Raw genomic sequence first — 49,311 nt, forward strand, 5'->3', positions numbered from 1 at the left:
GACCGCAGCGGCCCCAGCGCTGCACTGACTACGGCCGAGGGGAACGGACTTCGAGCGTGAGCGCCGACGGCCGACCCGCCTGCAGCTCGAAGCCGCAGGCAAGCAGGAACTGGACCCCAGCGGCCTCGGCGATCGCGTGGGTCGTCCGGATGCCAACCACTGCCATCTCTCTGGCCAGCAGCCCGATCAGCTGACGCCCGATGCCCAGGGTTCGCAGGCCGGGAGCCACCACCACGCCCTCCAGCACCAGCTCACGCCTGTCGCCCCAGTCTTCGCCGAGGAGAAGGTCGACGCTGCGCTCATGGGCTCTCAACTCACCGACCGCCCCGGCTCCGGGCACCTCGGCGAGAAAGCGCCAGGACGTCGCCGGAAGCCCTTCGGTCGCACGCCGAAACCGCACCCGGGCGCGCGTCTGGTTCCGCCACCGCCGCTCGTCCCGCCGCCGACGGTCCAGGTCGTAGGTCAACTCCGGGACACGCACCGGCCACAACCGCTCCGGAAGGGTGTACGAGTGCACCCACCAGGCGCCAGGCCAGTCCTTGAGGGTCATGACTCGACGCACGTCAAGGTGCGCCGGATAACGGCGACCTGCCTCGTCCCGTAGCTCGTCCCGTGGCTCTTCCCCTGGCTCGTCCCGTAGCTCTTCCTCTGGCTCGTCGAGCCTGGGCTCGTCGCCGGGCAGCCTGACGGCGAGTTCACCACCGGCGGCACGGACGAGCCGCTCCACCGTCCGGAACGCCGGCCCCGCGCTCCGCCCCGCCTCGATGCGGGCCAACGTGCTCTTCGGGACGCCCGACCGGTCGGCCAACTCCCGCTGGCTCAGATCGACACGTCGACGCAGATCCCGCAGGATCGCCCCCACATCGATCGCATCCTCGCCGATAGCCACCCATCCATGGTTTTCCGCCCAGCCTCGACCGTCAACAGCGACCCTTTGGCTGTGGATAACCCTGTGGATAGCATCGCCGCCGCTGTGCATACCTCGGTGAGTGCCTGTAGAGCTGCCCCATAAGTGGGGCAGGCAGGCGGACGGACTGCCTGGGACAGCCCACGGTTCGACGACCACCATCGCGCGGGCCGCCAGGACTACCTCGAGCCTCGCGTGGAAGCGTCTGGCCGCATGGCACCCCCGGCATCGCGGCGCAGCCAGCCGGATCAGCGCGGCGCAGCGTGCCCCACTTGTGGGGCAGCTCTACAGGGAGCGGCAGTCACACCCATACCCTGCGGCGGCTGATGCCCCGATCGTGACTGGCGGCTGGACGCCGGCAGGGCCGCACCGCATCAGGCGCGGCCGCGCGGTGGCGCCGTCGTTCGGGTCAGTCCGCCACCACCGCCGCGGTGATCCGGTGCAGCGCGAACGTGTGCAGCATCTCGGTCCGCTCGTCCTCGGCGCGTAGGTAGCCGGCACCGATCGACACCGGCTTGACCAGCCGCGACGCTGTCGCCCCGTGGGCGTCCACGTAGCCGACCCAGACCAGCACCTTGTCACGCACCGCCTGCTGAAGCACCGCGAGGGCCTCGCTGTGCGTGTGCGCCGACACCGGACCACCGCCGAGCCCTGCCGCACCACCGCGTACGACCGCTGGTGCCCGCCGGGCCGCCCGCGCCGCCGCATCGCCCCGCCGGACGTGCTCCACCACGCCGAGCAGCCGCGGCATCGGCAGCTTCGGGGCGGCCAGCGGGTCGAACGCCCGGGTGGCCACCGGCACCCGCGCCGGGGCACGCCGGATCCGGGGCCGGGACAGCATGGTGCTGCCGGTGCCGTCTTCCTGCACCGGGGCGTACCCGGCGTCGCGCAGCGCACCCAGCAGCCGACCCACCTGGTACGGGGTGATCAGCACCGTCGGCGCGAGCCGCCGCAGGGTCAACGGCTCCAACCGCCGGTCGGCCAGCACCTCGTTGAGCAGCGTCTCGTCGTCGCTGCGCAGGTACGCACCGGCCGCCCCGACCCGCAGCCCGCCGTGTTTGCGGGCCACGTCGTCCACCAGATAGCTGAGCCCCTGCGGCACCGGCGTACGCGAGCGCCGCCGGAACAGCTCGTGCAGGTCCTCAGCCGTGTAGCCGACGTCCAGGGCACGCCGGATGCTCGCCGTGGTGACCCGATGCACGCTTGCCCCACCGGCCGACTCGGGCTCGGTCGCCGCCTCCAACTCGGCGGCGAGCTCAGGCTCCGGCGGGCCGGGCACCACCACTGTCAGGTCGGCCTGCACCAGGAAATGGTCGACGGGGGCGGGCAACAGCGCGTCGAGCGCCCGCGCGGTGCTGGACGGATCACCGCTCTCCGCGTCCACGTACAGCCCCAGCGGGTCGCCGCCACCCGGCTCGTCGGCCGACGTCAGCTCGCCCAACAGCAGCCGGCCATACGAGGTGAGCGCCCCCAGGCCGGTCACACCGAGCTGCGCGGCCTCGGCAAGCACCTCCCGGTGGGCGGCCTCCCGACCCCGACTGCGCCGTGGCGCCCTCCAGTCCAGCAGAGCCTGGACCTCCTCGGCGGTGGGCGAGGTCGCGGGTTCCAGGTCGGCGAGCACGGCGAGGACCGCCCGCCGGGTCGCAGGCGCGCTGGCCCGCTCGGCCTCGGCGGAGAGCGGGGTGATGGGCCGGTCCCGATCGTCACGCTGGCCGACCAGGCCGACCTGCCGGGTCATCGTCAGCCAGGCACGGGCCAACTGCTCCCAGCGCTGGGCCAGCGAGGCGGCCCGCCACACCTCGTACCCGCCGGTCGGCAACACCTGCTGATCCGCCCCGTACCGGCCGGTGCTCGTACCGGACAGCTCCAGCTCACCGGCGAGCCCTGCCGCGTACGCCACCTCCAGCAGCAACGCGGTCGTCGCCTCGTCCAGCCCCGCGGTACGCGCCAGCCGCCGCAGGTCCCGTACGCCAATACCGCCTGAACGCAACACCGGCGCGGGTTCGGCGGCGAGTTGCTCCAACAGTCCTTCGGTGTGCCGGACGACCTCCATGGTCTGCCCGGCACCGGCCGAGTCGACAGCCTTCGGCTCGCGCGGCGCGGCCGTCACCCGTGGCGCACTGGTGTGCAACGGTCCGAGCGGGCCGCTGTCGCGACGCAGCAGGAGACCGACCTCGCGGGGCAACTCCACCGTGCCGCCAACCGTCGGCGAGCCGGCCGAGACGACGACCAGCAGCCGGTTGTCGACCAGCCAGCGCACCGGCGAGCCGGTCGGCGCTCCACCGTTTGTCGGGTCGGCGAGCACTGCGTCCTCCGCGCCGATCGGCGGTGCCTGCAACGCGCCTGGTGGCACGGTGCCGACCGGCGGGCCGGCCGCCAGCCGGTCGAGGATCGCCCGGGCCGACGGGGGCGCGGCGAGCAGCGTGCGGCGCAGCTTCGCCGGGTCCGCGCAGAGCGCGGCCGCGCGCGGCTCCAGGTCCGCGGCCGGTCGACCGAGCCCGGCGGGGTACGGGGAGACCTCGTCGACGGCGGCCGCCACGTGCAGGGCGTGCTCCGGGCCGTACAGGAGGAAGAGCGCCCGTAGCCGGTCGACGGCGGCCCGGACGGACGTCGGCGCCGGTGGGTGGGGGCCGGCGGTCGCCATGGCGAGCACGGAGTCGGTGTCGGTGGTGCCCTCGTCCGGGTGCCGGGTGAGGCGGGCGGCGTCGAGGATCTGCATTGTGAACTGGTCGAGCCCGTCCAGCGCGCGGGCCACCGACACCCGGGACTGGGCGCGGATGGCCAGGGCGGAGACGTCGGCAGGCACGGGCACGACGAGGTCCGGCCGGAGCTGGAGCAGCGCGGCCAGCGACTCGTCGGGCAGTGACCGCAGGTGGTCGGCGAGTGAGGTGGTCATCGTCTTTCCACGCTAGCCCGGCACGGGGCAGTCGCGCCCCTCGGACGTCCGGCCGACCCCGGGTCACCGGGTACGTTTCTCGACATGCCCGCACTGACCGTCGGATTCGATCTCGACATGACCCTGGTGGATTCCCGCCCCGGCATCGCCGCGACCTTCCGGGCGCTGACCGCCAGGACGGGCGTGCCGGTGGACGCCGATCTGGCTGTGTCCCGGCTCGGGCCGCCGCTGCGTACCGAGCTCGCGTACTGGTTTCCGCCGGAGCAGGTCGAGTCGGCCGTGTTGGCGTACCGGGAGCTGTACCCGGCCTACGCGATCACTCCGACGGTCCCGTTGCCCGGCGCGCGGGAGGCGGTCGACGCGATCCGCGCACGGGGCGGTCGTGTGCTGGTCGTCACTGCCAAGATGGGCCGGCTGGCCCGGCTGCACCTGGACCACTTGGGCCTCAAGGTCGACGAGTTGGCCGGTGACCTGTTCGCCGAGCAGAAGGCGAGCGCGTTGAGGGAGCACGACGCGACCCACTACGTCGGTGACCATGTGGCGGACATGATGGCGGCGGACGTCGCCGGGGTGCCCGGAATCGGCGTAGCGACGGGCCCGTGTTCTCCGCAGGAGTTGCACGCGGCCGGGGCGAAGCTGGTGCTTGACGATCTCGTCGGATTCCCAGCGGCGCTCGACGGCATGATCCAGCTAGCCTTGGAGCAGTAGCGGCTCAAGTGAAGCAGGGGTTTACAGGTGCCTACGGGTCGAGTGAAGTGGTACGACACGGCCAAGGGATACGGCTTCGTCACGAGTGACGAGGGCGGCGACGTGTTTCTGCCCAAGGGTGCCCTGCCTGCGGGCGTCACCGACCTCAAGGGTGGTCAACGGGTCGACTTCAGCGTGGTGGACAGCCGCCGGGGCTCGCAGGCCATGGGCGTCAAACTGTTGGACGCGCCGCCGTCGATGGCGGAGCTGCGCCGACGCCCGGCGGAGGAGCTGCACGGTCTCGTCGAAGACATGATCAAGGTGCTGGAGGCGAAGGTCCAGCCGGACCTGCGTCGGGGTCGGTACCCGGACAAGAAGACCGCGCAGAAGATCGCTCAGCTGGTCCACGCTGTGGCGCGCGAGCTGGAGGTCTGAGGCACGAGCCCGGCGTCGGCGGCCCGGTCCAGCAGTGCCGTCACCGCGGCGAAACCGGCTTCGCCAAGGTCAGCGGTGAACTCGTTGACGTAGAGGTCGATGTGCCGGTCCACGACGTCGGGCTCCATTTCCTGGGCGTGCGCGAGCACGTACTCCCGGCTGGCCGTCGGGTCCGCCCAGGCCTGCCGGACCGACTCGCGGACCCAACCGGCGGCGGCTTCCGGGTCGACGACGCCGCGCCGGGCCAGGATCGCACCGAGGGGGATGGGTAGGCCGGTGTCGGCCTCCCACCACTCGCCGAGGTCGACGAGCGCGGTCAGGCCGTGCCGGTGGTAGGTGAACCGTGCCTCGTGGATGACGAGCCCGGCGTCGTACCGGCCAGCCGCGACGCCCGGCATGATCTCGTGGAACGGGACCACCTCGATCCGCGCCGGCGGCCGGCCCGCCGACCAGAGCCGGAACAGTAGGTACGCGGTGGTCCGGTCGCCCGGCACCGCCACCGTGGCACCGGTCAGGTCGGTGCGGTCGGGGCCGCCCGCGCGGTCGCCCCGGGTGAGCACCAGCGGCCCACATCCCCGGCCGAGAGCACCGCCGCAGGGCAGCAGGTGGTACTTGTCGAGCAGCCAGGGCAGCGCCGCGAAGCTCACCTTCACCAGGTCGAACGCGCCCCGCTCGGCTGCCGTGTTGGTGACGTCCACGTCGGCGTACGTCACCTCGACAGGCGGTGCACCGGACACCCGACCGTGCACCAGGGCGTCGAAGACGAACGTGTCATTGGGGCAGGGCGAGATCGCCAGGGAGAGCGCCACGCCCTTCACGTTAGCCCCGCCTTCGTGCGCTCGGTCAGCGCGGTCCCGTGCGGTTGCCTGCCGAGCGCGCTCGCCGCCTCCCACCCACCCACCCACCCACCAGTCACGGTCGAGCGCCGGCCGCTGGTCCGCGCGCCCCTCGCCCCTCGCCGCAGAGGTATGGGTGTGACTGCCGCTCCCTGTAGAGCTGCCCCATGAGTGGGGCACACTGCAGCGGCGCCGCCACGCGACCATCGGACAAGACGCAGCCGCCCCATACGTGGGGCAGCTACAGCAGCGCCGCCACGCGACTACCGGACGAGACGCAGCCGCCCCATACGCGGGGCAGCTCTACAGCAGCGCCGCCACACGGCCACCGGACGAGACGCAGCCGCCTCACACGTGGGGCAGCTCTACAGCAACGCCGCCACGCGACCACCGGACGAGACGCAGCCGCCCCATACGCGGGGCAGCTTTACAGCAGCGGCGCCGCCACGCGGCCACCGGACGAGACGCAGCCGCCCCACACGTGGGGCAGCTCTACAGCAGCGCCGCCACGCGACCGTTCGACGACACAGAGTGCCCAGGACGGGGGCGCGCTGCGGGGTCAGCGGTGACTGCGGCTGCGGCGTACGGTGCCGATGACCGAGACAATCAGCAGCAGCGCGAAGCCGGCGCCTGCGGACTCCCCGACCGAGTCGACGAAGCCCTGCTGGAGCACCAGCCAGCCGAAGAGGAACCATCCGAGCAGAAGCGTCGCCGCGACGCAGTACGCGACCACTGTCGCTCGGGACACCTCGTCGGGCGGTGCCTGCTCGTGTTCTGCGATCACGTCACGGTCGACCGTCATGCCCAGCCCTCCCCGCCCGGTTCGGCCCCTGAACTCCCAAGAGTGTCACTCCTGGGACCGCTGTGACAGGGGTTAAAACCCGGAGTCGGGCAGGTCACTCAGGTCCCGGGGCGGCGGCCGACCAGAACGACGCGTGTGCCGACCTTGCCCAACTCCCACATCCGGACGGCGTCGGCGTGCAGCAGATTGACGCAGCCGTGCGAGCCGATCGACTTGTCGTGCAGGTACGTGGTGGTCTCGTGGAAGCCCATTCCCTGCGTGAAGTGCTGCCAGTACGGCAGCCACACCTCGTACGGGTTGGACCACTCCTTGGGGTTGCGGTAGTTGACGGCGTACGTGCCGGACGGGGTGCGGTAGCCGGACATGCCGGTCCGGGTCACCGTCGGTTCCATGATCACTTTGCCGTTGCGCAGGGCCCACACGGTCTGGCGGGTCAGGTCCACGCAGAACGTGGTGCCGGTGCCCGCCTTGCAGCGGGTCGGATCGGTGGTGGCGAGTCGCTTCGCCACGTCGAAGGTGGTCGGCCCGGCGCGGCCCTCGACGGGGCGAATGCCGTACCTCTTCTGGAACTTCTTGATGGCCGCGCAGTCGGCGGCGGACTGTTGGCCGTCGACGGTCACCGACCCGAACCCGCCCAGCTGGGCGAGGTAGGTCTCCACAGCGCGCTGGTGCTCGCCCTGCGGGCAGCCGGCAGCCCGGGCGGTGGGCGCGGCCGTGGTCGGTGCGGGCGTACTGCGGGTCGGCTTGGGTTTCGGCTTAGGCTTCGTCGTGGCGCTGCTGGTCGGCTCTGCCGTCGGCGCGGCCGGCGTTGGCCGGCCGCGCTGGTCCGGCCCGGACGTGCCGCTCGCCCCCGTTACCTGTTCCGCCGCACCTGCCGGGGCGGCTCCCCCGCCGCCACTCCCGCCGGACTGCGGATCGAACGTGCACGCGCCGGTGCCGACCAGCACGACCACCAGCGGGGCGACCAGCCGGGAAGTGATCCGGAAACGCTTCATGGGACCTCCCCTGGACAGTCGTCCCATTGCTAGACGTTTGTCAGTACGGTCGCGGTTGCGCCCAGTCGGCATCTTTCTTTGCTGATCCCGGATCGTGCGACACTGGATGGTCGGCCTGCGTCGGGTAAGCGACTGCCGCGAGCCGACAGCCAACCGAGGAGAGGACGCTGGCGTGAGCGGTGGACCACTGATCGTTCAGTCGGACAAGACCCTTTTGCTGGAGATCGACCATCCCGACGCGCAGGCATGCCGGATGGCGATCGCGCCGTTCGCCGAGTTGGAGCGCTCTCCCGAACATGTGCACACCTACCGGCTGACCCCGCTCGGGCTGTGGAACGCCCGCGCGGCGGGGCACGACGCCGAGGGTGTGGTCGATTCGCTGCTCAAATACTCGCGGTACCCGGTGCCGCACGCGCTGCTCGTGGATGTCGCCGAGACGATGGACCGGTACGGCCGGCTCCAGCTCGCCAACGACCCGGCGTACGGGCTGGTGCTGCGTGCGCTGGACCGGCTCGTGCTGATCGAGGTGGCAAAGAGCAAGAAGCTCGCCGGCATGCTCGGCAACAAGATCGACGACGACACGATCCAGGTGCACCCGTCCGAGCGTGGCCGGCTCAAGCAGGCGCTGCTCAAGCTGGGTTGGCCGGCGGAGGACCTGGCCGGGTACGTCGACGGCGAGGCGCACCCGATCGAGCTGGCCGAGGCCGGCAAGGACGGGCGCAAACCGTGGACGCTGCGGTCGTACCAGCGGGAAGCCGTCGAGGCGTTCTGGGCCGGCGGGTCGGGTGTGGTGGTGCTGCCCTGCGGGGCCGGCAAGACCCTGGTCGGGGCGGCGGCGATGGCCGAGGCGAAGGCGACAACGCTGATCCTGGTCACCAACACCGTCGCCGGCCGGCAGTGGAAGCGGGAGCTGATCGCCCGCACCTCGCTCACCGAGGAGGAGATCGGCGAGTACTCCGGCGAACGCAAGGAGATCCGCCCGGTCACCATCGCGACGTACCAGGTGCTCACCTCGCGGCGCGGCGGCGCGTTCACCCACCTGGACCTGTTCGGTGCCCGCGACTGGGGTCTTGTCGTCTACGACGAGGTACACCTGCTGCCCGCGCCGATCTTCCGGTTCACCGCGGACCTCCAGGCCCGCCGCCGGCTGGGCCTGACGGCAACTTTGGTACGCGAGGACGGCCGGGAGGGCGACGTGTTCAGCCTGATCGGCCCCAAGCGGTACGACGCGCCGTGGAAGGACATCGAGTCGCAGGGCTGGATCGCCCCTGCGGAGTGTGTCGAGGTCCGGGTGACGCTCACCGACGCGGAGCGGATGTCGTACGCGACGGCGGAGGCCGAGGAGCGGTACCGGATGGCGGCGACCGCCCGCACGAAACTGCCGGTGGTGAAGGCGCTTGTCGACCGGCACCCGGAGGACCAGGTGCTTGTGATCGGCGCGTACATCGACCAGTTGCACCAGCTTGGCGAATACCTCGACGCGCCGATCATCCAGGGCTCGACCACGAACAAGGAGCGGGAACGGCTGTTCGACGCGTTCCGGTCCGGCGAGCTGCGGACGTTGGTGATCTCCAAGGTCGGCAACTTCTCCATCGATCTGCCCGAAGCGGCGGTGGCGATCCAGGTGTCGGGGACGTTCGGGTCACGGCAGGAGGAGGCGCAGCGGTTGGGGCGGGTGCTGCGGCCGAAGGCCGACGGGCGGCAGGCGCACTTCTACACTGTGGTCTCCCGGGACACGATCGACACCGAGTACGCGGCGCACCGGCAGCGCTTCTTGGCAGAGCAGGGCTACGCGTACACGATCGTCGACGCCGACGACGTCCTCGGCCCGAAGCTACCGACCGTCGACTGACCCGCACGGCGTTGATCGACTCGGTATTCCGGAAGTCGCGGTGTCCGGGGCTCTGCCGCGCCCCGGTTTCACGGAAACCGAGCCGATCAACGGCCACCGGCGTCACGGCGTAGGCGGTGGGCAGCGGTCGGGGAGGGTAACAGTGCCGGGGCGGTGGTCGAAGGTGTCCATCGTGAACCACTCGTCCAGTTCCGGGTCGAAGAGGTTCTGCAGGCCGAACTGCAACACCTGCCACCACCGGCTCGGGTCCCGCTGGTCGACGTAGATGTCGCCGAGCGCGAGCGGGAACCGGAAGAACTCGCCCGGCACCGTGGAGCCGCCGACGACACCCACCCGCCAGTGGTCGACGTGCCGGTCCTTCTCCCCCTGCAGGATCTCCGGCCCGACGAAGCGGGACGTCTTCAGCTTGTCGTTGAAGATCTGCCGGTTGAAAAACCCCGGGACCTTGCTGCACTCGCGTGGCGGGAACAGCGGGATGTTCGGCCACTTGTAGGTGAGCGTGTAGAGCGTGTTCTCGTAGATCAGGTTCGTGAACCAGATTGGATGCTCCGGACCACCGGCGATCATCTGGCTGTTGCCGTCGCGGCCCTGCCAGCTGAACGGCACGTCGATGCCGAGGTCGCGCACGACGTACCGGCCGGTGCCCTGAAAGTCGGCGGGGAGCTGCGGGGGTCGGGGTTCCCTCGGAGCGGGGACCGAAGTGCCGTCGGCCCGGGCCGCGCGGGGCAGCGGTACCGCAGCCGGGCCGGGCGCCAGCACGCCGAGGGCGAAGAGGCAGCCGGCCACCGCCGAAACCACAGTCCGATGTGTACGCCTCGACACCATGTCCCCTCCGCCGTCGGGAAGGCGGTTGGCGCTGCACAGCGCACCGGCCTTCGGCGAAGCGTAGGAGCAGGTAAAACGTGAGACTGGGCGGAATGCGACGACTCCACCGGAAGCGTGAAAGGAGCGACCTACAGAACCCGGGTGACCCGCTCGGCGGTGATCACCATGTCCCGGTTCGTCGGGTCGAGGTTGGCGCTGATCACCACGGACGCTCCCGCCGACAGCGGTGCCAGCAACCACTTCAGCGGCTGCTCGTGCTCGGCGGCGTCGACAAGCAGCCGGTCGCCGGCCCGCAGGTCCAGCTGCCCGGCGACCTCCAGCGCGAGCGCACCCCACTGCCCGTACGTTGTCCCGTCAGCGCTTGCCGGATCCGACGGGTGGATCGCCGCGTGGTCGGGCGTGGCGTCCGAGTGCCGGAGCACCTCGGCGGACCAGTCCAGCCAACCCAGCGGCACGTCGGCCAGGCGACCCGGGCCGGTGCCGACGAGGTAGCGGTGCGTGGCGTCCGGCACGTCCTCCAGCCAGTCGTCCTGCCGCTGCGGCGTCACGAACACCGCGTCGAACGGCCGGTCCCCGCCCGGTTCGAGCACGGGCAGGCCCGCCGTGGCGCGCGGCCGGAACGACACCGCCAGGCCGCAGGCCCACGCCCCCAACAACACCGCCGCGGTACGCCAGTGCGGCGGCAGCAGGACCGCTACGCGGCTGCCGGGGCCGAGCCCGCAGCCGTCCCGCAGGAGGCTGGCACTGCGCGCCGCCCAGGCACCGACCTGGTGCGCGGTCAGGTCGACGCGCTCACCGGTGGCCTCGTCGCGATAGCTGAGCAGGGGACGTTCGAGGTCGACGGGTAGGTCGACAGTGACGGTTGCCTGCATGTCCGCTCCCCGGTGACGACATCGGATCCACCCTACTCAACGACTTTGGTAGCGACTGTCCTCGGCCGATGGCCAACCTGCCTCAAAGGTGGGCGTCGGGTCGATCGCGCACCGTGACCAGGCGCCAGGTCTACCACCCCACCCCACACATCCTTTGCTCTGCTTCAACAGACGCAACAGTCACGCACCGTGATCACGGTATCGACCGCCCGCCCTCGCATACAAGCAAAAGCAGCAGGTCAATCAAGTGTTGCGTCTATTGAAGCAGAGCAAAGGGGTTGAGCAGTGCGGCCGGTGCCGCCGAAGGGCGTCACGTTGAGTGACAATCTTGCCCCGCCACCCTGACACGAAGCGTCACTACGAACACCAGATGCTGGCGTCAGCGCGCGGGCAACTCCGGGCCGCCGTCGAGCAGTGGGGCGAGCAGGTCGCCGTACTCCTCGACCCGGTCGAGGACCTCGGCGGAGGTGAACTGACGAACGGCCGGTTTCCGGCCGCGGGCGCCGGCCTCGACCTCGTCCCAGGTCAGCGGCGTCGACACCGAGGGTTCCCGCTGGGCGCGCAGCGAGTACGGCGCGACTGTCGTCTTCGCCGCGTTGTTCTGACTCCAGTCGATGAAGACCTTGCCGGGGCGCAGGTTCTTGGCCATCTTCGACACGATGAGCTTCGGGTGCTCCTTCTCCAGCTCCTGCGCGATGCGACGCGCGTAGGCGGAGACGTCGTCGGCGGACTGGTTGCCGGCGATCGGGCAGCAGAGCTGCATGCCCTTCTTGCCTGACGTCTTCGGGTACGAGTCGATGCCGTCGTCGGCGAGCCGGTCGCGCATCAGTACCGCCACCGGGCAGCACTCGGCGAGCCCGGCCGGCGGCCCCGGGTCCAGGTCGACAACCATCATGTCCGGGTGTTCGCCGACCTTCCACTGCGGTGTGTGCAGCTCCAACGCGGCCAGGTTGGCCAGCCAGACCAGGGTGGGCAGGTCGTCGGCGACCACGTAGTCGATGGTCTCCCGGCCCTTCGTCGACCCGGGCGCTGGCAGGTTTTCCACACGCACCCAGTCCGGGGTGGCTGCCGGCTTGTTCTTCTCGAAGAACGACTTGTCGTCCACCCCGTTGGGGAACCGGATCCGGGTCACCGGCCGGTCGGCCAGGTGCGGCAGCAGCACCAGGGAGATCCGGGTGTAGTAGTCGATCACCTCACCCTTCGTGAAGCCGACCGCCGGATAGAGCACCTTGTCCAGGTTGGACAACTCCAGTGGGCGGCCCTCGACGTCCACTCGCAGCCGGTCAGCCGGCATCGTCGACCTCCTCCGGCGGCTTGTCCGGGCGCATCCGCAGCACGCGGGGGAAGCGCAGCCGGCCGTCGGGGGTGCGCTGGCCGTACTTCACCTCCACCACCACCCGGGGTTCTACCCAGATCGCGCCCCGGGCATCCTCGCGCGGCACACCCGCCGCGAACGGTGACACGCCGGAGCGCAGCGGCTCCAGCTCGGCGAGGAGCTGCCGTTCGATGGCTGCGCCGATCCCGCCGCCGACCCGCCCCCGGTAGATCAGCCGGCCGTCCGGGCCAGGTACGCCGACCAGCAGCCCGCCGATCGGACGCGCTCCCGGTCGCCAGCCGCCCACCACGAAGTCGCCGGTCACCTCCAGCTTGACCTTCACCCAGTCCGGCGAGCGCACCCCCGGCCGGTAGACGGCGTCGACCCGCTTGGCCATCACGCCCTCCAGGCCGTGCTCGCCGGCCGCCTCGTAGGTGGCCGGGCCGTCGGAGAAGACCGGCGGCACCGCCCACCGGGCACCGCCGAGCGCGAGCGCGTCCAGGGCCTCCCGGCGGCGCGCGTACGGCCAGCCGGTCAGGTAGTCGCCGTTGATTCGCAGCAGGTCGAAGATCATGTACGTGACCGGCATGACTGCCGCCAACCGGGCCGCCTTGTTCCGGTCCCGGACGTGCATGCGCTCGGCCAACGCGGTGAACGACGGCTGCCCGCCCTCCCCCAACAGCACCACCTCGCCGTCGAGCAGCACGTCGTCGACCTGCTCGGGCAGGGTGGCCAGCTCCGGGTACGCGGCGGTGATCTCCACGCCGGAGCGGGCATACAGATGTTGAGCACGACCGGAGATGTCGGCGAGCGCCCGGATGCCGTCCCATTTGAACTCGTAGGCCCAGCCGTCACCCGCAGGGAGGGGCCCGGTCATCGCGAGCATCGGCTTGAGCGGCGCTCCGGGCACGACCCGACTGTAGTACCAGGCCGAACACCTCGCGTCCGGTTCTTTCGGATGCGAGCATGGTCGATACCGGGGAAGGGAGCGCAGGATGCGTGCCATCTGGAAGGGAGCCGTGTCGTTCGGGCTCGTCTCGATCGGGGTGAAGCTCTACTCCGCGACCGAGGAGAAGGACATCCGGTTCCACCAGGTCCACCGCGAGGACGGCGGTCGGATCCGCTACAAGCGCACCTGCTCGGTCTGCGGCGAGGAGGTCACCTACGACGACATCGCCAAGGGCTACGACATCGGCGGCGGCGAGATGGTGATCCTCACCGACGAGGACTTCGCCGAGCTGCCCCTGACCAGCTCACGCGCCATCGACGTGCTGGAGTTCGTGCCCGCCGAGCAGGTCGACCCGATCCTCTACAACAAGGCGTACTTCCTCGAACCGGAGGGCACGGCCACCAAGCCGTACGTGCTGCTGCGCGACGCGCTCATCGACTCGGAGCGGGTGGCGATCGTCAAGGTGGCGCTGCGCCAGCGGGAGCAGCTCGCCACGCTGCGGGTGCGCGAGGGTGTGCTGCTGCTCAACACGATGCTCTGGCCGGACGAGATCCGTACCCCGGACTTCGGTTTCCTCGATGAGGACCTCAAGGTCCGTCCGCCGGAGCTGGCGATGGCCAGTTCACTCATCGACTCGATGGCCGGCGAGTTCGAGCCGGACGTGTTCACCGACGACTACCGGGCGGCGTTGCAGGAGGTCATCGACGCCAAGGTGGAGGGTCGGGAGGTCGTCCAGCCGGAGGAGGCCGAGGAGGCTCCGGCCGCAGCTGTGGATCTGATGGCCGCACTGAAGGCGTCGGTGGACCGGGCTCGCGCGGCGCGCGGCGAGCAACCCGCCCGCGGCGGTGGCGGTGGCGGCGAGCCGACGCCCATCTCGTCGGCCCGCTCGGCGCAGAAGGCGGCAGCCAAGAAGGCCCCCGCGAAGAAGACCGCCACCAAGAAGGCCGCCGAGAAGAAGACGGCAGCCAAGGCGGAGCCGGCGAAGAAGACCGCCGCCAAGAAGACACCGGCGAAGAAGACCGAGCCGGCGAAGAAGACGACAGCCCGCAAGACCGCACCGCGCAAGACCGCCTGACCGGTACGGCAGCTACGAGGGCTGTCGGCCGGACCGGGTACGCTCCGCCGGCCGCTGGCAACCGGAGGAGCCCTCATGCCGTACACCCCTGACCTGGACCGGTTGTTGACGCCCGGGGCGCGCTTCACCGACGCGCACGGCGCGTACCTGATCGAGGTCCACCCGGTGGGCGACATCGTGCTGCCGACCGGCCAGGTGGTCGGGTGTGACCCGCTGGTCTGCCCGGAGGCCGAACCGTTCACTGTCACGGTCCCTCCCGGGCGTCATCCCGCCCGCGCCTGGGTGGCTGCGGTGCTGCGGGAGGACGCCGAGGTCGACCGACGGGTGGCGGCACTGGAGCTGGTGATCTCCGAGGCGCCGACGGTGCGTTGGGAGCCGGCCGTCGCGGGCGACCAGGACATCGCCGCCCTCGGCCCGGACGACTATTTCGGGTACGGGGTGGACGCCGGCGCCGGCACTCTCGCCGACCCGACAGCGCTCGCCGCCCTGGAGGCCTGGGACGAGGACCGTGTCGAGGAGGTCTTCATCCCCGCGGAGCCGCCCGCGTCGCAGGTCCCGGGGCTGATCACGGCCGTGCTGGACGAGACCACCGGCGCGAACGTCGTCACCGTCACCACGGGTTGGGGCGACGGTTGCTACGGAACCTGGATCGGGCGCGCGGCCGACGGTAGCGTCACGTCGTTCGTGACCGACTTCATGGTCGTACCGGAATAACGTCCCGCGACGGCCTCCCTGGGCGATCCGAGACGTCCGGGGCGGGCACAGCGGGCCGCAGGGCGGGTACCGTGTGCGTCGGCTTTCCCCCCGGCACCGGGTGCCGGCCACACCTTCGCAGCAGGGAGTCGACGACGTGAGCGAGCGGACGCAGCAGAACCGGTCGGAGGGCCAGAGCCCGGCGACGAAGGCGGGGCGGCGGCTGGCCGCCCAGCTGGCGGCGCAGAAGGCCGCCGAGGCGAAGCGACGCCGCAACGCGTGGGCGGGTGGCCTCGCCGGCGTCGCCGTGATGGCGCTGCTGATCGGCGGTTTCGTCTGGATCGACAAGAACCGGGGCGACGACACGCCCACCAACCAGGCCGGTTCGACCCCGTCGGCGTCCGCGCCCGCTCCGGACGCGCCCACCGCGCCGCCGGCTCCGCAGATGCCCGAGAACGCCGACCCGGCGCTGAGCAAGAAGCCGACGGTGAAGGCTGGCACCGGCGAGCTGAAGAAGCTCACTGTCACCCCGGTGATCAAGGGCACCGGCCCGGCGGTCAAGCAGGGCCAGACCATCACCACCAACTACGTGGGCGTGTTCTACAAGGACGGCAAGGAGTTCGACTCGTCCTGGAACGCGGGCCAGCCGGCCACCTTCGCCATCGGTGTGGGTCAGGTCATCCCCGGCTGGGACCAGGGCCTCGTGGGCGTGACCGTGGGCAGCCGGGTGCAGCTCGACATCCCGGGCGAGCTGGCGTACGGCAACGACGCGGCAGCCGCTGGCGGTCGTCCCACCGGCCCGCTGCGCTTCGTGGTGGACGTGCTCGCCGCCCAGTGACCCGACCGGTTCGCCCCGGTTGTCGTCCGGGCGCGATGGAGTTGTTCACATGGGGCTTCCGGCCGGTTACCCACCGGCAGTAGGTTCGGCGTCACCCCCTGGGCGGTCCGCCGCCCGGGGTGGGCATCCGGACGGGGACGCGGAGGTGCGGTGTGACGACGCTTGCTGAGCCTGGGCGGACCGCCCGGCTGATGTGGACGCACTTCGAGGCGGTGCACGCGGTCACCTACTTCCACCCCCGGGCCCGTGCCGCGTACGAGGCGGTCGGCCTGCGCGGGTACTGGCGGGGCTACTTCGCGGGCCGGTCCGCGCCGCTGGGCGCCACCGAGGCGGCTCCGGTGATTGCCGCCTTCTTCACCTTCGCGCCGCCGATGGTGAGCCGGGCGCTGCCGTCGGTGTGGCGGTTGGCCACGCCGACGGAGGCGTTGCGGGCCCGGCTGACAGGTGCCGTGCAGGCGCTCGCCGAGCTGACCTACGAGTTGCCCGAGGCGCACCTCATGGAGACCGCCGACCTGCTGGAGGAGGCCGCCACCGCGGCGCAGACGGCGGGCCGGGTGCTCGGCGCTGCCAATGCGGCGCTGCCGATCGGGGAGTACCCCCTGGCCCGGATCTGGCAGGCCGCGACGACGCTGCGCGAGCATCGGGGCGACGGGCACGTGGCGGCGCTGGTAGCCGCTGGCCTGGACCCGGTGGAGACGCTGGCCTGGAAGGTCGCCGTCGGCATGTCACCTGTGAACCTGCTGGGCCGGGGCTGGACCGAAGAGCAGTGGCACGCCGCCTGCGAGCGACTGACACAGCGTGGTTGGTTGACACCGGGCGGCACGGCCACCGAGCAGAGCCGGGCCGACTTCCAGGCCGTCGAGGATGCCACCGACCGGGCCGCCGAACACCCGTGGTCGGCCCTCGGCGTGGATCGCACCGACCGGCTGCGTGAGCTGCTGGAACCGATCGCCCGGTCCTGTCACACGCTGATCCCGTCGGGCAGCCCGATCGGGCTGCCCCCGCTGCCCGCCTGACCGGACGCCTCCGGGTCGGGCAGGATGGGCCCGTGGTGGATGCGGTGGTTTTCGACCTGGACGGCGTGATCGTGGATTCCGAGCCGGTGTGGGAGGAGGTCCGGCGGGCGTACGTGGCCGAGCACGGCGGGACGTGGCAGCCGGACACCCAGCGTCGGCTGATGGGTATGAGCACCGGCGAGTGGGCCGCCTATCTCAGTGGCGAGCTGGGCGTGCAGCGCACCGCCGAGCAGGTCGCCGACGAGGTGGTGCGGGAGATGGCCCGGCGCTACCGGGAGCACGTACCCCTCATCGACGGCGCCGACGAGGTGGTGCGCCGGATGGCCGCGCGGTGGCCGCTCGGGTTGGCCAGTTCGTCGCCGACCCGGCTGATCGCTGCGGCGCTGGACGCCACAGGTCTGACCGACGCGTTCGTCACCACCCTGTCCACCGAGGAGACCGAGCGGGGCAAGCCGGCTCCGGACGTGTACCTGACCGTCGCGCAGCGCCTCGGCGTCGACGCGACCCGCTGTGCGGCGGTGGAGGACTCGTCGAACGGGGTCCGATCGGCCGCCGCGGCGGGGATGCGGGTGGTGGCGGTGCCACACGGCTCGTACCCCCTGGACCCGGATGCGGCCGCGTTGGCGGCGGTGACGTTGGGTTCGATCGGTGAGCTGACAGCGGAGCTGGTGGGCGGCTGAAGGGCTGACCTGCGCGCCGTCACGGTCGTCCCCGATTGTGCGGTTTCCGGGCCGGTGTCGGTCGGCATGACGGGGGCCGGGCGGGGTACCGCAGGCGACGGTGCTCGACCCGGGTGCCGCGCGCCGGACAGCTGAGGAGTCGACGGATGAAGGCCATCGTGTACGAGCGCACCGGCGATCCTTCGGTGCTGGAGCTGGTCGACAGGCCGGTGCCGGAGCCGGGGGCGGGCGAGGTCCTGGTCCGGATGGCGGTGTCCGGGGTGAACCCCACGGACTGGAAGTCCCGGCGGTCCTCCGCGCCCAAGGGGTGGCAGATCCCCGGGCAGGACGGCGCGGGAGTGATCGAGGCGGTCGGCACGGGGGTCGACGCCGAGCTGATCGGTGAGCGGGTCTGGATCTGGGAGGCGGCCTGGCAGCGGCAGTGGGGCACCGCCGCGGAGTACACGCTGGTGCCGGTGCGGCAGACGGTGCCGCTGGGTGACGCCTCGTTCGAGCTGGGGGCGAGCCTGGGCATCCCGTTCCTGACCGCGCACCGCTGCCTGACGGCCGGCGAACTCATGCCGGACGCGCTGCGCGCCGGCGCGTTGGCCGACCACACAGTGCTGGTGCAGGGCGGGGCGGGCGCTGTCGGCAACGCGGCGATCCAGTTGGCCCGATGGGCGGACGCCACGGTGATCGCCACGGTGAGCAGCCCGGAGAAGGCTCAGCTCGCTGCGGCCGCCGGCGCCTCCCTGGTGATCAATTACCGGGAGCAGGACGTGGTCGAGGAGGTCCGCAAGATCGCCCCGGACGGGGTCCACACGATCGTCGAGGTCTCCCCCGCCCGCAACGCGTCGACGGACGCGCAGGTCCTCCGGCAGGGCGGGGCTGTCTGCGTGTACGCCGACGACGGTGGCGCCGAGATGACGGTGCCGGTCCGTCCACTGTTCGCGCTCAACAGCAGGTGGCAGTTCGTGCTTGTCTACACCGAGCCGAAGGCGGCAAAGGCACAGGGCGTGATCGACGTGGCGGCGGCTGCGAACCAGGGTGGCATCGGGGTGGGCGCCGACGCCGGCCTGCCGCTGCACACCTACCCGCTGGCGGACGCGGCGGCGGCCCACCAGGCGGTCGAGGACTCGGTGGTGGGCAAGGTCCAGATCACCACCAGCGACGCCTGATCGGGTCTCCGGTTGCCGATTTCCCCGTCATCGGGACAGAGCCGAACAATTTTCGCAACAATGACGGTGCGGGTTACCCGCATGGAAAGGGCGGCCCCGGCGCGGTGCGAACGCCGGGGCCGCCCCCTGGGGAGGAAATGATCAGGAGAATTCCCTCTTCCCCAACAGGCGACAGTGCCCGCCAAAACGTTACGGGGCTGTCAGCTCCCGGACACTCAGCTCGCCACCGGCGTACCGCGAACGGACGACCTTCTTGTCGAACTTCCCGACGCTGGTCTTGGGCACCGCGTCGATGAACGCCCACCGCTCGGGCAACTGCCAGCGGACCACCGTGGCGGCCAGGAACTCGCGCAGCTCCTCGGCGGTCACCGTGCCGCCCTCCCGCACCACGACGGTGGCCAACGGACGCTCACCCCACCGCTCGTCGGGCACCCCCACCACGCAGGCCTCCAGCACCGCTGGGTGGGCCATCAGCGCATTTTCCAGCTCCACCGAAGAGATCCACTCGCCACCGGACTTGATCACGTCCTTGGCCCGGTCGGTGAGCGTCAGGTAGCCGTCCGGGGACAGCGTGCCCACATCCCCGGTACGCAGCCAGCCGTCGCGGAACTTCTCCTCGTCGGGGGCGTCGTCACCGACGTACCGTGCGGTCACCCACGGCCCCCGGACCTCCAGCTCGCCCACGGACGTGCCGTCGGCGGGCAGTGGCTCGCCAGCCGGGCCGACGATGCGCGCCTGCACGCCGGCCGGCACCCGGCCCTGCGTGTAGCGGTAGCGCCACGCCTGCTCACCTGTTGCGCCGGCCGGTGGGCGGGAGACCGAACCCAGCGGCGACATCTCCGTCATCCCCCAGGCGTGGATCACGTCGATCCCGTGCCGGTCGTCGAACGCGTGCATCAACGCGGGCGGGCAGGCCGAGCCGCCGACGATCACCTCGGTGAGCGACGAGGTGTCCACGTCGTGGGTGTCCAGGTACGCCAGCAGGTCGGTCCAGATGGTCGGCACCGCGCCGGCCAGGGTCGGCCGCTCGGCGGCGATCATCTCGGCGATCGGCGCCGCCTGGAGGAACCGGTCCGGCATGATCAGCGACGCGCCGGACAGGAACGCCGCGTACGGCAGGCCCCACGACATGGCGTGGAACATCGGCACGATCGCCAACTCCCGGTCGGTCGGCCCGAGACCGAACCCCTCCGGCATGCATACCTGCAACGAGTGCAGATAGATCGAGCGGTGCGAGTAGGCGACGCCCTTGGGATGTCCGGTGGTGCCCGAGGTGTAGCAGAGCGCCGCCGCGTCCCGCTCGTCCACCTCGGGCCAGTCGAACGTGTCGGGACGGTCCGCGAGCAGCGCGTCCCAGTGGTGCACCGTGATCCGGTCACCGGCGGCAGCCACCAGGGGCGCCGGGTCACCGCCGCCGACCACCACGACGTGCCGCACTGTGGTCAGCTCGCCGATCACCCGGGCCAGTAGCGGGATGAGCGTGCTGTCGACGAGCACCACCCGGTCCTGCGCGTGGTTGGCGATGTAGGCGACCTGGTCGGGAAAGAGCCGGATGTTGAGGGTGTGCAGCACCGCACCCATGCTCGGCACCGCGAAGTAGGCCACCAGGTGCTCGTTGTTGTTCCACATGAATGTGGCGACCCGCTCGTCACCTGTCACCTCGCACTCGTCGCGCAGCGCGTGTGCCAGCCGCGCCGCCGCGCGGCCCACCTCGGCGTACGTCATCCGGCGGGGTTCGCCGCCGGTCCAGGTGACCACCTCCGCCGTGCCGTGCACCCCCGCGCCGTGGTCGAGGATCCGGGAGACCTGCAGAGGGGCGTCCATCATCGTGCTACGCATGGGTAACAAGTTAGTGTCGCCGGTCACACGTTGGGAACCCCCGTAAATTGGCGCAGGTGAGCATCTCCTGGGCCGATTCGTACGTGGGGCAAATACGCGCGCTGGCCGGTGACCGGACGCTGATGTTCGTCGGCGCCCGGGCCGTGGTCAACGACAACGCCGGGCGCATCCTGCTGATCCAACGCTCGGACAACGGCCAGTGGGCAATGCCCGCCGGTGCCATGGAACTGGGTGAGTCGATCGCCGACTGCGCAGTACGCGAGGTCCGCGAGGAGACCGGGCTGCGGGCGCTGCGGGTCTGCGCGTTCGCCCTCTACACCGGCCCGGACCGGACCAGCACCAACATGTACGGGCACACGTACCAGGTCTTCACCACCGCGTTCAAGGTGGAGGAGTGGGACGGGCAGCTGTCCCGGACCACCGACGAGACCACCGACGCGGGTTTCTTTCCCCGCGACCGGTTCCCGGCACCGCTCTCCGCCTCGGTCAACGAGACCCTGGCCGACCTGGACGTCTTCAATCAGACCAACCGGCTCATCCTGAAGTAGGTGAGCCGGCGGTCCGTCAGATCATCGTCTGGGACTTGGCCTCCATGTCGGCGGCGGCCTCGTCCTTCGACTCCTTGGTGAGCGGCTTGCCGCCCGGCGCCGGGGCCTTACCGCCGAGCGGGTCGGCACCACCGGTGGCACCCTCCGGCCCCGCACCTCGCAGCGTGCTGTTGGGCATCGCCACTGTGACCAGCACCGCCACGATGGCGACCAGGCCGGCGGTCAGGAAGACCAGGTGCAGCGAGTCGACGAACGACTCCTGGATGGCGGCCCGCACCGCGCCGGGCAACGCCATGATCGTCGCCGGGTCGTTGATCGAGATGTTCGTTCCGCCGCTCGCCGCGATCGCCGCCTGCTGGTCGGGTGGAAGCTGGGCGATCGCGCCCGGCAGCCGTTCGGCCAACTGCGTGTTGAGCCGCGAGGACAGCAGCGTGCCGAGGATCGCCACGCCGAACGAACCACCAAGCGACCGGAAGAACGTCGCCGAGGACGTACCGGCACCCAGGTCCCGCACGGAGACGGCGTTCTGCACCGCCAGGACCAGCGACTGCATGCACAGACCCAGGCCCACGCCGATGACCACCATGAAGCCGAACGCCACCCACAGCGAGGTGTCCACGTGCAGCCTCGTGAACAGCAGCATGCCCAGCACCAGCGTCACCGCCCCGGCGACCGGGAACCACTTGTACCGCCCGATGCGGCTCATCGCCCGCCCGGTGACGATCGACGTGACGATGATGCCCGCCATCATCGGCAGCATCAGCAGACCGCTGCGGGTCGGCGAGGCGCCCTTGACGATCTGGAGGTACAGCGGAATGAAGATGATCGACCCGAACATCACCAGACCCAGCACGAAGCCCGCCGAGTTGGCGAGCGCGAACGTGGCGCTGCGGAACAGCCGCAGCGGCAGGATCGGCTCGGCGACACGGGCCTCCTGGAGCACGAAGAGCACTGCCAGCACCACGCCCGCGGCCAGCAGGCCGATGATCACCCCGGAGCCCCACGGGTACTCGTTGCCGCCCCAGCTCAACGCCAACAGCAGACAGCTCACCCCGGCGACAAGCAGACCCGCACCCAGCCAGTCGATCGCGTGCTTACGCCGCTCGAACGGGATCAGCCGCATCACGTGGTAGCAGACCACGATGGCCAGGATCCCCAGCGGCACGTTGATGTAGAAGATCCACCGCCAGTCGGTCTCCGCGAAGTAACCACCGACAAGCGGGCCAGCCACCGAGGAGATACCGAACACCGCGCCGAACAATCCCTGGTAGCGGCCACGATCGCGGGGGGACACCACGTCCGAGATGATCGTGAACGCCAACGTCATCAGGCCACCGGCGCCGAGGCCCTGGATGCCCCGGGTGACGATCAGCTGGGTCATGTTCTGCGACAACCCGGCCAGCAACGACCCGACCAGGAACGTGCCGATCGAGAACAGGAACACCGGCCGGCGGCCGTACAGGTCGGCCATCTTGCCGTACAACGGCGTCGACGCCGTCGAGGCGAGCAGGTACGCCGTGACCACCCACGAGTAGTGGTTGATCCCACCCAGCTCACCGACGATCGTCGGCAGGGCCGTACCGACGATTGTCTGGTCGAGTGCGGCCAGCAGCATGCCGGTCATCAGACCGAGCATGAGCAGCCGGATCTGCCGATGATTCAACACCGGGGCGGCGGAGGCTTGGGTCATCCCGCCTTCTTTCCCGTCCAACCCAAAACATGCCCCCAGCCGCCCGATTTCCCATCCGCCCCGCCCTCCCCGCCCAACCCACCCGAGGGGTTGATCATGAGGTTGGCGGGGCCAGATCGGCGTATCGCCCCCGCTAACCTCATGATCAACGCGGGGTGGGTTGGGCGGGTGGGGTGGGGGTGCGGGTTAGGCGGCGAAGGTTTGGGTGATTTTTTGGCAGAAGGCTGGGAGGTCGTCGGGGTTGCGGCTGCTGGTGAGGTTGCCGTCGGTGACGCACTCCTCGTCGACCCAGGTGGCCCCGGCGTTCGTCAGGTCCGTGCGCAGGCTGGGCCAGGACGTGATCCGTCGACCCCGCAGCACGTCTGCCTCGATCAACGTCCACGGGCCGTGGCAGATCACCCCGACCGGCTTGCCAGCGTCGAAGAACGCCTTCACGAACCGCACCGCGTCCGGGTCGGCACGCAGGAAGTCCGGGTTCGCCACCCCGCCGGGCAGCACAAGCGCGTCGTACCCGTCGGCGTCCGCCTTGTCGGCGGTGACGTCCACGTCGTACGTCTTCGACTGGTCCAGGTGGTTGAACGCCTGGATGGAGCCCGGCTTGAGCGAGACCAGCTCGGCGGTCGCGCCGGCCTTCTCGACCGCCTCGCGCGGCTGAACGTACTCGACCTCCTCGACGCCGTCGGTGGCCAGGAACGCGATCCTCTTGCCTTGCAGTGTCGCTGTCATCTCGTACATCTCCTCTCCGGGGTTACCTCAATTCCCTTCCCGCCGCCGAACACCCGAAACGGGCCCGGCAGGTAAGGAAGGGCACTGTGCGGCAGCGCACGGCCGCCCAATTGACAAAGGCCACCTGACCAGCGGCCGGACGCCTCGCCGGCCAGGTTTGGCCCGGAGGGCGTTGGGGACCCGGGGAGGCATGGCAGGAGCAGCAGCGGAACAGCGCCGGCTCGCCACCGTCGTGGAGAGCTGGCTCGGGCGCCCGGTCCTGATCGTCGGCGACGCCATGCTTGACGAGTGGCGGTTCGCCGACTCCGATCGGCTCTGCCGGGAGGCGCCCGCACCGGTCCTCACCCTGCGACGGCGGATCTCCGCGGCGGGCGGGGCCGCGAACACCGCGGTGAACGTCGCCACCCTCGGCGGACGGGCGGTGCTTGTGGCCCCCGTCGGCGCCGACGTGGCAGGCGACGAACTGCACGACTGTCTTGACCGCGCCGGCGTCTGGGACCGTACAGTAAGCCAGCCCGGCCGCCCCACACCTGTGAAGCGGCGGATGCTGGCGGGTAACCAGATCCTGCTCCGGGAGGACTCCGGCGACCCGGACGACGCGCTGGACCCGGACGGAGTGTCCCGGCTGCTCACTGCGCTGGACTGTGCCACCGAGGAGCTGCGGGCAGCAGCCGGCGGGGAGGCGCCGACCCTTGTGGTCTGCGACTACGGTCTCGGTGCCCTGCCCGCGCCGGTCCGCGCGTGGCTTGTCGCACAGCGGGAGCGGTACGCCACTGTCGCGCTGGACGCTCACGACCTCGCCGACTGGCGGGGCCTCGCACCGACAGTCGTCACTCCCAGCTTCGCGGAGGCGACGAGGCTGCTGGCTCGTGCCGGCGGCGCGTCCCGTCCGACGGGAGGCACTGACCTGCACCTGGAACACCCCGACAGCGACCCGACCGATGGTCCGTCCGAGCTGACCGTCGGCGCGGCCCCGGGCCGAACCCACACCGACAGCGCAGCCCACACGGACGGAGCCGCCCACACCGAGAGCCCCGCTCACGCGGAAAGCGCCGCCCACTCCGACGGCACCGCACCGGGCCTGGTCCGAGGCGATGCCCCCGGCCGAGCGGCGGGGATCAGCGCCGACCGCCCCGGGCCGGTGGGTGAACCCACAGCGAGCGAGGGGCGGGTGGCGCTCACCGGCGACGGGCTCAGCGTCACCGGCACCGGTGTCACAGTGAACACCGAGGCCGGGGCGGGCGTGGACCGGGCGGTGCTTGCCGAGTCGCGCCTGGCCGAGTTGCACGCGCACACCGGCGCGGACGTGGTCGCGGTGACCCTTGACACCGAGGGCGCTGTGGTCGGCGGCGCCGACGGCGAGCGGCGGCGCAGCCACAGCACCCCGGTCCCGGCGAGCCACGCCGTGGGCGCAGGAGACGCGTACCTGGCGGCGATGACGCTGGCCCTGGCCGCCGACGCGCCGCTGCCCACCGCCGCCCAACTCGCCCAGCTCGCGGCCACCATCACCGTGTCCGACACCGGTACGTGTGTGTGCCTGCGCGACGACCTGCTCGCCGCCCTCGACATGCGGCCGCAGACCAGTGGGCACCCGGCGCTTGTCGGCACCGACGAACTCGACGCGATAGTGGCCGAGCATCGCGAGGCGGGACGGTCGGTGGTGTTCACGAACGGCTGCTTCGACGTGCTGCACCGGGGGCACGTGCGCTACCTGGAGCAGGCCCGCGCCCTCGGCGACCTGCTCATCGTGGCTGTCAACTCCGACGGCAGCGTACGTCGCCTGAAGGGTCCGGACCGGCCGGTCAATTCGGTCGAGGACAGGGGTGCCCTGCTCGCCGCGCTGTCCTGCGTGGATCACGTGGTGGTGTTCGAGGAGGACTCGCCCGCCGCGCTGATCGAGGCCGTCCGGCCGGACGTGTACGTCAAGGGTGGCGACTATCCGCCGGAGCTGGTGCCGGAGGCGCCACTGGTACGCCGGCTCGGTGGCCAGGTCCGCACCCTTGGGTACGTGCCGGACCGGTCCACGTCGGCGATCATCGAGCGGATCCGGTCACACAGCCAGGACCTGTCGCCGCAGGCCACGGACCGGGAGCCGGACGCGGTGCCCCACGCCCAGGCCAGCATGCCCGACGCGTCGCTGAGCACCGGGACGCAACCGGCGGGCGCTCCGCCGACGGGCAGCAGCACGAGCACCCGACCGTCGTGAACCGGCCCCTCGACCTCGGCGCCGCCGCGTCGTTCCGCACCGACCGGCTTGTCGACGTGCTGATCCCGACGCGTAACCGGCCCGCCGAGCTGGCGGTCACACTGTCCGGGCTCGCCGCCCAGAACGGGGTGCCCGGTTTCGGTGTGGTGGTGAGCGACCAGTCCGACGGCGAGCCGGCGTACGCGCACCCGGCCGCGGCCACAATGGTCCGGGCGCTGCGCAACGGGGGTCACCCGGTGCTGCTGACCCGCCGCCTGCCCCGGCGCGGGTTGGCCGAGCACCGTGCGTACCTGCTCGCCGCGTCGACTGCCAGGTACGTGCTCAGCCTCGACGACGATGTGTGGCTGGAACCGGGGGCGCTGCACCGGCTGGTCACCGCCATCGAGGAGTTGGGCTGCGGGTTCGTCGGAAACGGGGTGCACGGGCTGTCGTACACCGACGACGTGCGGCCGGACGCGCACGGGCACTACGAGGAGTGGGCCGGCCCGCCGACGCCGGAGCGGATCCGGCCGGGCACCGCGCAGTGGAACCGGGCGCGAATCCACTCGGCGGCCAACCTGCTGCACATCACCGCCAAGCTGGCGCTGCCGCCTGGCGCGTGGCGGGCGTACAAGGTGTCGTGGATCGGCGGCTGCGTCCTCTACGACCGGGCGAAGCTCGTCGCGTCGGGTGGGTTCGACTTCTGGCGACGGGTACAGGAGAAACACCAGGGCGAGGACGTGGCGGCCCAGCTCGCGGTGCTGGCCCGGTACGGCGGGGCGGGCGTTCTGCCGAGCGGCGCGTACCACCTGGAGTCCCCCACCACTGTCACCGAGCGGGACGTGGAGGCGTGGGAGGTCGTGCTCGCCGACGAGGACGCCCCGCAGCCGGCCTGACTACGGGGTGAGCAGCTCGCGGGCGGCTTCCAGCGCCTCGGCCACCGGCACGTCGGTGACGAACGAGTCCCGGTGCGGGCACTCGCCGTCGCCGGGCCGGTGCGGGTAGATGCCGGGCGTGCAGTCCACGCCGCAGACCGGGCAGTGCACCATCCAGGAACAGATCGGCCGGTGCCGGCCGCGCAGCGGGTTCGCTGTGTTGATCAGATTGCCGACCCAGAAGATGCCCACCGTGGGAGCGCCCACCGCGGCGGCCAGGTGCAGCGGGCCGGTGTCGTTGGAGACGACAAGCGCGCATCCTGCGTAGCAGCCGGCCAGCCCACCGAGGCTGAGCGTGCCGACCTGCGGCCGGACCGGTACGCCCGCCGCTGCGACCACCCGGTCCACCACCTCCCGCTCGGACGGCGTACCGGTGACAAGCACCTCGTAGCCGTCGCCGTGCAGCTCGCGGGCCACCTCGGCGAAGCGTTCGGTGGGCCAGCGGCGGCGGGTGTCGGTGGCGCCCGGGTGCAGCGCCACGCGAGGGCGGTCCGCCGGGCCGAGCACCCGGCCCGCCTCGGCCCGGTCGGCGTCGGTGACGGCGAGCGTCGGCACGACAGTGGTGGCGGGGGCACCGACCAGTGCCACCACCTCCAGGTAGCGGATCACCTCGTGCTGGTAGTAGACGTAGCGGATCCACCGGTCCAGCGGCGGTGCGTCCTCGGCGCGCAGCCCGACGGTGACCCGGGCTCCGAGGCGGCTCAGCAAGGGGTTGGAATTGGCGCCACCCCCGTGGATCTGCACCGCCAGGTCGAAGCCGGTGGCCGCCGCCAGGAAGTCGTCAATCGACGGCTCTGGTTCGTCGGGCTCCGGGGAGCGTATGCCGGGCGCGGGCGGCACCACGAGCACCCGGTCGACAGGGCCGGGCCGGTCACGCCAGAGCTTCGCGTGCCACGGCGCTCCGAGCAGCACGATCTCCGCCGAGGGGTACGCGGCGCGCAGCGCGTCAAGCGCCGGCAGGGCGAAGATGAAGTCGCCGAGCGCGTTGGCCCGCAGCACCGCGATCCGCCGCACGTCGGGGACGAGCCCGGCCGTCGGGCCGAGCAGGGACGGGGTGACCACGCCGGTTGCTACGGCCGGTCGATCTCGCCGACGGTGTCCGGGTGGTGCAACTCCCGGTCCGCTGCGGGATCGGCCGGCATCGGCGTACCACCGGACTGGATGGTGGAGCGCGGCCCGGTGCGGCCGACGGTGATGGTGCGCGGCGTGGCCCGTGCCGCCCGGGGCAGACGGACCCGCAGCAGCCCGTGGTCCATCACCGCGTCGATGCCGTCGGGGTCGACGCGGGACGGCAGGTCGACGCGGTACTCGAATCCGCGAGTCTCGAAACCGCCGGGGATGCCCTGGTCGGCGTTGACCTCCGCCTCGGAGCGGGCGCGCACGCACAACTCCCGGTCGTCGAGCTCGACGGCCACCTCCTCGGGTGCCACGCCGGGCAGCCGGACGACGACCTCCCAGCCGTCGGACGTCTCGGTCAGCTCGACGTCGGACGCTCCGGCCCGCCCGCCGACCAGCCGGCTCAGCTCGGAGCGCAGCGACTGCAGCTCACCCATCGGGTCCCAGCCCTGCTGCCGGCTCCGCCATCCCCTGCTGAAGCCGCCGGGCTGCTGCTCGCTCATCGCCCCTCTCCGGTCCGCCGGCTGGCCGTGGCGGGCCGCAGTGAGCTGGGCGCGTCCAGATTCGCGTCGCGGTCGACGCCCACGCCGAGCCTGTCGACCAGTTCGCCGCCGAGCCAGGCGCTGACCCCGAGGATCGCCACAGCGACCACCTCGATGGCGATCAGCGCGCCACCGGCCGCCCGGGAGTCCGCGTTGAGCCGGACCGCCCACACGGCCGCGAAGAGCAGGACCACCGCGACGTTGGCGCCGGCGTGCAGCAGACCCACCCGCTTCGCGCGGGTGCCGGTCGGGATCGCCAACAGGTCGAACGAGCCGGCCGCCGCGGCGAGCAGGCCGCCGATCAGGCCGACGGTGATGTTCCAGTACGCGACCTCGCCGAGGAAGTCCGGCCCGCCGACCGCGTCGATGACGTCGAACAGCACCGCTGTGACAAACAGCGCGACCGGGAACATGACCAGCATCGGATGGACTGGGTGACCCAGCACCTTCAGTCGGCTCTCCATCTCCCGGCCTCCACTGGTCGGCTTGCTGCGGACGGTATGTGCGGCGGGCGCGTCGGTCGAGGCCGTACCCCGGACGGTGGGGGACAAACCTCGCGCTGGTCACGCCTTAGGCTGGCGAGGGTGGCCCCGCCACCCATGTCAACGGCTGGGGGAGGAACACGTGACGGTGGACATCACGTCGCACGAGGAGTTACGCGAACTGCTCGGGGAGCCGCACCCACGGGCCGCCAACAAGGATCGTGCCCGGCTGCACGAGCGGGACCGGCAGTGGCTCGCCGCCTCGCCGTTCTGCCTGGTGGCCACCGCCGGCGCGGACGGCACCTGCGACGTCTCGCCCAAGGGTGACCCGGCCGGCTTCGCCCTGGTGCTTGACGACACGACCATCGCGCTGCCGGAACGGCCGGGCAACAAGCGCGCGGACGGCTACCGCAACATCCTGGACAACCCGCACGTCGGGCTGCTCTTCATGATCCCCGGCCGGACCGACACGTTGCGGATCAACGGTCGGGCCCGGCTGGTGCGGGACGCGGAGTGGTTCGACGACATGGTGGTCAAGGGGCATCGGCCGGTGCTCGCCGTGGTGGTGGAGATCGAGCAGATCTTCTACCACTGCGCGAAGGCGTTCCTGCGGTCGTCGCTGTGGCAGCCGGAGACCTGGCAGCCCGACGTGTTGCCGCCCCGGGCGCGCCTCATCAAGGAGGTCGAGGCGCCCGTGGAGAGCCTGGAAGAGCTGGAACGACACTACGGCCCGGAGTACACCAAGACGATCTACTCCTGACGCGGGCGCCCGGGGTGGCACCCGCGCTGCCCCGGCAGCCCTCCGCGCGTTGCCGCCGACTGCCGTCGTGCCGTCAGGTCGACCAGCCGGCGGGGTTGCCGAACGACTCCCGAGAGATGCCGGAGCCGGTCTGCGGCCAACCGCCGAACCGGTCGTTGTGCAGGTGGGCGAAGAAATAGCACATGTCCTCGCAGTCGGCGTCTTCCAGAGCGAGAGCAGGGTTGGCGCGGACGGCCTCGTAGTAGGCCCGGCCGAGGGCGACGATGAAGCCCCGGCAGTAGAGGAAGCCGTCGTCCGAGCCGCCGGTCACCTCGTGGATGTCCTCCCGGTCGATGTCGTACAGCTTGCGCTCCACCACCCGGTCGAGGTCGGTCAACTCCCGCGCGGACAACTCGCCGCTGAGGGCACCGAGGCGGACGAGGAACGGGGCCAGCCAGTCGTCGAGGGCGTAGATCCGCACGTCATCGTCGCTGTCGGGATCACGCTCGGCGATGGCTCGGCGCAGCGCCAGCGCCTCCGCGTCGAGTCCGGCCCACGCCGACTCGATGAGCGCCCACAATCGGGCCTCGTCGGCTGCGGTGGGCAATATGCCGGTGGCATCCGTGGTCACGATCACGACCGGACCGTATCCGGCACCACCGACAGTCCCGCCCGGGTCTGACCGGCTACCCGGCGGACACCATCCACAGGTGACCGTCCGGGTCGGCGAAGGTCCCCGCGTACCCCCAGGGTTGCGCTGCCGGCTCGGTGACCACCTCGGCACCGGCGGCGCGCGCCCGCTCGACGATCGCGTCCGCGTCAGCGGGAGAGGCGACGCCGAGACTGAGCACGCACTCACTCTGACCCCGCGCGGCGACCGCGTGCGGGCCGATCACCCAGCCGAAGCCGCCGGTCGGGACGAGCATCAGCCGCAACCCGTCGTTGACCACGAACTGCAACGGCTCCGGAAAGCCGTCGTCGGCCAACTCCCCCACCGCGTCCAGGCCGAGGCCTTCGGAGTAGAAGCGGTGGGCGGTCGCCCGGTCGGCGACGGGCAGGCTGACGGTCACGGGGGCGTACGTCATGGAATCAGCTCCAAAGGTGTCGGGCGGACGTTCTCTCCAGGATGGACGTCGTCGAGGACCCGGACTCATCGACACGGCCGCGATCGGACATCGCCGCGCCACGGGCCCTAGCGTGGCCCCCATGGACGAGAACGGCTGGCTGGCGGACACCCGCACCTCCTACGACACCGTCGCCGACAGTTACGCGCACCTGCTGCGCGGCCTCCTGGCCGAAGCGCCCTACGAACGGGCAGCCTTCGCCCTGTTCGCCGACCTCGTCAGGGCCGCCGGTGGCGGGCCGGTCGCCGATGTCGGCTGCGGGTCAGGGCGCATCACCGCCCACCTGCACGAGCTGGGCATGGACGCCTTCGGCATCGACCTCTCACCCGGGATGATCGACGTGGCCCGGCGAGACCACCCCGGCCTGCGGTTCGAGGTGGGCTCCATGACCGACCTCCCGCTGGCCGAGGGCTCGGTCGCCGGCCTGCTGGCCTGGTACTCGCTGATCCACATCCCCGACGACCAGATCGGCGCGGTCCTGGCGCACTTCCGGCGGGTGCTGCGTCCCGGCTGCCCGCTGCTGCTCGGCTTCCACGTGGGCGACGAGACCACCCTCAAGACGCAGGGGTACGGCGGCCACCCGATGAACGTTTACGTGCACCGCCGCCAGCCGGCCCAGGTGGCGGCCTGGCTGCACGACGCCGGCTTCACGGTCGAGGCGCAGACGACAGTCGTCTCGCCGGAAAGCCGGCTCGGTGGCATCGTGTTCGCGCGCCGCCAACCCGGACGGCCACCTCAACCCTGAGGGCGTCGGGGTCCATGGCGCCCAGCCCGGGAGGTTGCACCCGCAGCGCGCCCATATCGACCCTGGCCGCTGCAGCGCCGGAGGAAGGGCTACCCGCGCTACCTCTGTTCTCGCCGGACGGACTCGCCGACAAAGTCCGCTGCCGCCGCCGCGTCGTACTTCGGCTGCCGTTGCAGGCAACCCCAGGCGGTCAGGACCACACCGCTCTGGACGGCCGGATGCGGCGCGAGCAGCAGGCTCCTCGGGTTGGCGTGGACGAGCCGGCGCATGTCCGCGACGACCTCGGCCGGGGTGTCCGCCGCGTACAGCAGGGCGACGTGACCCTGCTCCAGCGCGTGCAGTGTCAGCCCGTCCGGGATGGGCCTGTCGTAAGCGCCCGGCGCCAGGCTGAACGGGAAGTGCGGGCCGGAGGTCGGAGGTTGCGACGAGTACCGCACCGAAACGGCTTCCGCCTGCGATATGTGCGGGCTCTCCAGCACAGGTACGGTCTCGCCGGCCGGGCACGGTCGCGGGTCGGCCGCCGACCGGGCTCCCGATCCGGGCGACGTCCCGCCCGTGAACAGGGTGGCCGTCAGCGCCCCGGTCGCGAACATCACCGCCGTCCGCCACCACCAGCGGTGCGGGTGCAGACTCACAGCAGCGCTCCCATCCGTCGAAGCCGGCGCTCGCGCAAGGCGATCACGACCGGCGCGATCAGGCCGAAGACCAGGTAGACAAGCACTACCGACGACTCCCAGAACGCGACCGAGGCGGGCGAGAACGCGCTGAGGTTCGCCATCACCCAGGCACCCATCGCTATCGCGAACGGCACGGCGAAGGTCACCACCATCCACCACATCACCACGATTCCGGCCAGGTACACGAGGCCGAACCAACGCGCGACGGCCCGATCGCGCGGTCCGATCGCGTCCAGCTCGACCCGCTCGTCGTCGGTCAGGCGCCAGAGCCGCCACTTGGTGGTCAGCACAGTGGCGCGGTACAGGTTGTGGCACTTCAGCGCGTTGGCCAGGACGGCGTACCCGTCACTGCGCAGGAACACCCCCGCCCACTGCCAAACGACGCTGAAGATCAGATAGAGGACGACCACCCGCAGCAGCCGGTCCAGTGCGGCGGGCATTGTGGCCACGCCGACGACGTGGGCGTACCGCAGGGTCAGCGCGAGCGCCAGCGCCGTCACGTCGAACGCCATGCCCGCGAGGAAGGGTCCGTAACGCGCCCGCCGGCTGACGGTGAGGAGCTGACTGAGGTCGGTCTCGAAGACGAGGTAGATGCCGCGTCGGCTGATACGGAAGGTCGCAGGTATGCCCACCGCGCGACCGGCGAGCCAATGCCAGATCTCGTGCAGGGCGGCCAGTGCGAACCCGATCGGCAGGTAGAGGAGCACCGCCAGCACGGGGTCAGCGAGCCACCAGACGTGCTCGTAGGAGGGGCGCAGCGCCGGCTCGATCACCAGCATGGTCACGGAAGCGGCGGCGGCTCCCGCGTACAGCAGCCAGGCAGGCCACCCGAAGAACACCCGGGCCACCCGAGGGCTGACGCCCTCGATCCAGCGGACCGTGCCCCGGGGCCGGCCGGTCGAGGCGGACGCCTCCGTGTCGCCGTCGTCGCTGACATCGTCGAGGAGGCCCGCGGCGGCGAGGCCGTCGAGGAACTCGCCGCCGTCCACCACAGTGCCGGCCGCCGTGCTGGCCCGGTCGGTTGCCGCCGCGATCGAGCCACCCGCCTGCAACGCGCGGACGAACACCGCTCCCGGCTCGGGCACCGCGACGTACACGCCGAGGTCGTGCCGGCCGAGGATGAAATCGTCGCCCTCCTGAGCGACCACGAGCAGCCGTACGGCTGCCGGCACGCCGACCGCCAACACCGGCGATCCGTCCATCGCGATCTCCTCGCCTCGCAGCAGAAGGCCCGGGTCGCAGTGGCTTCCCGGGCCGTCCTCATCCTGTTGCAGAACAGCGGATCTGGATCAGCTGTCGGTCGGGCCGGGGAAAACCACTGTGACCCGAACACTCTCGATACGTCGAATCTCGATCTTCATTTCGCCTCCTCTCCACCGTCGTTCGGGCGCGGTCAGCTCCTCACGTACGCCTTCGTGCGTGGGGAACTGTTGGTTTGTGGGCTCGCGCACTCACAGTCGTCCTGGCGCTGCCAGGCAGTCGTTCGCATCGCACAACCGGCCGCAAAGTCGATCTCCAGCGGGTTTCCGGCGTACGCGGGTGGCTCGAACCTGGTGAGGTAACGGAGCACCTCGAACGCGGACAGCGAACCGAGCAGCCCGGCCACCGGGCCGATCCCGCGATTGCTCCGCGGTTTGGTGCGGAAGAGGTCGACGGCGGTGAAGGCGACAGCGGCGTCACCGCTGGCCGCGTCGCGGCTCCGGTCCGCCATCGTCCGCGCGCAGGCACGGCATGCGCTGTTGCCGGGGTCGACCGACCAGACGATGCCCTGGGTGACCCAGATCCCGGCTCGCACGTACGGCGTGCCCCGCAGGACGCAGGCGGTGTTCACCCAGTCGTCGATCCCGTCCGGGGTGTCCACACCGGACAGGACGACGTCCGGGTTCGTCTCGTCGATCAGCCGGAGCAGGTCCGCCACTCCGTCGATGCTCACCTCGACCGAGCGCACGTCGATAGTGGGATCGAACGCCCGCACCCAGGCGGCAGCCCGCTCCACCTTGCTCTTCCCGACGTCGTCCCACCGGTACAGGTACTGCCGGGCGAAGTTGCGCGGCTCGACCACGTCCCGGTCGGTGACGGTGAGGCGACCGACGCCCAGGCCGCACAGGTGCGGGATGGTGTTCGAGTTGAGGCCGCCAGTGCCCAGCACCAGCACATGGGAGCGGGCCAGCCGCTCCTGGAAGTCCTCCCTGCTCCGAGCCAGGGTGGCGAACGACTCGAAGAACGCGAGGTTCGAGTAGTACCGGCCGCTGGCGCTGTCCCCCAGCCGCCCCAGCCGCGCCCCGTTCTCGAGCAGGCCGTACCCGTCGAACGTCTCGATCGCCGCCAGCACGTCGTCGACCGGCACGTCGCGCCCACAGCGGCCGGACAGGTCACGGGCCAACATCTCGGGAGTACGCCCGCCCTCCCGTAGCAGGTCGAGCAGTGCCTCCACACTGCCATCGTGATCGGTGACGATGAACGAGTCGCGGAAGTCGTAGACGATCTGGACGTCCGCTCCGGAGCGTTCCCACACGACGCCCTTCAACTGCGGCAACATGCGCTGGCCCTCTCCTGTTGCACTCGACTCGCCGGCCACTACGCCATCCCGCCGTGGCGGTACGTCCTCTGCCACGGGCCTTCGCCCGGGCTGGTCTCGACCAGCCGGTGGCGCCCCCGCTCGGGCAGGTGTTTGTTCACAGCGACCCCCCGTACGTCGGCTCGACGCACGTATCCGAAGTGACGCGAGTCGTGGCTGGAGCGGCGGTTGTCGCCGTACACCACGAGGCAGCCGGCGGGCACCGTCTGGTCGTTCCACCCCAACTCCGGTGGGACCGGCTCGCCGGGTACCGCGACGACCCTCTTGATCAGCCACGTCGTGGCCAGGTCGGTGGCAGCACCGCCTGCGTTCGCCGACGCCTCCTCGTGCCTTTTCGGATGCGCGAAGACGACGATCATGTCCGCGCGGATCGCGCGCAACGGCATCTTCCGAACCAGGATCGCGTCTCCGTCGTTCAAGCTCGGATGCATGCTGCCGCCGGTGACGGTGATCATCACGAGCTGACGGCGTGCGACCCACACCGCTGCGCCGCTCAGCAGCGCCAGCGCGCTGATCAGCCCCGCTACCGCTGCCATCAGAACCGCCCCCGGCCGGGGGTCGCGTCCACTCGCCGCAGGTCCACGAGGTCGTCCATGAAGACAAGAAGTGCCACAGCCACCAGCGCCAGCAGCGTCACGGGCAGCAGGTCGACCCACGCCGGCGTCCGATCCGGCCCGGCGGCGGCCGCCAGGACTCCGGCGGCACAGACCGCCATCAGGAAGCCGTTGCGGTACAGGTGCCGTATTCCGAGACGGCCGGAGCGGAAACCGAAGCAATGGCAACGGGCACCGACCCCGGACCGTACGGTGCGGAGGATCGCCGCGCTGAACACCGCGAGCAGAGCCGACCCGACGACGAACCCGACAACTGCGGTGAAGCCACTGACCAAGAGGCCGACCACTGCAATTTCGACAACGCACACAGACGCTGCTGCGGCCCGGGTCAGAACCGCCGGAACCACACGCATTGCGGCGAGCTCAGACCGGAAGTCGGCGAACCGCGCCGGAGAACCGACCTTGCCGGCCGAAGAGATCAGGAATACCAGGCCGATAGTGAGGCGACAGCCGAATTCCAGGTAAACAAGTTCCATTCTTCAGCCCACCACCGCATCGGTTTCCTGATAACCCCTGGCCTGGAGTTCGAACATTCCCGCGTAGATTCCGGATCGGGCCATCAGGTCGGCGTGCGTGCCGGCCTCGGCAATCTGACCCTCATCGAGTACGGCGACGACATCCGCCGCCTTGGCCGTCGACAACCGGTGCGAGATCACCACCGTCGCCACCCCCTGCCACACGCCTCGTACGCGTTCCTGGATGTCCGCCTCGCTGACCGCGTCGAGGCCGGTGCTCGGCTCGTCGAGGATCAACAAGTGCCGCCGTCCGCGCAGGAAAGCCCTGGCCAGCGCCAGCCGTTGCCACTGGCCACCGGAGAGGATCACGCCGGTGGCGGCGTCGTCCGCCTCCGCCGCGCTCTTGAAGAGCCGGGTCAGCAGCGTGTCGTAGCTGCGGGGAAGGGCGCTGATCGCGTCGTCCATCCCGGACAGTCGCGCGGCGCCTCGAATGGCGGACAGGTCGTCCATCTGGTCGATGTCGCCGAGGCCGATGTTCTCCCGCGCGGTGAGGTCGTAGTGCATGGCGTCCTGGAACACGGCGCTTATCGCGCCGCGCAGTGCGGCCAGGTCCAGTTCCCGCAGGTCGACCCCGTCCCACAGGATCTGCCCCCGGCTCGGGTCGTAGAACCGGCACAGCAGCTTCACGAGGGTGCTCTTTCCAGTGCCGTTCCTGCCGACCAGAGCCACCGAAGCGCCCGCTGGGATCCACAGGTTGACCCCGCGCAGGATCCACGGATGAGACGGTGAGTAGCGGAACCAGACGTCCCGCAGCTCGATCCCCTCACGGAGCGTCGTGACCGAACGAGGTTGCACCGCGTGCGGCAGGTCCGGCTCGGCGGTGACGACCGACTGGAAGTGCTCGAAGGTCAGCAGGTCCTCGTACGTCCGCGCGAGGCTTCCGGAGAGCGCTATGACGGCGGCCTGGGCCGCGCCCACCGCCGCAATGTACAACGCCACGTCACCGATGGTGGCGACGCCGTTGATGGCGGACATCACGATCCACGCGAACCCCCCGCCGGTGCCGACGGCGCCGAGCACGCCGAGGCCGGTCAGCGTCAGCAACTCCCGGCGGTCCTGGGTGCCGTGGAGCGCGTTGATCTGTAGACGCTCGCGACGTACGCGGCTCTTCAGATAGTCACCGATCCCGTAGAGCCGCACCTCCTTCGCGGCGCCGATACTCGTGATCAGGCCGGCGAAGAAGATCTCCCGCCGCTCCAGCGGACCCAGGTCCCACAGCAGGGCCGCCCGGCGACGGGCCAGCATGAATTCCGCAGCCGCGGCCGGCGCTGCCGACAGGGCCAGGAACGCCGCCGTCACCGGACTGATGACGCCCACCGAGTAGAGCAACGCGGTGGTCGTCAGGACACCGCCGGCGATCGCGAGGATCCCGGACACCGCCCTGCTCGCCGTCTGGCCGGCCGTGGCCTGCGCGTACCGCAGCCGGTCCTGGAGTTCCGGACTCTCGAACCGGGCCAGGCCGGAGAAGCGGTTGACGGCCTGGTAGAGAACGTCCTGCGCGTACAGGCTGGACCGGTAGCCGCCCAGCTTGTCGAGGAAGGACTGAAGATGGGAGGCGACTCCCATCATCAGGCCAGCGACGACGAGACCGGCTGTCGCCCCCGCCGCGAGACCCGCGTCCCGACCTCCCACGCCGTCGACAACCGCCTTCGTCAGCCAGGCGATCGTCACCGGAAGAACGGCCTGCAGAAGGGCAGTAGCGGACTGTGCACCGAGGAGCGCGGGCCCGGCCCTCCACGCCAGGGACAGGACCGGGCCGATGCGCCGCAGGTTGGGCGAAATCCAGCTGCCCGACGTCGCTTCCATCACCGTCGCTCGACTTCCGTGTCGCAGATCAGTTCCCGGCCACGGCCGGAACAGGAAGGTCGATCTCCGCCAGTTTCGTACTGCTCTGTCGGATCGTCCCGGTCTCGTCGACCACGTAGAAGGCCGGGTACACCGAGCTGTCGAACGCCTTGATGACGTCTCGGGTGGCCGTCGGAACCACTGTGTCCACGAGTGCGGCGAGCTGGTCGCGCAACGCGTCCGCCTCCTCGCCGGAGCCGTTGACCACTCCGATGACCCGGTGTCCGGCGTACCGGCCCTGGCCGACCTCACTGATGAATTCCGGAAGGGCGATCTTGCAGCCCGCGCACCCTGGCATGAAGAACGCCACAAGCGTGGAGCCGGCCAGGGTGTCCCGGGCGAACGTTCCGCCGCCGAGGGTTGCCACAGCGATGTCGTCGATGCGGTGTTCCGGCTGCGTCAGGCCCTCCTTACTCCCGGAGCCCGACAGAATTTCGGTGTGCTCCCGCAGGCGCCGGATGATGCCCATCCCGAGAACAAGGTTGAAGAGGGAGATGACACTCAATATCAAGACCGTGATTAGTAACGTAGTCAGCATTATTGCTTCCGATCAGGATGAGCGCTGGGCACAAGCCGGTGGTGGGCGCACGGCCCACCACCGGCCGGTGATTACTTCGGGCCTCCGATGCACGTGAAGTCCCGGCAGTCGCCGCCGCAGACGCAGTACCCGTTCTTGTACGCCCACCGCGAGTAGGCCTCACACTTGCAGTCCCAGGCGGCAGCCGAGGCGGACGGCACGAAGCGCGACAGCGCCCGGTATCCGATGTTCTCGATCATTCGAATCATGTTCACCTCCCCGATTGGTTGTGAAAAAGCGGCGCAACGGATCCCGATTGGGGACCGCAGCCGCTTTCTGCCAACCCAGACTGGCAGCGCGGTCTTGCCAAGGTTTTTCCATCCGTATGCCAGAGGGCTTCCGCCACCGGCAGCTCACTCGCGCCCGCGCTCGTCGCAGGGGCCACGCGAGGTGGTGCGATGTGACTACTGTTCGCCCCACGACGACTGGTACTGCGTGCCGCACCTTCGCAGGAGGTTGACCGGTGGGTGCTCGACTACGGCGAATCGCGTTGCTACTGCTCGGCGCGGTGCTGCTGGGAACCGTCGGTCTCAGCGCCGGCTCGTGGTACGGGGGACGCGGCGCCACGCCCCTCAGCGACGACCAGGCGCAGACCATCGCGGCCGAACTGCTCCCGGAAGCCGAGCCCCCCGCCTCGATGTTCGCGCGCGGCTACCGGTACGGCGTCATCCTGGCGACCGACGATTTCGGATCCACTTACTCAGAGTTCCAGTACGGCGACCGTCCCGACTGCCAGCTCTCCGACCAGCTGCTACGCAACGCGGCGACCCGGGAGTGGCAGGGCAGCCGCCGGATACCCGACGCACCGTGTGACGGCTGGCGAGCCGAGCGGGAGGGCCTGACGGCCACGCTCACCCACCACGAGTACGGATCGAAGCTGACCATCGCACCGTCCGCACCGGACAGATACCTCGCCGCCACAGTCGCTGGCACCCTCCTCGGCGCCGCCGCAGGCGCGGCACTGTTCTGGCTGGTGATGCGGCGACGTTCACCCGTACCCGTGCTTGTCGGCACGCTCGTGACCGTCGGCCTGCTCCCGGGTCTCACCCTCACCTGGGCGGACCTCGCGGACGGGCTCGCCGAGCCGGTGTGGCCGATCTGGCAGTCGCTCGCTCCTCTGCTGGTGCCGCTCTGCCTCGTGCTCCTGCTGGTGGGCGCTGTTGTGCTCGCAAAGCGACGGAACGAGACGTCGACCCCGGACGAGGTGGGGACCGGCATCACCTGCCGTCGCCGCCCCGGGCTCAGAAGGAAGACCTTGCGGGCCCACCTGTGACAACGGCTTGCCGATGGGCCGCGCTGCCCTCGCGGTAGAACACGTAGCCGCCGTGGTGCAGGACGTCACCTTCGAAGCGGCCATCGGCGGTGGAGCCGGTGTCATCCCAATAGTCGATGTGGTCGCCGGTCACCTCGTACCGGCCGGTGTAGGCGCTGTCCCGCTGGCCACGTGCCTCGTCGTAGCGGCCGTTGGCCAACAACTCCTGCCGGATGTGGTTGTCGGCGGTCACCCACATCCCGACGTACCTGTGGGTGGCGGTGGTCTCGGTGGTCGGAGGCCGCCCCTCGGTGGGCCCTGGCATTGACGATGTCTCAGTCGCGCAGGCGGTGAGCGCCGCCGTCGCGACGATGCTGGCAACCGCCCCGGACACCCTGCGCTGCTCAACGCTGGACATGTCAGCCTCGCTGCCGGGTCGGACGGATGATGATTTCGTTGACGTCGACGTCCGCAGGCTGATCGACAGCGAACGAGATGGCCCGCGCGATGGCATCCGGCGAGATCGAGTTCTTGCGGTACTCCCTCATCGCCTCGCGGGCGACCGGATCGCTGATCGTCTCGGCCAACTCGGACTCGACGACGCCGGGCGTGATAGTGGTGACCCGCAGGCTCGGGTCAGCACGCGATCAACCAGATCCTCGGTGCGCACGAGCGAATCGACGTCCTCATCCACAACGCCGGTCACATGGTCACGGGGCCCACCGAGGCCTTCACGCCCGAGCAGCTCGCGGAGCTGTACGACGTGAACGTGCTGTCGACGCAGCGGGTCAACCGCGCCGCCCTGCCCAGCATGCGCAAGGCGCGGCAGGGCCTGGTTCTCTGGGTGTCCAGCACCAGCGTCAAGGGTGGCACCCCGCCCTACCTGGCCCCGTACTTCGCGGCCAAGGCCGCGATGGACTCTCTCGCTGTCAGCTACGCCGCCGAGCTGGCCCGCTGGGGAGTGGAGACCTCAATCGTCGTTCCTGGCGCGTTCACCCGCGGCACCAACCACTTCGCACACTCGGGTCGCCCGTCTGACAGCGCTGTCATCGCGGAGTACGACACCCAGTACGCCGGGCTGGTCGATCAGGTGGGCGAAAAGCTCGCCGCGCTGTTCCCCGAGGACGCCGAGGCGTACCTGGTCTCCGACGAGATCGCCCGCATCGTCGCACTGCCCGCCGGGAAGCGCCCGTACCGGGTCACCGTCGACCCGGCCGACGACGGTTCCGCTGAGGTATCGGAGGTCGCCGACCGGGTTCGGCACGATTTCCTCACCCGGCTGGGCCTCGCCGACCTGCTCACGGTGCACCCCGTCGACGCCTGACGCTGCCCTTCCCCCTCACCTCTCAGCGAGCCGGCCTGCAGGTGTAGAGCACTGAAGCGACGATGCGTCCGCTACGGATGCTGCGTGCCGGGATCTTGTTGTCCATTACGGCCTTGCTCTCGGCACGACAAGGGCGGCTGGTGCGTCGACTATTCGGTGCACCAGCCGCCCTTCGGCGTCTGCGAGCCGCCGGCCTTGGCTCTCATGTCGCCATTCAACATGAGCCGCCGCAATTGCTACGCCTGACAGGTGCGCTGTTGGCCGCGCCGGCTCGGGCAGCCAACGGGACAAGGCGACTGGTCCGAGCGGTGGCGTGCGCGGTCGGCGGCAGATTCGCGGCCTGTAATGGCCGGAACACGAGGCTGATGGGGTCAGTGTGGGTCAGCCGAGGCGACTGTCGGAAAGGCCCGGCGCACTTCCGCCAGGAACTCAGCCCGCCCAGCTGCGTAGGTGTTGACTGCCGCCCAGAGCGCCTCCAACGCAGCCTGCAACGGATCCGACTCGACAGCGGCCGGAAGCGCCGGCAGTGCCATCGCGACTGGGTCCACCGGGGCGTCGAGAGCTGTGCGGAGCGGGTCAGCCGGGCTCCGACCTGCCGGGCGCAGCGACAGCAGAACGAACCTGACGGCCGACGTGCCCAGGATGCGCGTCCGCAGCGCTGTCGGGTCAGCGAATTCGGCGGGTAGCGGCAGGCCCCGATCCAGCGCCGTCCACGCCGGCGTCAGCCAGTCGAGGTCGGCAATGCCGGCGACGGTGAAAGCTCGCCGCGCCGCCCAGATCGCGATCTGCCGCTGCGTGACGGCGTCAACTCCAGCCACCCCGTCGACAAGGTCCCGGTCCAGCAGGACGATGCCAAAGATGTTGCCGCGAACCCGCCGGAGCCGCTCACTCGGCGGGCGCCCGCCCCAGCGCCGCAACTCATCTCGCATGCGGTACTCCTGCTCGCGACGTTCCCGCTCCAGCCGCTTGAGCTTCTCCGCCTCGACCTGCTCCCACAGGGTCGGCGGGGGCGGCAACGCGCACGCCCAGGCGTGCCAGTAGGCGGCGGCGCCGCTGGTCTGGCGGAGGATCGCGTCGGTGCGCGTCACGCCGTCACCCGGGCCGCCGCCCGTTGTGCCCTCCGGCCACAAGCACAGCAGGTAGCGGTCCGGCCGTCGATCCAGGTAGGTGTGGCCGCCCTCGTCACGCTCGTCCGGGTCGAGCCCGCCGAACGGGTCGCGCCCTTCGTCCATGCCCGTGGCGCAGTACCGCACGCGGTAGGCCGGCTGCCGGGTGGTCTCCTGCCCTTCGGAGGCCAACGGCAGCCGGCCAAGTGAGCCTTCACCCCACGGGACCAGGTCGGCCACCGCCGCCCTCGGCAGAAACGACACCTCCACCACCTCCTCCCACTCCTCCGCTGCCGCCGGCGGCTCAACGTCGTGCAACTCGACGGTGAACCGGACCCGCCCGGAGTGCGTACCGGTCATCAGGAACAGCGCGCCCGGTTGGCCGGCCCCGCAGAGGCCGTTCGCCTGCCCGGCGAACGCCTCGTGCATGTCCGGCAGTTCACGACTCGTCACGTAGATCTGCCCGTAGTCGACCGGAGCCTTGCCGTCGAAGAGAACGCGCATCGACACATCCTGTCATCGACGAGCGAGCGCCCGCTGTCTCCACAAAGCGGCAATCACGCCGACGACCAACCGAATCGTCGGTGGCTGACCGGGCCGCCCTACTTCGGGGACTCCATGTCCACTTCCGGCCCCCGGCGGCCGTCAGCCAGGGTGCGTCACACCCCCGCAGACCGCCCTGGCGACCGGCCGTCCGTGGCTATCTTTGGGGCATGGACGGCACCAATCCACTCGGCGACTTCCTGCGCGCCCGGCGTGAAATGACAAGCCCCGAGGAGGTCAGCATCGTCTCCTCGGGCCGACGCCGGACGCCGGGTCTGCGGCGGGAGGAAGTCGCCCAACTGTCCGGGGTCAGCACCGACTACTACACCCGTCTGGAGCAGGGGCGGGAACAGCACCCGTCCGACCAGGTGCTGGACGCCCTGGCCCGCGCCCTCGGACTCGACCCCGAGGAGACGGCACACCTGCACCTGCTGACCAGGACCAGCCGCGCTCCCGTCCGCAGGGGGCGCCGCGAGACCGTCCGGCCGAGCCTGCTGCGCCTGATGGACGGCTGGCTGCACACCCCCGCACTGATCATCGACCGCAGAATGGACATGCTGGCCGGCAACCGGTTGGGGCGCGCCCTGTTCGCCAAGGCGTTCGAGGAAGACGAGCCCAACCTCGTCCGGTTCGTCTTCCTCAGCCCGGCAGCCCGCTCCTTCTACCCCCACTGGAAGCAGGTCGCGCAGTCCAGCCTCGGTGCGCTGCGCGCCGCCGCCGGCGACCTGCTTAACGACGCCCGACTCACCGACCTCGTCGGGGAGCTGTCCCTGAAGAGCCCCGAATTCCGCCAACTGTGGGCACGTCACGACGTACGGGGAAAGACCCACGAGGCCAAGGTGTTCCACCATCACGACGTCGGCGAGTTGACCCTCACCTACGACTCCCTCACCGTCGACGGATCGACGGGCCAGCAACTGATCGTCTACCAGGCCGAGGCAGGCAGCCGGTCGGCGCAGGCATTGGCGCTGCTGGGAACGGTGGCCGCCGAACTTCCCACCCCAGCACCGGTACGGCGCTAGGCCACCGAAAACGCATTGCCTGGGTTCCCGGACCTCGGGCAGCCTTCCACAATGATCAAAACCCTTGTGCTGACCGAGGACGACTGGAAGACCTGGCGGGAACTGCGGCTCGCCGCGCTGACCGATGCACCGTACGCCTTCGGCGCCCAACTTGCGGACTGGCAGGGCGACAACGACCGCGAGGACCGCTGGCGCGGCCGGCTGGCCATCCCCGGTTCGTACAACGTGGTGGCGATGCTCGACGGGCAGCCCGTCGGAATGGCCAGCGGAGTGCCGACCGATCAGGACGGCGTCGTCGAGCTGATCTCGATGTACGTGGCACCGGTGGGCCGTGGCCGGGGCGTCGGCGACCACCTCGTACATGCGGTCGAGCAGTGGGCCCGGCAGGTCGGCGCAGGGACGCTACGGCTGGGCGTGGTGCAGGACAACAAGCATGCCTGGGCGCTCTACCAGCGAACCGGCTTCCACGACGCCGGCGAACTCGGCAGCCACATGCCCGACGGCATCCGTCAGGAGCACATCATGGTCAAGCGCCTCGCCGCTTAGCGCCAGCCTCCGTTCGTCGGCGGCAGAGGCGCTCCATGTGGGAGACGGGCGGAAGCCCAGGCCGATGACCTGGGCTTCCGTACCGAGCCGGCTGACTTTTGTGGTGCCGGCGGGACTCAGTCGTTCGTGGACGCTGCTGGTCCCGTCGTGGCGTACCGGGCGGCGGTGGTGCGGACGGCCTCGTCGACTACCTGAGCGACGCGTTCGGCACTCACCTCCCAGCCCGGCACCAGGAGTGTCGGCCAGAAGACGTAGTTGGAGATCATGCCCAGGAACTGGGTGGCGGCGAGTTCCACATCCTCGACCCGCACCGTTCCCGCCTCGTGCTCAGCCTGGAGATAGCTGCGTACGGACTCGAAGTAAGGCATCTTTCCCTGCGAGAACTGCGCATGGGCCAGCTCAGGAAACCGCGGCAGCTCGGCGATGACGATCCTGAACAGGTCGGTCATCTGGGCACGGCCCAGCAGCTCGGCGTACCGGCGACCGATGATGCTCAGCCCGTCGACGACGTTGCCCGCTGGCGGAGGATCCTCCTCGCCGGCGGTCGACCAGGACGCGGTCACGATGGCGTCGAACAGGGCGGCTTTGCTCGGAAACTGCTTGAACAACGTGGCCCGCGAGACGCCCGAGCGCTCGGCGATCCGCGCCAGCGACGTCCGGTCGTAGCCCAACTCGAGAAACAGTGCGGTCGCGGCCGCCACGATCAGCTCGCGCTTCTCCTGGGCGACGCGCTGGTGATACGTCGTCACGACCCTGCTCATGGGCCGAGCATACGAGGTGAGTGGCTTGACTCACCACTCCCCCCGACCTAGCATCGGTGAATGGCGAGTCGACCGACTCACCACTGACCGCCGTTCATCACTGATGACCCTCGGTCAGTCACCCACGTACCGAAGGAACGTCTGATGCCTCGCTTCGACAACCAGACAGTGCTCGTGACCGGTGGGACCGGCGGCCAGGGCTCAAGCCACGTGCGCGCCTTCCACGCGGAGGGAGCGAACGTGGTGATCGGCGACATCGACGCCGAACGCGGCGCCGCTCTCGCCGACGAGCTCGGGACCCGCGCCCGCTTCGTCCGCCTTGACGTCACCGACGAGAGCTCGTGGTCCGCCGCTGTGCTGGCCGCCGAGAGCGCCTTCGGCGCCCTGAACGTGCTCGTCAACAACGCGGGCGTGCAAAACCCGCCGGCAACGATCGAAGACACGGAGCAGGCCACGTGGTCGCGCATCCTCACCATCAACCTCACCGGGACTTTCCTCGGCATCAAGGCCGCAGCCCCCGCTCTGCGCCGCGCGGCAGGGGGAGCAATCGTCAACATCGCCTCGACAATGGGCCTGGGCGGCACGGCCCACTACGCGCCGTACGTCGCCAGCAAGTGGGCCGTACGAGGCCTCACCCAGACGGCAGCACTCGAACTCGGCCGCGACCACATCCGGGTGAACACCATCCACCCCGGCGTGATCGCCACCCCCTTCATCCACGAACCGGCAGCCGGCGCAGCCACGGCAATCGCCGACTTCTACTCGCCCGAGCCGTTCGCCATCCCCCGGCTCGGAGAGCCCACCGACGTCAGCTGTCTCCTCCTGTTCCTCACCTCATCGGACGCCTCGTTCATCACCGGCTCGGAGTACGTCATCGACGGTGGACTCCTCCTCGGCCCCGCCCTTCAGGCCGCGACCGCATGAGCACCCCAGACACGACCGGGTCGAACGACACCACAGAGGACGCGTCTCTGTCCCACCTGCCCGATCACATCCGACGCGCCATCGAGATCACCCCCGCCGCCGGCACCAGCGAACGGATCATCGACATCACGACGCTCGGGCGCCGCACCGGCCGCGCACGCCGCATCGAGATCTTCTTCTACCGGGCTGCAGGCGCCACCTACCTGTGCAGCGGCGCCGGCGGCGCCGCTACCGACTGGCATGCGAACCTTCTCGCCAACCCCAACTTCACCGTCCACCTCAAGAACGGGATCCGCGCCGATCTGCCCGCACGGGCCACGCCTGTCACCAACCCAGCGGAACGTCAGGCCGTGCTGGCGGAGATCGTCGCGGACCTCAATCAACCCCACGACCCCGGAACGATCAGGCCGACCCGGCTCGAAGACTGGGCCGACAGCCGGCTGATGCGCATCAGCTTCCGCCATCGGCCGTGATCGCCTGCGGCGTCGACCCACGCTTGGCGGCGGGTTATGCGTAAGGGGCGACTGCGAGCGTCACCCGCTGTGGCCCCGTCCGTGGAATGATCACTGGCCGTGCGCCCCTCGCGTGTCCTGCTGATGGTGTCCGCCGCGGCCGCCGCACTGTCGGTGCTCGCGGAGCTGGTCTCCGCCGGGAGGCCGGCAATGCAGTTTGGTCTCGCCTCATCGGCCGCGCTGGTCGGGTACGTGCTGCTCGCCGGCCCGGCAGTGCCGCGCGTACGGCTGGCGCTGGTTGCCGGCATCGGGCTATTCGCGGTGTTCATGGCCGTGGAGCTCTGGTGGCTCCCGAGGCAGCCGGGTGATGTCCTCTGGATGACCCCCTTCTACGCGCCGCTGGACGGTAGTGGCGCGTCCATGGGACCGGTCGAGAACCCGCCGACCATGCTGGATCAGTGGCGGCAGATGATCGATCATGAGCGGTTCAGCGCCGTCGGGCTGCTACTCGGGGTGCTCTGCCTCGCGGTGGCGGTGATTGCCCTGCCAGTTCGACAGCAACCAATGTCCACGGAGTTCGCCGGAATCGTCGCCGTGCTGCAGCTCGCCGTGGTCGGTGCGAACGTCTGGTCCCGGGTCGACGGAGCCCCGCTGCGCGGCCTGCTCGGGGCGGGATGGGCGGCCTTGCTGGCGGCCCTGATGGCGACGGGGGTGGTGGCTCTGTCAGGTGCGCGCGTTGACCGGGCTGCGCTCGTGCCGCTCGGGGCGCTGCTGGTCGCGGTGTCGACTGCCGTCGCCTTCGAAGACCTCAGCAGCACCTGGTTGACCTGGTGGAAGTTCTCGAACGGCAGTGACGACGTCGTGGCCGATGCCGCCATCGCCGTGTCGGTGGCCGGCCCGACGGACGTATCGGCGGCAAGCTCGTTGGATGTGTCGGCAGCGGTGCGAACCGCCGTGGCGCTCGCCGGGCCCGCGCTGCTCGCGGTCGGCTCCCTTACCGCTTCCCGCGACACCGATCGGACCTAGCCGCGATCCCGCATCTGGCTCCGAACTGTCAGCTTGGGAATCTCACAAGATCTCCCAGGGTGACAAGGTGGAGCGCCCTACCGAACGACCTTGTCACCCTGGCCCTGGCCTGCTCGGCTCTGCCTGGGTCGGTGGCTGGCGGGATGGCATCCCACTACCCACGAACCGGAACCGTTCGGCAACCTCATCCCGGAGTCGTCCAGCCCCCGCCGGAGGCATGCCTTTCATTGGCCGGCGCGCCGGCCAATGCCGGCGCTTGCGCCGCCAGCAGGCCGAGCGCGGCCGGCGCGGCTTGCTGGCGGGCTGCCTTGATTCAGAAAGCTCAACGCATGCCGACGGGCGCCGAGCTCTCGGACTCCACGCATATCATCCCGCAATGGCTCCCAGGACCTTGTTGGCACGCGGTGGATTAACCTATGTCGATCGCCGTGACTTCACCCGCGGCGATTCACCACGTGTCGTCAAGCGGATGCGCTGGCCGTCGGTATGCCTCTGGGTCGAGGACAGCAAGTTGACTTTCTCGTCGCGCGCCGGCTCCGACGTGCTGCAACACGCTGAGGTAACCGCCCTGCCATACGGACCGGTCTTGGGCGGGCATTGGGCCATTGCACTCGCAGTGTCCTTCGGGACCGCAGAACGTGATCACGTTCTGCTCTTCTGGACGCCTCGTGCGCGAGCAGTCCTTCGGCAACTGGCTCGGCTCGGGTGGGATGCCGACCCCCGCGCAGACGACTTCGTCACGTAGCCGAACACGCCCGAGTGCACGCACCTCGGCGCGGTCGCCAACGTGGAGGCCGCCGTGCAGATCGTCCTCTGAGCTACCGGGGGATGCTCAGGCGCCTAACCTCAGCTTGGGAATCAGGTTGAGTCGCGGCCCCCGGTCCTGGTGCCGGCTGGTCGTGGATGCTCGGGCGACCCGGCCCTGCGCTGCGACGCACCGCCGCTGGCCGATGTTGACCGTTGTATCGGGCACGGATCGGGCACGGATCGGACACGGACTCAGGTGAAGCTGAGGCGCTTGAATCTCTAAGCCGCGAGACCATGGCAGATACACCCAAAGTGGACCGGCCCGGCCTTCTGGCCTGGCTTGGGGTCCTCGGTGTCTCCCAACCTTTCGCATGCGTCTTCACGGTTGTGCCGGATCTGCGCCCGATGATCTTTAATTACCCGCTTACGACGACGGCTGACGGTGAGCGCCGCCAGGAGCTGTGCACGCTTGGCCTCGAAGTGGCCCAAGGCCTCTTCCCAGCGCTCAGCCGACTCTTCCCCCGGCTGACTCGGGCGCGCCCGCCGCTGCGGCGGGCGCATTGAGACGCCCCGCGTGATTAATCACTGCTGAGCAAAGAAGTACGACACAAGGTGTCAGGTTTTTGATCGAACATGGTTCACCGGTCGGCGTCGGTGGTGGACGTGAACCGGCCTTACGAATAGATAAGGACCTCGATGCGCGAAACGTCGGAAGATCTCAAAGAGCTCCAGAGCCTCCTGGACTCCTCTCTGTCCCGCTCCACCTCGCATCTTCGCTCAATCATCACTGAGCGCACCCTGACCGCGGAGCAGCTCACCCAGGTACTCACCGGCATGTGCACCCTTGCCCTTTCCACCGTGACGGCGAAGGGCGAGCCGCGGATCAGCGGCGTGGACGGGCATTTCCTACACGGCAAGTGGCATTTCGGGACGGCGCCCAGCGCCGCCAAGGCCCGCCACCTCGTCGCCCGGCCGGCCGCCAGCGTCGCGCACATGCGTGGCGAGGACTTGGGCGTTTTCACGCACGGTACGGTCGAGATCCTCAACCCTCAGGACAGTGAGGCTGCCGCGGACTGGCCAGACCTGCTCAACTACTTCAAGGACTTCTACGGCGACGACGCCTTCGACTGGGACAACGACGTGGTCTACTACCGGCTACACCCGCACTGGATGACCGTCTACGCCCCAGACGTCGACAAGCTCATCGCCAAGTGACCCCAGGCTAGCTAGTGCTCTGACCACGAACGTTCACGGTGTTGGATGACACGCCGTGGGGCCTGTCGGCTGGGCGGCGTCGGGGC

General features: G+C 70.2%; 51 protein-coding genes. 22 read left to right on the forward strand and 29 right to left on the reverse strand.

Annotated features, from left to right (window positions below; all coding sequences use genetic code 11):
- Positions 1–28: 28 nt before the first annotated feature.
- Positions 29–889, reverse strand: a complete 861-nt coding sequence (locus ACLQ23_RS03590; RefSeq protein ID WP_355588237.1) for a helix-turn-helix domain-containing protein — start codon at positions 887–889, stop codon at positions 29–31.
- Positions 890–1,316: 427 nt separating this feature from the next.
- The gene (locus ACLQ23_RS03595; RefSeq protein ID WP_355628257.1) at positions 1,317–3,803 is read right to left on the reverse strand and encodes a helicase-associated domain-containing protein; all 2,487 of its coding nucleotides are present in this window, start codon (positions 3,801–3,803) and stop codon (positions 1,317–1,319) included.
- Positions 3,804–3,887: 84 nt separating this feature from the next.
- Between ACLQ23_RS03595 and ACLQ23_RS03600 the strand changes: the two genes are divergently transcribed.
- Together ACLQ23_RS03600 and ACLQ23_RS03605 are read left to right on the forward strand one after the other, a co-directional pair.
- The gene (locus tag ACLQ23_RS03600) at positions 3,888–4,511 is read left to right on the forward strand and encodes an HAD family hydrolase (RefSeq protein ID WP_355588233.1); all 624 of its coding nucleotides are present in this window, start codon (positions 3,888–3,890) and stop codon (positions 4,509–4,511) included.
- Between the two features lie 27 nt (positions 4,512–4,538).
- Positions 4,539–4,925, forward strand: a complete 387-nt coding sequence (locus ACLQ23_RS03605) for a cold-shock protein (protein ID WP_355588232.1) — start codon at positions 4,539–4,541, stop codon at positions 4,923–4,925.
- Here the strand turns inward: ACLQ23_RS03605 and ACLQ23_RS03610 are convergent.
- From ACLQ23_RS03610 to ACLQ23_RS03620, 3 genes are all read right to left on the reverse strand, one after another.
- Entirely contained in the window at positions 4,886–5,734 is an 849-nt protein-coding gene (locus ACLQ23_RS03610) for a 1,4-dihydroxy-6-naphthoate synthase (RefSeq protein ID WP_355588230.1), read from the reverse strand. The two genes, ACLQ23_RS03605 and ACLQ23_RS03610, sit on opposite strands and share 40 nt — an antisense overlap.
- Before the next feature lie 586 nt (positions 5,735–6,320).
- Positions 6,321–6,563 carry a hypothetical protein gene (locus ACLQ23_RS03615; RefSeq protein WP_355628254.1) on the reverse strand — a complete coding sequence of 81 codons (243 nt, stop codon included), beginning with the start codon at positions 6,561–6,563 and terminating at the stop codon, positions 6,321–6,323.
- A 98-nt stretch (positions 6,564–6,661) separates the two neighbouring features.
- Entirely contained in the window at positions 6,662–7,558 is an 897-nt protein-coding gene (locus tag ACLQ23_RS03620; protein ID WP_355588227.1) for a L,D-transpeptidase family protein, read from the reverse strand.
- Positions 7,559–7,730: 172 nt separating this feature from the next.
- On the opposite strand from ACLQ23_RS03620, the gene ACLQ23_RS03625 reads away from it, so the two are divergent.
- A complete protein-coding gene (locus ACLQ23_RS03625; protein ID WP_355588225.1) occupies positions 7,731–9,410 on the forward strand; it encodes a DNA repair helicase XPB in 1,680 nt (559 codons plus the stop codon).
- A gap of 102 nt (positions 9,411–9,512) precedes the next feature.
- Here the strand turns inward: ACLQ23_RS03625 and ACLQ23_RS03630 are convergent, their stop codons facing one another.
- The 4 genes from ACLQ23_RS03630 to ligD (ACLQ23_RS03645) all read right to left on the reverse strand — a co-directional run bounded on the left by ACLQ23_RS03630 (position 9,513) and on the right by ligD (ACLQ23_RS03645) (position 13,332).
- Positions 9,513–10,208 carry a hypothetical protein gene (locus tag ACLQ23_RS03630; protein WP_355588223.1) on the reverse strand — a complete coding sequence of 232 codons (696 nt, stop codon included), beginning with the start codon at positions 10,206–10,208 and terminating at the stop codon, positions 9,513–9,515.
- Positions 10,209–10,363: 155 nt separating this feature from the next.
- Positions 10,364–11,107 carry a TIGR03089 family protein gene (locus ACLQ23_RS03635; RefSeq protein WP_355588221.1) on the reverse strand — a complete coding sequence of 248 codons (744 nt, stop codon included), beginning with the start codon at positions 11,105–11,107 and terminating at the stop codon, positions 10,364–10,366.
- A 379-nt stretch (positions 11,108–11,486) separates the two neighbouring features.
- Positions 11,487–12,401 carry a non-homologous end-joining DNA ligase gene (gene ligD / locus ACLQ23_RS03640; RefSeq protein WP_355588219.1) on the reverse strand — a complete coding sequence of 305 codons (915 nt, stop codon included), beginning with the start codon at positions 12,399–12,401 and terminating at the stop codon, positions 11,487–11,489.
- Positions 12,391–13,332: a non-homologous end-joining DNA ligase gene (gene ligD / locus ACLQ23_RS03645; protein ID WP_355588217.1), complete on the reverse strand. Its 942-nt coding sequence runs from the start codon at positions 13,330–13,332 to the stop codon at positions 12,391–12,393. The genes ligD (ACLQ23_RS03640) and ligD (ACLQ23_RS03645) overlap by 11 nt, the downstream gene beginning before the upstream one ends.
- An 85-nt stretch (positions 13,333–13,417) precedes the next feature.
- Here ligD (ACLQ23_RS03645) and ACLQ23_RS03650 point away from each other — a divergent pair, with 85 nt between their 5' ends.
- The 6 genes from ACLQ23_RS03650 to ACLQ23_RS03675 all read left to right on the forward strand — a co-directional run bounded on the left by ACLQ23_RS03650 (position 13,418) and on the right by ACLQ23_RS03675 (position 18,830).
- Entirely contained in the window at positions 13,418–14,446 is a 1,029-nt protein-coding gene (locus tag ACLQ23_RS03650) for a Ku protein (RefSeq protein ID WP_355588215.1), read from the forward strand.
- Positions 14,447–14,521: 75 nt separating this feature from the next.
- Positions 14,522–15,160, forward strand: a complete 639-nt coding sequence (locus tag ACLQ23_RS03655) for a DUF4241 domain-containing protein (RefSeq protein WP_355588213.1) — start codon at positions 14,522–14,524, stop codon at positions 15,158–15,160.
- A gap of 100 nt (positions 15,161–15,260) precedes the next feature.
- Entirely contained in the window at positions 15,261–15,977 is a 717-nt protein-coding gene (locus ACLQ23_RS03660; protein WP_355588516.1) for an FKBP-type peptidyl-prolyl cis-trans isomerase, read from the forward strand.
- 191 nt (positions 15,978–16,168) lie between these two features.
- The gene (locus ACLQ23_RS03665) at positions 16,169–16,993 is read left to right on the forward strand and encodes an SCO6745 family protein (protein WP_355628295.1); all 825 of its coding nucleotides are present in this window, start codon (positions 16,169–16,171) and stop codon (positions 16,991–16,993) included.
- A gap of 32 nt (positions 16,994–17,025) precedes the next feature.
- Entirely contained in the window at positions 17,026–17,673 is a 648-nt protein-coding gene (locus ACLQ23_RS03670) for an HAD family hydrolase (RefSeq protein WP_355628249.1), read from the forward strand.
- Positions 17,674–17,819: 146 nt separating this feature from the next.
- Complete coding sequence (locus tag ACLQ23_RS03675; protein ID WP_355588209.1) at positions 17,820–18,830, forward strand: NADPH:quinone reductase; 1,011 nt, start codon at positions 17,820–17,822, stop codon at positions 18,828–18,830.
- 189 nt (positions 18,831–19,019) lie between these two features.
- Here the strand turns inward: ACLQ23_RS03675 and ACLQ23_RS03680 are convergent, their stop codons facing one another.
- Positions 19,020–20,654: a fatty acid--CoA ligase gene (locus ACLQ23_RS03680; RefSeq protein ID WP_425880345.1), complete on the reverse strand. Its 1,635-nt coding sequence runs from the start codon at positions 20,652–20,654 to the stop codon at positions 19,020–19,022.
- Between the two features lie 71 nt (positions 20,655–20,725).
- On the opposite strand from ACLQ23_RS03680, the gene ACLQ23_RS03685 reads away from it, so the two are divergent.
- Entirely contained in the window at positions 20,726–21,217 is a 492-nt protein-coding gene (locus ACLQ23_RS03685; RefSeq protein ID WP_355588207.1) for an NUDIX domain-containing protein, read from the forward strand.
- 16 nt (positions 21,218–21,233) lie between these two features.
- Here the strand turns inward: ACLQ23_RS03685 and ACLQ23_RS03690 are convergent, their stop codons facing one another.
- Both ACLQ23_RS03690 and ACLQ23_RS03695 read right to left on the reverse strand, forming a co-directional pair.
- Complete coding sequence (locus tag ACLQ23_RS03690) at positions 21,234–22,907, reverse strand: MDR family MFS transporter (RefSeq protein WP_355588205.1); 1,674 nt, start codon at positions 22,905–22,907, stop codon at positions 21,234–21,236.
- Between the two features lie 186 nt (positions 22,908–23,093).
- Positions 23,094–23,633: a type 1 glutamine amidotransferase domain-containing protein gene (locus ACLQ23_RS03695; protein ID WP_355588203.1), complete on the reverse strand. Its 540-nt coding sequence runs from the start codon at positions 23,631–23,633 to the stop codon at positions 23,094–23,096.
- A 190-nt stretch (positions 23,634–23,823) separates the two neighbouring features.
- On the opposite strand from ACLQ23_RS03695, the gene rfaE2 reads away from it, so the two are divergent.
- Both rfaE2 and ACLQ23_RS03705 read left to right on the forward strand, forming a co-directional pair.
- The gene (gene rfaE2, locus ACLQ23_RS03700; RefSeq protein WP_425880328.1) at positions 23,824–25,839 is read left to right on the forward strand and encodes a D-glycero-beta-D-manno-heptose 1-phosphate adenylyltransferase; all 2,016 of its coding nucleotides are present in this window, start codon (positions 23,824–23,826) and stop codon (positions 25,837–25,839) included.
- The gene (locus ACLQ23_RS03705; RefSeq protein WP_355588199.1) at positions 25,836–26,714 is read left to right on the forward strand and encodes a glycosyltransferase family 2 protein; all 879 of its coding nucleotides are present in this window, start codon (positions 25,836–25,838) and stop codon (positions 26,712–26,714) included. Before rfaE2 ends, ACLQ23_RS03705 begins: the two co-directional genes overlap by 4 nt.
- On the opposite strand, the gene ACLQ23_RS03710 is transcribed toward ACLQ23_RS03705, so the two are convergent.
- Genes ACLQ23_RS03710 through ACLQ23_RS03720 form a run of 3 tightly spaced genes read right to left on the reverse strand, consistent with a single transcriptional unit; the run spans position 26,715 to position 28,875 of the window.
- A complete protein-coding gene (locus ACLQ23_RS03710) occupies positions 26,715–27,815 on the reverse strand; it encodes a glycosyltransferase family 9 protein (protein WP_425734647.1) in 1,101 nt (366 codons plus the stop codon). It abuts the gene before it with no gap.
- Between the two features lie 8 nt (positions 27,816–27,823).
- Positions 27,824–28,372, reverse strand: coding sequence for an Hsp20/alpha crystallin family protein (locus ACLQ23_RS03715; protein WP_355588195.1), 549 nt, complete (start codon positions 28,370–28,372; stop codon positions 27,824–27,826).
- Positions 28,369–28,875 (reverse strand): DUF2231 domain-containing protein, encoded by a 507-nt coding sequence (locus ACLQ23_RS03720; protein WP_377664703.1) that lies wholly within the window; start codon positions 28,873–28,875, stop codon positions 28,369–28,371. The genes ACLQ23_RS03715 and ACLQ23_RS03720 overlap by 4 nt, the downstream gene beginning before the upstream one ends.
- 160 nt (positions 28,876–29,035) lie before the next feature.
- Here ACLQ23_RS03720 and ACLQ23_RS03725 point away from each other — a divergent pair, with 160 nt between their 5' ends.
- Complete coding sequence (locus ACLQ23_RS03725; RefSeq protein WP_425734646.1) at positions 29,036–29,653, forward strand: pyridoxamine 5'-phosphate oxidase family protein; 618 nt, start codon at positions 29,036–29,038, stop codon at positions 29,651–29,653.
- Between the two features lie 73 nt (positions 29,654–29,726).
- Here the strand turns inward: ACLQ23_RS03725 and ACLQ23_RS03730 are convergent, their stop codons facing one another.
- Together ACLQ23_RS03730 and ACLQ23_RS03735 are read right to left on the reverse strand one after the other, a co-directional pair.
- Entirely contained in the window at positions 29,727–30,269 is a 543-nt protein-coding gene (locus tag ACLQ23_RS03730; protein WP_425734645.1) for a DUF4240 domain-containing protein, read from the reverse strand.
- Positions 30,270–30,318: 49 nt separating this feature from the next.
- Complete coding sequence (locus ACLQ23_RS03735) at positions 30,319–30,717, reverse strand: VOC family protein (RefSeq protein ID WP_425734644.1); 399 nt, start codon at positions 30,715–30,717, stop codon at positions 30,319–30,321.
- Positions 30,718–30,838: 121 nt separating this feature from the next.
- Here ACLQ23_RS03735 and ACLQ23_RS03740 point away from each other — a divergent pair, with 121 nt between their 5' ends.
- Positions 30,839–31,501, forward strand: a complete 663-nt coding sequence (locus ACLQ23_RS03740; RefSeq protein ID WP_425880329.1) for a class I SAM-dependent methyltransferase — start codon at positions 30,839–30,841, stop codon at positions 31,499–31,501.
- Between the two features lie 98 nt (positions 31,502–31,599).
- On the opposite strand, the gene ACLQ23_RS03745 is transcribed toward ACLQ23_RS03740, so the two are convergent.
- The 8 genes from ACLQ23_RS03745 to ACLQ23_RS03780 all read right to left on the reverse strand — a co-directional run bounded on the left by ACLQ23_RS03745 (position 31,600) and on the right by ACLQ23_RS03780 (position 38,516).
- Positions 31,600–32,136, reverse strand: coding sequence for a DUF3105 domain-containing protein (locus ACLQ23_RS03745; protein ID WP_355588183.1), 537 nt, complete (start codon positions 32,134–32,136; stop codon positions 31,600–31,602).
- Positions 32,133–33,380 carry a hypothetical protein gene (locus ACLQ23_RS03750; RefSeq protein WP_425734642.1) on the reverse strand — a complete coding sequence of 416 codons (1,248 nt, stop codon included), beginning with the start codon at positions 33,378–33,380 and terminating at the stop codon, positions 32,133–32,135. The genes ACLQ23_RS03745 and ACLQ23_RS03750 overlap by 4 nt, the downstream gene beginning before the upstream one ends.
- Positions 33,381–33,571: 191 nt before the next feature.
- A complete protein-coding gene (locus tag ACLQ23_RS03755; RefSeq protein WP_425734641.1) occupies positions 33,572–34,717 on the reverse strand; it encodes a HesA/MoeB/ThiF family protein in 1,146 nt (381 codons plus the stop codon).
- A gap of 38 nt (positions 34,718–34,755) precedes the next feature.
- The gene (locus tag ACLQ23_RS03760) at positions 34,756–35,292 is read right to left on the reverse strand and encodes a S26 family signal peptidase (RefSeq protein ID WP_355588177.1); all 537 of its coding nucleotides are present in this window, start codon (positions 35,290–35,292) and stop codon (positions 34,756–34,758) included.
- Entirely contained in the window at positions 35,292–35,846 is a 555-nt protein-coding gene (locus ACLQ23_RS03765; RefSeq protein ID WP_355588175.1) for a MauE/DoxX family redox-associated membrane protein, read from the reverse strand. The genes ACLQ23_RS03760 and ACLQ23_RS03765 overlap by 1 nt, the downstream gene beginning before the upstream one ends.
- A gap of 3 nt (positions 35,847–35,849) precedes the next feature.
- Complete coding sequence (locus tag ACLQ23_RS03770) at positions 35,850–37,556, reverse strand: ABC transporter ATP-binding protein (protein ID WP_425880330.1); 1,707 nt, start codon at positions 37,554–37,556, stop codon at positions 35,850–35,852.
- 163 nt (positions 37,557–37,719) lie between these two features.
- A complete protein-coding gene (locus ACLQ23_RS03775) occupies positions 37,720–38,235 on the reverse strand; it encodes a peroxiredoxin family protein (RefSeq protein ID WP_355588171.1) in 516 nt (171 codons plus the stop codon).
- A 104-nt stretch (positions 38,236–38,339) separates the two neighbouring features.
- Positions 38,340–38,516 carry a hypothetical protein gene (locus ACLQ23_RS03780; protein ID WP_355588170.1) on the reverse strand — a complete coding sequence of 59 codons (177 nt, stop codon included), beginning with the start codon at positions 38,514–38,516 and terminating at the stop codon, positions 38,340–38,342.
- 254 nt (positions 38,517–38,770) lie between these two features.
- Here ACLQ23_RS03780 and ACLQ23_RS03785 point away from each other — a divergent pair, with 254 nt between their 5' ends.
- Entirely contained in the window at positions 38,771–39,580 is an 810-nt protein-coding gene (locus ACLQ23_RS03785) for a hypothetical protein (RefSeq protein WP_425734637.1), read from the forward strand.
- Here the strand turns inward: ACLQ23_RS03785 and ACLQ23_RS03790 are convergent.
- Complete coding sequence (locus tag ACLQ23_RS03790) at positions 39,549–39,977, reverse strand: Atu4866 domain-containing protein (RefSeq protein ID WP_355588166.1); 429 nt, start codon at positions 39,975–39,977, stop codon at positions 39,549–39,551. The two genes, ACLQ23_RS03785 and ACLQ23_RS03790, sit on opposite strands and share 32 nt — an antisense overlap.
- A 1-nt stretch (position 39,978) precedes the next feature.
- Complete coding sequence (locus tag ACLQ23_RS03795) at positions 39,979–40,146, reverse strand: hypothetical protein (RefSeq protein ID WP_355588164.1); 168 nt, start codon at positions 40,144–40,146, stop codon at positions 39,979–39,981.
- Between the two features lie 101 nt (positions 40,147–40,247).
- On the opposite strand from ACLQ23_RS03795, the gene ACLQ23_RS03800 reads away from it, so the two are divergent.
- Complete coding sequence (locus ACLQ23_RS03800) at positions 40,248–40,883, forward strand: SDR family NAD(P)-dependent oxidoreductase (protein WP_425880346.1); 636 nt, start codon at positions 40,248–40,250, stop codon at positions 40,881–40,883.
- 371 nt (positions 40,884–41,254) lie between these two features.
- Here ACLQ23_RS03800 and ACLQ23_RS03805 read toward each other — a convergent pair whose 3' ends face one another.
- Positions 41,255–42,493: a hypothetical protein gene (locus ACLQ23_RS03805; RefSeq protein ID WP_425880331.1), complete on the reverse strand. Its 1,239-nt coding sequence runs from the start codon at positions 42,491–42,493 to the stop codon at positions 41,255–41,257.
- A 209-nt stretch (positions 42,494–42,702) separates the two neighbouring features.
- Between ACLQ23_RS03805 and ACLQ23_RS03810 the strand changes: the two genes are divergently transcribed.
- Both ACLQ23_RS03810 and ACLQ23_RS03815 read left to right on the forward strand, forming a co-directional pair.
- A complete protein-coding gene (locus tag ACLQ23_RS03810; RefSeq protein WP_355588160.1) occupies positions 42,703–43,554 on the forward strand; it encodes a helix-turn-helix transcriptional regulator in 852 nt (283 codons plus the stop codon).
- A gap of 51 nt (positions 43,555–43,605) precedes the next feature.
- Positions 43,606–44,100: a GNAT family N-acetyltransferase gene (locus tag ACLQ23_RS03815; protein WP_355588158.1), complete on the forward strand. Its 495-nt coding sequence runs from the start codon at positions 43,606–43,608 to the stop codon at positions 44,098–44,100.
- Between the two features lie 116 nt (positions 44,101–44,216).
- Here ACLQ23_RS03815 and ACLQ23_RS03820 read toward each other — a convergent pair whose 3' ends face one another.
- A complete protein-coding gene (locus ACLQ23_RS03820) occupies positions 44,217–44,861 on the reverse strand; it encodes a TetR/AcrR family transcriptional regulator (RefSeq protein ID WP_355588156.1) in 645 nt (214 codons plus the stop codon).
- Positions 44,862–45,005: 144 nt separating this feature from the next.
- Here ACLQ23_RS03820 and ACLQ23_RS03825 point away from each other — a divergent pair, with 144 nt between their 5' ends.
- From ACLQ23_RS03825 to ACLQ23_RS03840, 4 genes are all read left to right on the forward strand, one after another.
- Entirely contained in the window at positions 45,006–45,785 is a 780-nt protein-coding gene (locus tag ACLQ23_RS03825) for a glucose 1-dehydrogenase (protein ID WP_355588155.1), read from the forward strand.
- Positions 45,782–46,258 (forward strand): nitroreductase/quinone reductase family protein, encoded by a 477-nt coding sequence (locus ACLQ23_RS03830; RefSeq protein ID WP_355588153.1) that lies wholly within the window; start codon positions 45,782–45,784, stop codon positions 46,256–46,258. The genes ACLQ23_RS03825 and ACLQ23_RS03830 overlap by 4 nt, the downstream gene beginning before the upstream one ends.
- A 126-nt stretch (positions 46,259–46,384) precedes the next feature.
- Entirely contained in the window at positions 46,385–47,263 is an 879-nt protein-coding gene (locus ACLQ23_RS03835; RefSeq protein ID WP_425880332.1) for a hypothetical protein, read from the forward strand.
- Positions 47,264–48,706: 1,443 nt separating this feature from the next.
- On the forward strand, positions 48,707–49,225 hold the full coding sequence (locus ACLQ23_RS03840; protein ID WP_425736148.1) for a pyridoxamine 5'-phosphate oxidase family protein: 519 nt from the start codon (positions 48,707–48,709) through the stop codon (positions 49,223–49,225).
- The last annotated feature ends 86 nt before the right edge of the window (positions 49,226–49,311 follow it).

Origin of the sequence: Micromonospora sp. DT41 (assembly GCF_049841715.1) — a bacterium.
GTDB classification, from domain to species: Bacteria; Actinomycetota; Actinomycetes; order Mycobacteriales; family Micromonosporaceae; genus Micromonospora; species Micromonospora profundi.

Coding starts and splice junctions, on each gene's coding strand:
- ACLQ23_RS03595 (WP_355628257.1), bottom strand. CDS start 3,803: ATGACCACCTCACTCGCCGACCACCTGCGGTCACTGCCCGACGAGTCG.
- ACLQ23_RS03600 (WP_355588233.1), top strand. CDS start 3,888: ATGCCCGCACTGACCGTCGGATTCGATCTCGACATGACCCTGGTGGAT.
- ACLQ23_RS03615 (WP_355628254.1), bottom strand. CDS start 6,563: ATGACGGTCGACCGTGACGTGATCGCAGAACACGAGCAGGCACCGCCC.
- ACLQ23_RS03620 (WP_355588227.1), bottom strand. CDS start 7,558: ATGAAGCGTTTCCGGATCACTTCCCGGCTGGTCGCCCCGCTGGTGGTC.
- ACLQ23_RS03635 (WP_355588221.1), bottom strand. CDS start 11,107: ATGCAGGCAACCGTCACTGTCGACCTACCCGTCGACCTCGAACGTCCC.
- ligD (WP_355588219.1), bottom strand. CDS start 12,401: ATGCCGGCTGACCGGCTGCGAGTGGACGTCGAGGGCCGCCCACTGGAG.
- ACLQ23_RS03650 (WP_355588215.1), top strand. CDS start 13,418: ATGCGTGCCATCTGGAAGGGAGCCGTGTCGTTCGGGCTCGTCTCGATC.
- ACLQ23_RS03655 (WP_355588213.1), top strand. CDS start 14,522: ATGCCGTACACCCCTGACCTGGACCGGTTGTTGACGCCCGGGGCGCGC.
- ACLQ23_RS03665 (WP_355628295.1), top strand. CDS start 16,169: ATGTGGACGCACTTCGAGGCGGTGCACGCGGTCACCTACTTCCACCCC.
- ACLQ23_RS03675 (WP_355588209.1), top strand. CDS start 17,820: ATGAAGGCCATCGTGTACGAGCGCACCGGCGATCCTTCGGTGCTGGAG.
- ACLQ23_RS03680 (WP_425880345.1), bottom strand. CDS start 20,654: ATGGACGCCCCTCTGCAGGTCTCCCGGATCCTCGACCACGGCGCGGGG.
- ACLQ23_RS03690 (WP_355588205.1), bottom strand. CDS start 22,907: ATGACCCAAGCCTCCGCCGCCCCGGTGTTGAATCATCGGCAGATCCGG.
- ACLQ23_RS03695 (WP_355588203.1), bottom strand. CDS start 23,633: ATGACAGCGACACTGCAAGGCAAGAGGATCGCGTTCCTGGCCACCGAC.
- rfaE2 (WP_425880328.1), top strand. CDS start 23,824: ATGGCAGGAGCAGCAGCGGAACAGCGCCGGCTCGCCACCGTCGTGGAG.
- ACLQ23_RS03715 (WP_355588195.1), bottom strand. CDS start 28,372: ATGAGCGAGCAGCAGCCCGGCGGCTTCAGCAGGGGATGGCGGAGCCGG.
- ACLQ23_RS03720 (WP_377664703.1), bottom strand. CDS start 28,875: ATGGAGAGCCGACTGAAGGTGCTGGGTCACCCAGTCCATCCGATGCTG.
- ACLQ23_RS03735 (WP_425734644.1), bottom strand. CDS start 30,717: ATGACGTACGCCCCCGTGACCGTCAGCCTGCCCGTCGCCGACCGGGCG.
- ACLQ23_RS03740 (WP_425880329.1), top strand. CDS start 30,839: ATGGACGAGAACGGCTGGCTGGCGGACACCCGCACCTCCTACGACACC.
- ACLQ23_RS03750 (WP_425734642.1), bottom strand. CDS start 33,380: ATGGACGGATCGCCGGTGTTGGCGGTCGGCGTGCCGGCAGCCGTACGG.
- ACLQ23_RS03755 (WP_425734641.1), bottom strand. CDS start 34,717: ATGTTGCCGCAGTTGAAGGGCGTCGTGTGGGAACGCTCCGGAGCGGAC.
- ACLQ23_RS03760 (WP_355588177.1), bottom strand. CDS start 35,292: ATGGCAGCGGTAGCGGGGCTGATCAGCGCGCTGGCGCTGCTGAGCGGC.
- ACLQ23_RS03765 (WP_355588175.1), bottom strand. CDS start 35,846: ATGGAACTTGTTTACCTGGAATTCGGCTGTCGCCTCACTATCGGCCTG.
- ACLQ23_RS03780 (WP_355588170.1), bottom strand. CDS start 38,516: ATGATTCGAATGATCGAGAACATCGGATACCGGGCGCTGTCGCGCTTC.
- ACLQ23_RS03790 (WP_355588166.1), bottom strand. CDS start 39,977: ATGTCCAGCGTTGAGCAGCGCAGGGTGTCCGGGGCGGTTGCCAGCATC.
- ACLQ23_RS03805 (WP_425880331.1), bottom strand. CDS start 42,493: ATGCGCGTTCTCTTCGACGGCAAGGCTCCGGTCGACTACGGGCAGATC.
- ACLQ23_RS03810 (WP_355588160.1), top strand. CDS start 42,703: ATGGACGGCACCAATCCACTCGGCGACTTCCTGCGCGCCCGGCGTGAA.
- ACLQ23_RS03815 (WP_355588158.1), top strand. CDS start 43,606: ATGATCAAAACCCTTGTGCTGACCGAGGACGACTGGAAGACCTGGCGG.
- ACLQ23_RS03820 (WP_355588156.1), bottom strand. CDS start 44,861: ATGAGCAGGGTCGTGACGACGTATCACCAGCGCGTCGCCCAGGAGAAG.
- ACLQ23_RS03825 (WP_355588155.1), top strand. CDS start 45,006: ATGCCTCGCTTCGACAACCAGACAGTGCTCGTGACCGGTGGGACCGGC.
- ACLQ23_RS03830 (WP_355588153.1), top strand. CDS start 45,782: ATGAGCACCCCAGACACGACCGGGTCGAACGACACCACAGAGGACGCG.
- ACLQ23_RS03840 (WP_425736148.1), top strand. CDS start 48,707: ATGCGCGAAACGTCGGAAGATCTCAAAGAGCTCCAGAGCCTCCTGGAC.